This is a genomic window from Delftia sp. BGA-UO-ETr-SB1, assembly GCF_059567865.1.
Map to the genome: position 1 here is coordinate 1 of NZ_JCAQOW010000002.1, position 45,358 is coordinate 45,358.

Annotated in this window: 28 protein-coding genes, 2 tRNA genes and 1 riboswitch; of the genes, 27 read left to right on the plus strand and 3 right to left on the minus strand. The window is 66.6% G+C overall.

Going from position 1 to position 45,358, the window contains the following annotated elements; genetic code table 11:
• The 16 genes from AC57B5_RS00250 to AC57B5_RS00325 all read left to right on the plus strand — a co-directional run.
• Nucleotides 1-176, plus strand: a 176-nt coding sequence (locus AC57B5_RS00250) for an EF-Tu C-terminal domain-related protein (protein WP_496398492.1), incomplete at its 5' end; no start/stop codon positions are given.
• Nucleotides 177-185: 9 nt separating this feature from the next.
• Nucleotides 186-261 (plus strand) — tRNA-Trp (locus tag AC57B5_RS00255).
• 86 nt (nt 262-347) lie between these two features.
• Nucleotides 348-731 carry a preprotein translocase subunit SecE gene (gene secE / locus AC57B5_RS00260; RefSeq protein ID WP_012202436.1) on the plus strand — a complete coding sequence of 128 codons (384 nt, stop codon included), beginning with the start codon at nt 348-350 and terminating at the stop codon, nt 729-731.
• Nucleotides 731-1,315 (plus strand): transcription termination/antitermination protein NusG, encoded by a 585-nt coding sequence (gene nusG / locus AC57B5_RS00265; RefSeq protein ID WP_012202437.1) that lies wholly within the window; start codon nt 731-733, stop codon nt 1,313-1,315. Before secE ends, nusG begins: the two co-directional genes overlap by 1 nt.
• 140 nt (nt 1,316-1,455) lie before the next feature.
• Entirely contained in the window at nt 1,456-1,887 is a 432-nt protein-coding gene (gene rplK, locus AC57B5_RS00270) for a 50S ribosomal protein L11 (protein ID WP_012202438.1), read from the plus strand.
• Nucleotides 1,888-2,583 carry a 50S ribosomal protein L1 gene (rplA, locus tag AC57B5_RS00275; protein WP_013800271.1) on the plus strand — a complete coding sequence of 232 codons (696 nt, stop codon included), beginning with the start codon at nt 1,888-1,890 and terminating at the stop codon, nt 2,581-2,583.
• A gap of 226 nt (nt 2,584-2,809) precedes the next feature.
• The gene (rplJ, locus tag AC57B5_RS00280; protein ID WP_012202440.1) at nt 2,810-3,337 is read left to right on the plus strand and encodes a 50S ribosomal protein L10; all 528 of its coding nucleotides are present in this window, start codon (nt 2,810-2,812) and stop codon (nt 3,335-3,337) included.
• 37 nt (nt 3,338-3,374) lie between these two features.
• Complete coding sequence (rplL, locus tag AC57B5_RS00285) at nt 3,375-3,752, plus strand: 50S ribosomal protein L7/L12 (RefSeq protein WP_012202441.1); 378 nt, start codon at nt 3,375-3,377, stop codon at nt 3,750-3,752.
• A 276-nt stretch (nt 3,753-4,028) separates the two neighbouring features.
• Nucleotides 4,029-8,141 carry a DNA-directed RNA polymerase subunit beta gene (gene rpoB, locus AC57B5_RS00290; protein ID WP_013800272.1) on the plus strand — a complete coding sequence of 1,371 codons (4,113 nt, stop codon included), beginning with the start codon at nt 4,029-4,031 and terminating at the stop codon, nt 8,139-8,141.
• Nucleotides 8,142-8,164: 23 nt separating this feature from the next.
• On the plus strand, nt 8,165-12,394 hold the full coding sequence (gene rpoC, locus AC57B5_RS00295; RefSeq protein ID WP_013800273.1) for a DNA-directed RNA polymerase subunit beta': 4,230 nt from the start codon (nt 8,165-8,167) through the stop codon (nt 12,392-12,394).
• A 269-nt stretch (nt 12,395-12,663) separates the two neighbouring features.
• On the plus strand, nt 12,664-13,293 hold the full coding sequence (locus AC57B5_RS00300; RefSeq protein ID WP_013800274.1) for a LemA family protein: 630 nt from the start codon (nt 12,664-12,666) through the stop codon (nt 13,291-13,293).
• Nucleotides 13,290-14,678 carry a 16S rRNA (cytosine(967)-C(5))-methyltransferase RsmB gene (gene rsmB / locus AC57B5_RS00305; RefSeq protein ID WP_012202445.1) on the plus strand — a complete coding sequence of 463 codons (1,389 nt, stop codon included), beginning with the start codon at nt 13,290-13,292 and terminating at the stop codon, nt 14,676-14,678. Before AC57B5_RS00300 ends, rsmB begins: the two co-directional genes overlap by 4 nt.
• Complete coding sequence (locus AC57B5_RS00310) at nt 14,623-15,306, plus strand: DUF4390 domain-containing protein (RefSeq protein ID WP_373861127.1); 684 nt, start codon at nt 14,623-14,625, stop codon at nt 15,304-15,306. The genes rsmB and AC57B5_RS00310 overlap by 56 nt, the downstream gene beginning before the upstream one ends.
• On the plus strand, nt 15,303-17,645 hold the full coding sequence (locus AC57B5_RS00315) for a sensor histidine kinase (RefSeq protein WP_034397922.1): 2,343 nt from the start codon (nt 15,303-15,305) through the stop codon (nt 17,643-17,645). The genes AC57B5_RS00310 and AC57B5_RS00315 overlap by 4 nt, the downstream gene beginning before the upstream one ends.
• A 41-nt stretch (nt 17,646-17,686) precedes the next feature.
• Entirely contained in the window at nt 17,687-18,358 is a 672-nt protein-coding gene (locus AC57B5_RS00320; protein ID WP_013800278.1) for a response regulator, read from the plus strand.
• Between the two features lie 66 nt (nt 18,359-18,424).
• A tRNA-Phe gene (locus AC57B5_RS00325) sits at nt 18,425-18,500 on the plus strand.
• A gap of 104 nt (nt 18,501-18,604) precedes the next feature.
• On the opposite strand, the gene AC57B5_RS00330 is transcribed toward AC57B5_RS00325, so the two are convergent.
• Nucleotides 18,605-18,943, minus strand: coding sequence for a cupin domain-containing protein (locus AC57B5_RS00330; protein ID WP_063327680.1), 339 nt, complete (start codon nt 18,941-18,943; stop codon nt 18,605-18,607).
• 121 nt (nt 18,944-19,064) lie between these two features.
• Here AC57B5_RS00330 and AC57B5_RS00335 point away from each other — a divergent pair, with 121 nt between their 5' ends.
• The 6 genes from AC57B5_RS00335 (at nt 19,065) to recD (ending at nt 30,760) form a co-directional block, all read left to right on the plus strand.
• A complete protein-coding gene (locus AC57B5_RS00335) occupies nt 19,065-20,261 on the plus strand; it encodes an NnrS family protein (RefSeq protein WP_496398493.1) in 1,197 nt (398 codons plus the stop codon).
• Nucleotides 20,262-20,274: 13 nt separating this feature from the next.
• Nucleotides 20,275-20,715: an RrF2 family transcriptional regulator gene (locus AC57B5_RS00340; RefSeq protein ID WP_496398494.1), complete on the plus strand. Its 441-nt coding sequence runs from the start codon at nt 20,275-20,277 to the stop codon at nt 20,713-20,715.
• On the plus strand, nt 20,712-21,164 hold the full coding sequence (locus AC57B5_RS00345) for a CopD family copper resistance protein (protein WP_013800282.1): 453 nt from the start codon (nt 20,712-20,714) through the stop codon (nt 21,162-21,164). Before AC57B5_RS00340 ends, AC57B5_RS00345 begins: the two co-directional genes overlap by 4 nt.
• 70 nt (nt 21,165-21,234) lie before the next feature.
• The gene (gene recC / locus AC57B5_RS00350) at nt 21,235-24,759 is read left to right on the plus strand and encodes an exodeoxyribonuclease V subunit gamma (protein ID WP_496398495.1); all 3,525 of its coding nucleotides are present in this window, start codon (nt 21,235-21,237) and stop codon (nt 24,757-24,759) included.
• Nucleotides 24,756-28,613: an exodeoxyribonuclease V subunit beta gene (gene recB / locus AC57B5_RS00355; RefSeq protein ID WP_496398496.1), complete on the plus strand. Its 3,858-nt coding sequence runs from the start codon at nt 24,756-24,758 to the stop codon at nt 28,611-28,613. Before recC ends, recB begins: the two co-directional genes overlap by 4 nt.
• Nucleotides 28,610-30,760 carry an exodeoxyribonuclease V subunit alpha gene (gene recD, locus AC57B5_RS00360; RefSeq protein ID WP_496398497.1) on the plus strand — a complete coding sequence of 717 codons (2,151 nt, stop codon included), beginning with the start codon at nt 28,610-28,612 and terminating at the stop codon, nt 30,758-30,760. The genes recB and recD overlap by 4 nt, the downstream gene beginning before the upstream one ends.
• Before the next feature lie 18 nt (nt 30,761-30,778).
• On the opposite strand, the gene AC57B5_RS00365 is transcribed toward recD, so the two are convergent.
• On the minus strand, nt 30,779-31,441 hold the full coding sequence (locus tag AC57B5_RS00365) for a glutathione S-transferase family protein (protein ID WP_012202455.1): 663 nt from the start codon (nt 31,439-31,441) through the stop codon (nt 30,779-30,781).
• Between the two features lie 119 nt (nt 31,442-31,560).
• On the opposite strand from AC57B5_RS00365, the gene AC57B5_RS00370 reads away from it, so the two are divergent.
• From AC57B5_RS00370 to AC57B5_RS00385, 4 genes are all read left to right on the plus strand, one after another.
• Nucleotides 31,561-31,920 carry a hypothetical protein gene (locus AC57B5_RS00370; RefSeq protein WP_013800287.1) on the plus strand — a complete coding sequence of 120 codons (360 nt, stop codon included), beginning with the start codon at nt 31,561-31,563 and terminating at the stop codon, nt 31,918-31,920.
• A gap of 96 nt (nt 31,921-32,016) precedes the next feature.
• The gene (locus tag AC57B5_RS00375; RefSeq protein ID WP_013800288.1) at nt 32,017-32,529 is read left to right on the plus strand and encodes a copper chaperone PCu(A)C; all 513 of its coding nucleotides are present in this window, start codon (nt 32,017-32,019) and stop codon (nt 32,527-32,529) included.
• A 142-nt stretch (nt 32,530-32,671) separates the two neighbouring features.
• Nucleotides 32,672-33,640 (plus strand): PhaM family polyhydroxyalkanoate granule multifunctional regulatory protein, encoded by a 969-nt coding sequence (locus AC57B5_RS00380; protein WP_496398498.1) that lies wholly within the window; start codon nt 32,672-32,674, stop codon nt 33,638-33,640.
• Nucleotides 33,641-33,716: 76 nt separating this feature from the next.
• The gene (locus AC57B5_RS00385) at nt 33,717-34,952 is read left to right on the plus strand and encodes an FIST signal transduction protein (RefSeq protein ID WP_034397936.1); all 1,236 of its coding nucleotides are present in this window, start codon (nt 33,717-33,719) and stop codon (nt 34,950-34,952) included.
• Between the two features lie 50 nt (nt 34,953-35,002).
• Here the strand turns inward: AC57B5_RS00385 and AC57B5_RS00390 are convergent, their stop codons facing one another.
• A complete protein-coding gene (locus AC57B5_RS00390) occupies nt 35,003-36,334 on the minus strand; it encodes a D-amino acid dehydrogenase (RefSeq protein ID WP_012202460.1) in 1,332 nt (443 codons plus the stop codon).
• 92 nt (nt 36,335-36,426) lie between these two features.
• Nucleotides 36,427-36,537: riboswitch (glycine riboswitch) on the minus strand.
• 659 nt (nt 36,538-37,196) lie between these two features.
• Here AC57B5_RS00390 and AC57B5_RS00395 point away from each other — a divergent pair.
• On the plus strand, nt 37,197-45,358 hold an 8,162-nt coding region (locus tag AC57B5_RS00395), incomplete at its 3' end, for an invasin domain 3-containing protein (RefSeq protein WP_496398499.1).

Here is a 45,358-nt window from a genome sequence, read left to right on the forward strand (position 1 = left end):
ACGTGACCGGCTCCATCGAGCTGCCCGCCGACAAGGAAATGGTGATGCCTGGTGACAACGTGTCGATCACCGTCAAGCTGATCGCCCCCATCGCCATGGAAGAAGGTCTGCGCTTCGCTATCCGCGAAGGTGGCCGTACCGTGGGCGCTGGCGTGGTTGCCAAGATCATTGCCTAATTGATTCGTAGGGGTATAGCTCAATTGGCAGAGCGTCGGTCTCCAAAACCGAAGGTTGTAGGTTCGATTCCTACTGCCCCTGCCACCTGATGGTGGAATCGCAACGAGCCCGCCCCAAAGCGGGCTTCGGTGTCTTGGCGTTGCGCAAAAGATGCGCATTAGAAATGGATTATGGCCACTACTCAGGTTGAAACGGTCAGCTCCGGAGCTGACAAAGCCAAGCTTGCCGCAGTCGCGGCTTTAGTCGTTGCTGCGATCGCAGGTTTCTATCTGCTGAGCAAGCAAGGGCCCATCGTCCAGTGGCTGGTGCTGCTGGTCGGCCTGGCTGCAGCTGCTGGCACGTTCCTTGTTTCCGAGCCCGGAAAGCGTTTCGTGAGCTTTGCCCAGGATGCCTGGCGCGAAGTCAAGAAGGTCGTCTGGCCGACACGCAAGGAAACCATGCAGATGACCTTGTACGTCTTCGGCTTTGTCGTCATCATGGCCTTGTTCCTGTGGTTCACGGACAAGACGCTTGAGTGGGTCTTGTACGACCTGATTTTGGGCTGGAGGAAGTAATGGATGCTGTCGAAACGGGTGTGAACGACGGAGGGGCAGCGCCTGCCAATCCGGATCTGCGCTGGTACATCGTCCATGCCTACTCCGGCATGGAAAAGGCGGTTGAGCGCAACATCATCGAGCGCATCGCGCGCTCTGACATGCAGTCCAAGTTCGGCCGCATTCTTGTCCCCACTGAAGAAGTGGTGGAAATGAAGAATGGCCAGCGCCGCACTACCGAACGCCGTCTGTTCCCTGGCTACGTGTTCGTCGAGATGGTCATGGACGACGATACCTGGCACTTGGTCAAGCACACCAGTAAGGTGACGGGTTTCGTGGGCGGTGCCAAGAACCGTCCTGCGCCCATTTCCGAAGAGGAAGTGCGCAAGATCGTCAGCCAGATGCAGGAAGGCACGGAAAAGCCGCGCCACAAGGTCGAGTTCATGCCCGGCGAGCTGGTGCGTGTCAAGGAAGGTCCGTTCACGGACTTCAACGGCTCTGTCGAAGAGGTCAACTACGAGAAGAGCCGTCTGCGCGTCTCCGTGATGATCTTCGGTCGCTCCACGCCGGTCGAGCTTGAATTTGCCCAGGTTGAAAAAACCTGAGTTACCGCTTACAATCTCTGGCTCTGCATTTTTAGGCTTGGTGCAGGGCGTTCTCACAAGAGTCTTTTAACCCCCGGGGAGCTGTCGGCTGCAACTGTTGTTGGTTTGGCCGGCGGCGCTATACCCGCAAGGAGCATTCAATGGCGAAGAAAATCGTCGGCTTCATCAAGCTGCAAGTGCCAGCTGGTAAGGCCAATCCCTCTCCCCCGATCGGTCCTGCGCTGGGTCAGCGCGGCCTCAACATCATGGAATTCTGCAAGGCGTTCAACGCCCAGACCCAAGGTGTCGAGCCCGGACTGCCCCTGCCCGTGGTCATCACGGCCTTCGCGGACAAGAGCTTCACCTTCATCATCAAGACGCCTCCGGCGACTGTGCTGATCAAGAAGGCCATCAAGCTGGACAAGGGTTCTTCCAACCCCCTGAAGAACAAGGTCGGCAAGATCACCCGCGCTCAGCTGGAAGAGATCGCCAACACCAAGCTGAAGGACATGAACGCTGCTGACGTGGACGCCGCCGTGCGTACGCTGGCTGGTTCGGCTCGCTCGATGGGCGTGATTGTGGAGGGCGTGTAAATGGCCAAGTTGACCAAGAAGCAAAAGGCTCTCCAGGGCAAGGTGGAGTCCACCAAGCTGTACGCTTTCGCTGACGCAGTCGCGCTGGTGAAGGACGCTGCCACCGCCAAGTTCGATGAATCCATCGACGTGGCCGTGCAACTGGGCGTGGACGCCAAGAAGTCTGACCAAGTGGTTCGCGGCGCTGTCGTGCTGCCCCATGGCACCGGCAAGATCGCCCGCGTGGCTGTGTTCGCCCAAGGCGCCAAGGCTGAAGAAGCCAAGGCTGCCGGCGCCGACGTGGTCGGCATGGACGACCTGGCTGCCCGCGTGAAGGCTGGCGACATGCCCTTCGACGTGGTCATCGCTGCCCCCGACGCCATGCGCGTCGTCGGTACGCTGGGCCAGATCCTGGGCCCGCGCGGCCTGATGCCCAACCCCAAGGTTGGCACGGTGACTCCCGATGTGGCCACGGCTGTGAAGAACGCCAAGGCTGGTCAGGTGCAATACCGCGTCGACAAGGCCGGCATCATCCACGCCACCATCGGCCGCCGCTCGTTCGACAACGAGAAGCTGCAAGGCAACCTGGCTGCGCTGATCGACGCCCTGAACAAGTCCAAGCCCGCTTCGAGCAAGGGCCTGTACCTGCGCAAGGTCGCTGTTTCGTCGACCATGGGTGTGGGCGTTCGCGTCGACACGCAAACCATCTCGGCCTGATAGCCAAGAAATCTTGAGACACCTTTCGGGGTGCCTCAGTGGTGGGCCGGTGCAGCGATGCGCCGGGTCATCCAAGACCGTTGGTGTGCCTTGCGGCACTTAAACCCCCGGGGCCAACGCAGATGGCGATCCCGCTGCAGATGGATGCATTTCCAAAACAGTTGGTCGCTGCAACAAGAGCGCGCATGAGGGGCTTGCCCCGAGTGCGCATTTGAAGGAGTAGACCTTGAGTCTTAATCGCAGTGAGAAAGAAGCGGTCATCAATGAAGTGACCAGCCTCGCCGCAAAAGCTCAAACGCTTGTGATCGCGGAATACCGCGGCATCACGGTCGCCGACATGACCAAACTGCGTTCTGATGCTCGCAGCAAGGGTGTGAGCCTGAGCGTGTTGAAGAACACGCTGGCCCGCCGTGCTGTGGCTGGCAGCCAGTTTGACGTTGTCGCCGACCAGATGACCGGCCCTCTGATCTATGGCTTCTCTGAAGACGCAGTGGCCGCCGCCAAGGTGGTGGCCGACTTCGCGAAAACCAACGACAAGCTGGTGATTCGCGGTGGTGCGTTTGCAGGCAAGGCCCTGGACGTGAACGGTGTGAAGCAACTGGCGAACATCCCCTCGAAGGAAGTTCTGCTGGCACAACTGTGTGGCTTGCTGATGTCGCCTATCTCGCGTACGGCCGTTGTGCTGGGCGCCCTGGCGGCAAAGAAGAGCGAAGGCTCTGCCGAAGAACCGGCAGCCGAAGCAGTCGCAGCCTGAGCGCGCGGCAGTTAACCAATATTGTTAGGAAATCAAAATGGCATTCGATAAAGACGCATTTCTGACCGCGCTCGACGGCATGACGGTCCTGGAACTCAATGACCTGGTGAAGGCCATTGAAGAGAAGTTTGGCGTGAGCGCTGCCGCTATGGCTGCTCCCGCTGCTGGCGGCGCTGCTGGCGGCGCTGCTGCTGCAGAAGAAAAGACCGAGTTCAACGTTGTGCTGACCGAAGCCGGCGCGAACAAGGTTTCCGTCATCAAGGCCGTGCGTGAAATCACCGGCCTGGGTCTGAAGGAAGCCAAGGACCTGGTCGACGGCGCTCCCAAGAACGTCAAGGAAGGCGTTGCCAAGGCTGACGCTGAAGCCGCTGTGAAGAAGCTGGTGGAAGCCGGTGCCAAGGCTGAACTGAAGTAATTCAGTCCCCTCAAGGGCTGGAGGCTCCGAAAAAGGGCCTCCAGCCTTTGGCGCTTGTGGAGCGCTGATCCATAGAGCACACTAAAAAGCAGTCAGCACAGTCTGTTTTTTAGTGTCTTCTGACAACCCGACAGCAGAAGATGCCTTGGTTCGGGCGATGTGCAACGCATCGCCGTCAGCCATGGTTGGTAGTGGCCAACCGCCAAGCCCGCAGGGAGCTTTCCATGTGGGGCAGTCGTCGCAGACCCAGGACTCATGTCTTTGCCCGGAGATCTCATGGCCTATTCTTACACCGAACGCAAGCGAATCCGCAAAAGCTTCGGGAGCCGCGACAGCGTGCTCGAAGTGCCTTACCTGCTGCAGATGCAAAAAGATGCATATACCGCATTCTTGCAGTCAGATGTAGCCCCCAAAAAACGCACCATCGAAGGCCTGCAAGCGGCCTTCAACTCCGCCTTCCCCATCGTCTCCCACAACGGTTTTGTGGAGATGAAGTTCGTCGAGTACAACCTCGCCAAGCCTGCTTTCGATGTGCGCGAGTGCCAGACCCGTGGTCTGACGTTCGCCTCCGCCGTGCGCGCCAAGGTCCAGTTGATCATCTATGACCGTGAGTCTTCGACCTCGCAGTCCAAGGTGGTCAAGGAAGTCAAGGAGCAAGAGGTCTACATGGGCGAAGTGCCCCTGATGACCGAAAAGGGCTCGTTCATCATCAACGGCACCGAGCGTGTCATCGTCTCGCAGCTGCACCGCTCGCCTGGCGTGTTCTTCGAGCACGACAAGGGCAAGACCCACAGCTCGGGCAAGCTGCTGTTCTCGGCACGCATCATTCCTTACCGCGGCTCGTGGCTGGACTTCGAGTTCGACCCCAAGGACCTGCTGTTCTTCCGCGTCGACCGTCGCCGCAAGATGCCCGTGTCCATTCTGCTGAAGGCCATCGGCCTGACGCCGGAATCGATCCTGGCCAACTTCTTCGTCAACGACAACTTCCGCCTCATGGATTCGGGCGCGCAGATGGAGTTCGTCTCCGAGCGCCTGCGCGGCGAAGTCGCGCGCTTCGACATCACCGACAAGTCGGGCAAGGTCGTGGTCGCCAAGGACAAGCGCGTCACCGCTCGCCACACGCGCGAGCTGGAGCAGTCGGGCACCAAGTTCATCAGCGTCCCCGAAGATTTCCTGATCGGCCGCGTGGTCGCCAAGAACATCGTCGATCCGGACACGGGCGAGATCATCGCCAAGGCCAATGAAGAGCTGACCGAGTCCCTGCTCAAGAAGCTGCGCAGCGCCGGCATCCAGGATCTGCAGTGCATCTACACGAATGAGCTGGACCAGGGCGCCTACATCTCGCAAACCCTGCGCACCGACGAAACCGTCGATGAGTTCGCTGCACGCGTGGCCATCTACCGCATGATGCGCCCCGGCGAGCCGCCGACCGAAGACGCCGTGCAGGCCCTGTTCCAGCGCCTGTTCTACAACGCCGACACCTACGATCTGTCGCGCGTGGGCCGCATGAAGTTCAACGCCAAGGTCGGCCGCGATGGCGCCACCGGCCCCATGGTGCTGTCCAACGAGGACATCCTGGCCGTGGTCAAGATCCTGGTGGATCTGCGCAATGGCAAGGGCGAAGTCGACGATATCGACCACCTGGGCAACCGCCGCGTGCGTTGCGTGGGCGAACTGGCCGAAAACCAGTACCGCACGGGCCTGGCACGTATCGAGAAGGCTGTGAAGGAGCGTCTGGGCCAGGCCGAGCAAGAGCCGCTGATGCCCCATGACCTGATCAACAGCAAGCCGATTTCGGCCGCCCTGAAGGAATTCTTCGGTGCGTCGCAGCTGTCGCAGTTCATGGACCAGACCAACCCTCTGGCCGAAATCACGCACAAGCGTCGCGTCTCGGCCCTGGGCCCGGGCGGTCTGACCCGCGAGCGTGCAGGCTTCGAAGTGCGCGACGTGCACGTGACCCACTACGGCCGCGTCTGCCCTATCGAAACGCCTGAAGGCCCGAACATCGGCCTGATCAACTCGCTGGCCCTGTACGCCCGCCTGAACGAGTACGGCTTCATCGAGACGCCGTACCGCCGGGTGGCCGACGGCAAGGTCACGATGGAGATCGACTATCTGTCGGCCATCGAGGAAGGCAAGTACATCATCGCCCAGGCCAATGCCGAGCTGGATGCCGAAGGCCGCCTGATCGGCGACCTGGTGTCGGCGCGCGAAAAGGGTGATTCGACCCTGGTGTCGGCCGAGCGCGTTCAGTACATGGACGTGTCGCCCGCACAGATCGTGTCGGTGGCTGCCTCGCTGATTCCGTTCCTGGAACACGATGACGCGAACCGCGCATTGATGGGCGCCAACATGTCGCGTCAGGCCGTGCCTGTGCTGCGTCCCGAAAAGCCCATGGTGGGCACGGGCATCGAGCGCGTGGCGGCAGTGGACTCCGGCACCGTGGTGACGGCAACCCGCGGCGGTATCGTGGACTATGTCGATGCAACGCGCATCGTGGTCCGCGTGAACGATGCGGAAGCCGTGGCCGGCGAAGTCGGCGTGGACATCTACAACCTCATCAAGTACCAGCGTTCCAACCAGAACACCAACATCCACCAGCGACCCATCGTCAAGCGTGGCGACAAGCTGGCCAAGGGTGACGTGGTGGCCGACGGCGCATCGACCGACCTGGGCGAAATCGCCATCGGTCAGAACATGCTGATCGCCTTCATGCCCTGGAACGGCTACAACTTCGAGGATTCGATCCTGATCAACGAGCGCGTGGTGGCCGAAGACCGCTACACCTCGATCCACATCGAAGAACTCGTGGTGATGGCCCGCGACACCAAGCTCGGTGCCGAGGAAATCACGCGCGACATCCCGAACCTGTCCGAGCAGCAGCTCAACCGCCTGGACGAGTCCGGCATCATCTACGTGGGTGCGGAAGTGCAGCCCGGCGATGTGCTGGTCGGCAAGGTCACGCCCAAGGGCGAGACCACGCTGACGCCTGAAGAGAAGCTGCTGCGCGCCATCTTCGGCGAGAAGGCTTCCGACGTGAAGGACACTTCGCTGCGTGTGGACCAGGGCTCGCAAGGCACTGTGATCGACGTGCAGGTCTTCACCCGTGAAGGCATCCAGCGTGACAAGCGCGCCCAGCAGATCATCGACGATGAACTCAAGCGCTACCGCCTGGACCTGAACGACCAGCTGCGCATCGTCGAGGCCGACGCCTTCGACCGTATCGAAAAGCTGCTCAATGGCCGCGTGGCCAACGGCGGCCCGCAGAAGCTGGCCAAGGGCGCCAAGATCGACAAGGCCTACCTGGATGGCGTGGAGAAGTTCCACTGGTTCGACATCCGTCCTGCAGAGGACGAAGTCGCCACCCAGCTCGAGTCCATCAAGAACTCGCTGGAGCAGACGCGCCACAGCTTCGACCTGGCTTTTGAAGAAAAGCGCAAGAAGCTCACCCAGGGCGACGAGCTGCCCGCTGGCGTGCTCAAGATGGTCAAGGTCTACCTGGCCGTCAAGCGCCGCCTGCAACCCGGCGACAAGATGGCCGGCCGCCACGGCAACAAGGGTGTGGTCTCCAAGATCGTTCCGGTCGAGGACATGCCCTACATGGCCGACGGCTCCACTGCCGACATCGTGCTGAACCCGCTGGGCGTGCCTTCGCGTATGAACATCGGCCAGGTGCTGGAAGTGCATCTGGGCTGGGCCGGCAAGGGCCTGGGCCAGCGCATCGGCGACATGCTGCAGCAGGAAGCCCGCGCCGCCGAGATCCGCACCTTCATGGAAGAGATCTACAACTCGCGCGGCCGCAAGGAAGACCTGACGCAGCTCGACGACAAGGAGATCGTGTCCATGGCGCAGGCGCTGACCACGGGCGTGCCGTTTGCCACGCCGGTGTTCGATGGTGCGTCCGAGCAGGAAATCCAGGACATGCTGCATCTGGCATATCCGGAGGAACTGGCCCAGCGCAAGGGGCTGACCGAGTCGCGCACGCAGGCCTACCTGTATGACGGCCGCACCGGCGACCGCTTCGAGCGTCCGACCACCATCGGCTACATGCACTACCTGAAGCTGCACCACTTGGTCGACGACAAGATGCACGCCCGCTCCACGGGTCCGTACTCTCTGGTGACGCAGCAGCCGCTGGGCGGCAAGGCCCAGTTCGGTGGCCAGCGTTTCGGGGAAATGGAAGTGTGGGCGCTGGAAGCTTACGGCGCCGCCTATGTGCTGCAGGAAATGCTGACCGTGAAGTCCGACGACGTGGTGGGCCGTACCAAGGTGTACGAATCCATCGTCAAGGGCGAGCACGCCATCGAGGCAGGCATGCCCGAGTCGTTCAACGTGCTGGTCAAGGAAATCCGCTCCCTGGGCCTCGACATCGAGCTTGAGCGTTCTTAAATATTGAAAAGGGAAAGAGTCTTATGAAATCTCTACTCGACCTGTTCAAGCAATTCACGCCTGATGAGCATTTCGATGCCATCAAGATCGGTCTGGCTTCTCCCGAGAAGATCCGTTCCTGGTCCTTTGGCGAGGTGAAGAAGCCCGAGACCATCAACTACCGCACGTTCAAGCCCGAGCGCGATGGTCTGTTCTGCGCCAAGATCTTTGGCCCCATCAAGGACTACGAGTGCCTGTGCGGCAAGTACAAGCGCCTCAAGCACCGCGGTGTGATCTGCGAGAAGTGCGGCGTCGAAGTGACCCAGACCAAGGTGCGCCGCGAGCGCATGGGCCACATCGACCTGGCTGCGCCCTGCGCCCACATCTGGTTCCTGAAGTCGCTGCCGTCGCGTCTGGGCCTGGTGCTCGACATGACGCTGCGCGACATCGAGCGCGTGCTGTACTTCGAAGCCTACGTGGTGACCGACCCCGGCATGACCCCGCTGAAGAAGTTCAGCATCATGACCGAGGACGATTACGAGGCCAAGCGCACCGAATACGGTGACGAGTTCGAAGCCAAGATGGGCGCCGAAGGCATCAAGGATCTGCTCGAAGGCATCGACATCGATGTCGAGACCGAGCGCCTGCGCGGCGATCTGACCGGCTCCGAAGTCAAGGTCAAGAAGAACGCCAAGCGCCTGAAGCTGCTGGAAGCGTTCAAGAAGTCCGGCATCAAGCCGGGCTGGATGGTCATGGAAGTGCTGCCCGTGCTGCCCCCGGACCTGCGTCCGCTGGTGCCGCTGGACGGCGGCCGCTTCGCGACGTCCGACCTGAACGACCTGTATCGCCGCGTCATCAACCGCAACTCGCGTCTGCGCCGCCTGCTGGAGCTGAAGGCTCCGGAAATCATCGCGCGCAACGAAAAGCGCATGCTGCAGGAAGCGGTGGACTCGCTGCTGGACAACGGCCGCCGTGGCAAGGCCATGACGGGCGCCAACAAGCGTGCCCTGAAGTCGCTGGCCGACATGATCAAGGGCAAGAGCGGTCGTTTCCGCCAGAACTTGCTGGGCAAGCGCGTGGACTATTCGGGCCGTTCCGTGATCACGGTGGGTCCGTACCTCAAGCTGCACCAGTGCGGTCTGCCCAAGCTGATGGCGCTGGAACTGTTCAAGCCCTTCATCTTCGCGCAGCTCGAGCAGCGCGGCATCGCCACCACCATCAAGGCGGCGAAGAAGGAAGTCGAATCCGGCACGCCCGTGGTGTGGGACATCCTCGAAGAGGTCATCAAGGAGCACCCGGTCATGCTGAACCGTGCTCCCACGCTGCACCGACTGGGCATCCAGGCCTTCGAGCCCATCCTGATCGAAGGCAAGGCCATCCAGCTGCACCCGCTCGTCTGCGCGGCCTTCAACGCCGACTTCGACGGTGACCAGATGGCTGTCCACGTTCCGCTGTCGGTGGAAGCACAGATGGAAGCCCGCACGCTGATGCTGGCCTCCAACAACGTGCTGTTCCCCGCATCGGGCGAGCCCTCCATCGTTCCTTCGCAGGACGTGGTGCTGGGTCTGTACCACGCAACGCGCGAGCGCATCAACGGCAAGGGCGAAGGCATGATCTTCGCCGACATCGGTGAAGTGCAGCGCGCGCTGGACTCCGACCAGGTCGAACTGGCCGCCAAGATCAGCGTGCGTCTGACCGAGTGGACCAAGAACAAGGACTCCGGCGAGTTCGAGCCTTCGACCAGCCTGGTGGAAACCACCGTGGGCCGCGCCCTGATGTCCGAGATCCTTCCCAAGGGCCTGCCGTTCAGCCACATGAACAAGGCGCTCAAGAAGAAGGAAATCTCCAAGCTCATCAACGCCTCGTTCCGCAAGTGCGGTCTCAAGGCCACGGTGGTGTTTGCCGACAAACTGCTGCAAAACGGCTTCCGCCTGTCCACGCACGCCGGTATCTCGATCGCCATCGGCGACATGCTGGTGCCGCCGCAAAAGGCCGAGATCATCGGCCGTGCCGAAGCCGAGGTGAAGGAGATCGAACAGCAGTACGTCTCCGGTCTCGTGACCGCTGGCGAGCGCTACAACAAGGTGGTGGACATCTGGGGCAAGGCCGGCGACGAAGTCTCCAAGGTCATGATGGCCCAGCTTGCCAAGGAAAAGGTCATCGACCGCCACGGCAACGAAGTCGAGCAGGAATCGTTCAACGCCATTTACATGATGGCCGACTCCGGTGCCCGCGGCTCGGCCGCGCAGATCCGCCAGCTGGCCGGCATGCGTGGCCTGATGGCCAAGCCTGACGGCTCCATCATCGAGACGCCCATTACGGCGAACTTCCGTGAAGGCCTGAACGTTCTGCAGTACTTCATCTCCACCCACGGCGCCCGAAAGGGTCTGGCCGACACGGCGTTGAAGACGGCCAACTCCGGCTACCTGACGCGTCGTCTGGTGGACGTGACGCAGGATCTGGTGGTCAACGAGGACGATTGCGGCACGACCAATGGCGCACTGATGCGCGCCATCGTCGAAGGCGGTGAAGTGATCGAATCGCTGCGCGACCGCGTGCTGGGCCGTACCACGGCCGAGGACGTCGTGCATCCCGAGACGCTGGCCGTCCTGCTGCCCGCAGGCACGCTGCTCAACGAAGACGGGATCGATGAACTCGAGTTGCAAGGCGTGGACGAGATCAAGGTCCGCACCGCGCTGAACTGCGAAACCCGCTACGGCCTGTGCGCCAAGTGCTACGGCCGCGACCTGGGCCGCGGCGGCCAGATCAACCTCGGCGAAGCCGTGGGTGTGATCGCCGCCCAGTCCATCGGCGAGCCCGGCACGCAGCTGACCATGCGTACCTTCCACATCGGTGGTGCCGCTTCGCGCGCTGCCATCGCATCGAGCGTGGAAGCCAAGTCCAACGGCGCCATCAGCTTTAACAGCACGATGCGTTACGTCAGCAACACCAAGGGTGAGCTGGTCGTGATTTCGCGTTCGGGCGAAATCGTCATCAGCGACAACGGCCGCGAGCGTGAGCGCCACAAGGTGCCTTACGGTGCCGTGCTGACCGTCAGGCCCGACCAGCAGGTCAAGGCCGGTCTGATCCTGGCCAACTGGGATCCGCTGACCCGACCCATCATTACCGAGTACGCCGGCCAGGTGCGCTTCGAGAATGTGGAAGAGGGTCTGACCGTGGCCAAGCAGGTCGACGAAGTGACCGGTCTGTCCACGCTGGTGGTGATCGATCCCAAGCGCCGTGGCTCTGCCAAGGTCGTGCGTCCTCAGGTCAAGCTGATCGATGCCAACAACCAGGAAGTCAAGATCCCCGGCACCGACCACTCGGTGACGATCGGCTTCCAGGTCGGCGCTCTGATCCAGGTGCGTGACGGCCAGGACGTGGGCCCCGGCGAAGTGCTGGCCCGTATCCCTGTCGAAGGCCAGAAGACCCGCGACATTACCGGCGGTCTGCCCCGCGTGGCCGAGCTGTTCGAAGCCCGTACGCCCAAGGACAAGGGCACGCTGGCCGAGATGACCGGCACCATCTCCTTCGGCAAGGAAACCAAGGGCAAGGTGCGCATGCAGATCACCGATCTGGATGGCAAGGTCTGGGAAGAGCTCGTGCCCAAGGAAAAGAACATCCTGGTGCACGAAGGCCAGGTGGTCAACAAGGGCGAGTCCATCGTTGACGGCCCGGCCGATCCGCAGGACATCCTGCGCCTGCTGGGCATCGAGGAGCTGTCGCGCTACATCGTTGATGAAGTGCAGGACGTCTACCGTCTGCAGGGTGTGAAGATCAATGACAAGCACATCGAGGTGATCGTTCGCCAGATGCTGCGCCGCGTCGTGGTCGAGAACACCGGCGATTCGACCTACATCGCTGGCGAGCAGGTCGAGCGTTCGGAAATCCTCAATACCAACGAGGCCCTGCAGCGCGAAGGCAAGATCCCCGCCACGTACTCCAACGTGCTGCTGGGTATTACCAAGGCTTCGCTGTCGACCGACTCCTTCATCTCCGCCGCGTCGTTCCAGGAAACGACCCGCGTGCTCACCGAGGCTGCCATCATGGGCAAGCGCGACGAGCTGCGTGGCCTGAAGGAAAACGTCATCGTGGGTCGCCTGATCCCCGCTGGTACGGGTCTGGCCTACCACCAGGCACGCAAGGCCAAGGACGCCATGGACGACGCAGAGCGCCGCGCCATCGCCGACGCCGAAGCGGCCGAACTGGCCGGTGTGATGGCTGACGACGACGCTGGCGTGGCTGCCGTCGCCGGTGACGCTTCCGCTGACTGATAGGCGGTGTCACCCCCTGAGCGGCTGTGCCGCTTCCCCCTCTCTCGCTACGCGGGAGGGGGACGACGCCCTCGCTGCGGGGCGGCGCGGCCGGCCTAGGCCCTTGCTCGGCATCCCTCTTGTTGGGACATGCTGTCTCCTAGAGCAGTGCATGGCGCAAGTGCTTGATGATGTGACGCTCCCGGCCTGCCCTGCGCAGGCGGGAGCGTTTTTCTTTGGGAATAACCAGAGTTCGGCCGGAACAGCCTCCGGCCGGGCCATTGCAGACGATGTGGTCCTTGTCTCTTGAATGGATGCTGCTGGCACTGCTGGTGTTCTGGGCCGTCGGCGCATACAACCGGCTGGCCCGGCTGCGCAGCGGCTGCGTGCAGCAGTTCGGAGCGCTCGATGCGCACCTGGGCCAGTGGCATGCCATGCTGCAGGCCTTCGAGGCCCAGCCCAAGGCCGAAGGCCAAAGCCCCGCCCTTGTGCATGCCCAGGCCGCACTGCACCAGACCGCCGCACAGCTGCAGGCGGCCCTGGTCGATGCCCGTGGCCGGCCGCTGCGCGAGACCGCGCTGGCCTCGCTGGAGCACGCCTGTTCGGCGCTGGACGTGGCCTGGCAGGCCATGACCAAGGTCGCCGTTGATACCGGCGCCGGCGCCGCTGGCACTGGCGCTGCGCCACCAGATGCCCCATCGCCGGACCCCGATCCGCTGCAGCCCTGGCAGCAGCGCTGGACCGAGCACCAGGTGCGCAACCGCCTGGGACTGCAGCAATTCAACGCCGCGGCCGAGCGCTACAACGCCGCCATTGCGCAATATCCGGCCAGGCTGCTGGCCTGGCTGCTGGGCTTTCGCCCGGTGCGCAGCCTGCTGGTCGAGCCTGTCGCCAGCAAGGCACAGGAAAGTGGAACATGAACCAACGCACGCATTCTTCCCCGCGCCGCGCTGCGGCGCCCTCGCAGGCACCTGCCGCACCTCCTCTTTGGCAGCAGCTCGACGCCGTTGCCCAATGCCTGCAGTCCGTGCTTGAAGGCCAGTCCAGCCGCAGCGTGCTGGCGCGCGTGGCTCAGCCGCTGCGCCCCGGCGTCCAGGCGCTGCTGTTCCAGGTGCTGCGCCAGTTGGGCCGTGCCCAGGCGCTGCAAAAGCAGCTGGCCTCGCGCAACCCGCCGCCGCGCGTCAGCGCATTGCTGAACACGGCCCTGGCCCTGGCCTGGGATGAATCCCGGGCACCGTACCCACCATTCACCCTGGTCAACCAGACGGTGGAGGCTGCCAAGCAGGGGCCCACGCGCGCCCAGTCCGGCTTCATCAATGCCTGCCTGCGCCGCTTCCTGCGCGAGCGCGATGCCCTGGTCGCCGCCACCGACGACCAGCCGCAGGCCGTCTGGAACCACCCGGCCTGGTGGATCGCCCGCCTGCGCAAGGACCATCCCGATCATTGGCAAGCCATCCTGCAGGCCAACAATGAACAGCCGCCGATGACGCTGCGCGTCAACCGCCAACAAACGGACCGCCAGTCCTACCAGGCAGCGCTGCAGGCCATGGACGTGCCTTCCCTGGCCGTGGCCGACAGCGGCCTGCAACTGCAGCAGGCCCTGCCGGTGCAATCCCTGCCGGGCTTCGACGAAGGCCTGGCCTCGGTGCAGGATGCGGCCGCGCAACTGGCCGCGCCGCTGCTGCTGCAGGGGCTGGAGCAGCCCGCCGGCCGCGCGCTGCGTGTGCTCGATGCCTGCGCCGCCCCGGGCGGCAAGACGGCCCACCTGCTGGAGTACGCAGCACCGCAGACCCTGGAGGTCACGGCGCTGGAGATAGATGCCGAGCGCGCCGCGCGCATCGCGGACACGCTGGGGCGGCTGCGCCTGCAGGCCCGCGTGGTGGTGGCCGACGCATCCCGGCCCGACCAGTGGTTCGATGCGCAATGCGGCGGCCAGCGGTTCGACGCCATCTTGCTGGACGCGCCCTGCACGGCCTCGGGCATCGTGCGGCGCCAGCCCGACGTGCGCTGGCTGCGCCGCGAAAGCGATGTGCGCCAGCTGGCCGAGATCCAGGCGCGCCTGCTCGACACCCTGTGGCCCCTGCTGCAGCCCGGTGGGCGCCTGCTCTACTGCACCTGCTCGGTCTTCAGGGAAGAGGGCGAGGCACAGGTTCAAGCGTTTGTTACACGCAACAGTGAGGCGCGAACCCTGGCGGCACCGGGGCATTTAATCCCGGGCAAAGCCGACAAAGCCGGCATGCTGGCTGACAATGCTTTGGGTGACCACGACGGTTTCTTCTACGCCTTGCTGCAAAAGACGCGCTGACCCCCCCCATCGGGCCTGGTCGCCAGCCTGGCTGCGCCTGCTGGCGCGGCTGGCCGGGGCGCTTGTGCTGGCCGGCGTGCTGGCGGGTCTGGGCCTGCAGGCCAGGGCCGATGCCTTGACGGCCGAGATCGGCCCCATGCAACTCGATCGCTCCGACGACGGCCTGCTGCTGTCGGCCAACCTCCATTTCGAGCTGCCCTACCAGATCGACGATGCGCTGCGGCAGGGCATCCCCATGTACTTCGTGGCCGATGCCCAGATCCAGCGCGAGCGCTGGTACTGGTCCGATCAGCAACTGGCCACCGCCAGTCGCCACTACCGCCTCAGCCACCAGCCGCTGACGCGCCGCTGGCGCCTGCACATCTCCAGCACCCCGTTCTCCAGCAGCGGCCTGGGGCTGGCGCTGGGCCAGACCTTCGAAAGCCTGGACGATGCGCTGGCCTCCATGCAGCGCATCTCGCGCTGGAAGATCATGGACACGGCGCCCACGCAATCGGGCGTATCGGTGCAACTGCGCTTTCGCATCGACCTGTCCCAGCTGCCCAGGCCGCTGCAGATCGGCGCGCTGGGCCGCTCGGGCTGGAACCTGCAGCTGTCGCGCACCCAGATGCTGGAAGACGCCCCATGAGCAGGGCCTCAGCCGACGACGAACGCGTGGCCCTGCCGGCCTCGGCCGGCCTGTCGCGCGGCACGCGCTGGGCCGTGGGCGTGGGCGCCGGCCTCATGGGCCTGGTCGGCGTGCTGCTGCTGTTCCTGCTCACCCTGGCCACCAACAACCGCCTGGACTACGAGCGCAACTACAACTGGCTGTTCGCCGCCAACGTGGTCGTGGCCGGCCTGCTGCTGGCCATCCTGGCCTGGGGCGGCATCCGCCTGGCCATCCGGCTGCAGCGCGGGCGCTTCGGCAGCCGCCTGCTGCTCAAGCTGGCCGGCATCTTCACGCTGGTGGGCCTGGTGCCGGGCCTGCTGATCTACATCGTCTCCTACCAGTTCGTCTCGCGCTCCATCGAAAGCTGGTTCGATGTGCAGGTCGAGGGCGCGCTGTCGGCCGGCGTCAGCCTGGCCAGTGCCACGCTGGAGACCGTGGCCAATGACATGGCCAACAACACGCGCACCGCAGGCGCCCAGCTGTCCCAGGTCTCCGATGCCGGCGCCGCGCTGATCCTGGAGCGCGTGCGCGACCAGTTGGGTGCCACCGATGTCGTGTTGTGGAGCGCCTCCGAAATCGCCGTCGTGGGTCCGGCGCCGGTGCCGCGCAGTGGCGAGCTGGCTGGCTTGCGCGCGGTGGCCAGCGTGGGCCAGTCGCGCTTCAACCTGCAGCCCGAACGCCCTAGCGCGCAAATGCTGCGCTCGCTGCGCGAGCAGCGCGCCGTGGCCAGCATCGAAGGCCTGGACGACGACGGCATGGCCCAGCCCGGCGCCACCGCGCCCGGCGCCCAGGTCCGCACCCTGGCCCTGGTGCCCAACCCCAGCGTGGGCCTGCTGACCGAGCCGCGCTACCTGCAGGCCACCATTGCACTGCCGCAGGCCCTGGTGACCAATGCCCTGGCCGTGCAGGCAGCCAACCGCGAATACCAGGAGCGCGCGCTGGCACGCGGCGGCCTGCAGCGCATGTACATAGGCACGCTCACGCTCAGCCTGTTCCTGGCCGTCTTCGGCGCCGTGGTGCTGGCTATCGTGCTGGGCAACCAGCTGGCCAGGCCGCTGCTGCTGCTGGCCCAGGGCATGCGCGACGTGGCGCGCGGCGACCTGCGGCCCAAGCCCGCGCTGCAGACGCGCGACGAGATCGGCGGGCTCACACGCTCCTTTGCGCTCATGACCCAGCAACTGGCCGACGCCCGCGCCGAAGCCAACCGCAGCATGGGCCAGCTCGATGCCGCACGCGGCAACCTGCAGACCATCCTCGACAACCTCACCTCGGGCGTCATCGTGCTGGACGCGCGGGGCGCCATCGTGCTGAGCAATCCCGGCGCCACGCGCATATTGCGCGCGCCCATGGCCGTCCATGAAGGCCGGCTGCTGTCCCAGGTGCCGGGGCTGGAGCAGTTCGGCGAAGTCGTGCAGGAGCAGTTCGCGCTCTTCCTGGGCGAGCAGGGGCGCGATCGCTGGCAACTGGTGCATGAGCTGCATGCCTCCACCGATGGCGGCGTCATCCAGCACACCACCACCCTGGTCATGCGTGGTGCGGAACTGCCCGATGCGCAGCGCCTGCTGGTCTTCGACGACATCTCGGAAATCGTCTCGGCCCAGCGTGCCCAGGCCTGGGGCGAGGTGGCGCGCCGCGTGGCCCACGAGATCAAGAACCCGCTCACTCCCATCCAGCTGTCGGCCGAGCGCATGGCCATGCGGCTGACCGACAAGCTGCAGCCGGCTGACCAGGCGCTGCTGGCCAAGTCCGTCAAGACCATCGTCGATCAGGTCGGCGCCATGAAGCGCCTGGTCGATGAATTCCGCGACTACGCGCGCCTTCCCGCCGCCAACCTGCAGTCGCTGGACCTCAACGCGCTGGTCACCGATGTGCTCCAGCTGTATGGGGAAGAGAACGCCGAAGTGCGCGTGGACTGCGTGCTGGACCCGCAATGCCCGCCGATTTCCGGCGATGGCCAGCAGCTGCGCCAGGTCATTCACAATCTTTTGCAGAATGCCCAGGACGCCACGGCCCAGCGCGCGCAGGAAAGCGGCCAGCCCCCCGGCCCCGTGACCATAGAGACGCGCTGGAACGAGTCCACGCGCCGCGTGCGCCTGAGCATCAGTGACAGCGGCACGGGCTTCGCCGCCAACATCCTTCAACGGGCCTTCGAGCCCTACGTCACGACCAAGGTGCGAGGCACCGGCCTGGGCCTGGCCGTGGTCAAGAAAATCGCAGACGAGCATGGCGCCCGCATCGACCTGGGCAACAGGGAAGACGACGGGGTGATTCAAGGTGCGCAAGTGTCGCTATCATTTGCGCCTGAGCGTACGGGATAGGCCTGACGCCCCCCGCGCCTCAGCACATAGGCTTAAGACACATGGCAAACATACTGGTGGTCGACGACGAACTGGGGATCCGGGATTTGTTGTCGGAAATCCTCAACGACGAAGGTCATAGTGTGGACGTGGCCGAGAACGCCGGTCAGGCACGCTCGGCGCGCGCCTCCAACACCTACGACCTCGTGCTTCTCGACATCTGGATGCCCGACACCGATGGCGTATCGCTGCTCAAGGAATGGGCCTCGGCAGGTCTGCTGACCATGCCCGTGATCATGATGAGCGGTCACGCCACCATCGAGACGGCCGTTGAGGCCACGCGCATCGGTGCGCTGTCCTTCCTCGAAAAACCCATCACCATGCAAAAGCTGCTCAAGGCCGTGGAGCAGGGCCTGGCGCGCAACGCCGCCAGCCAGGCACCGGCTGCAGCGCCCGTGGCGGTGATCGAGCCGGACACTGCGGCCGTGGTCACGCCTGCGGCCAGCCGCGTGCCGGTGGACAACAACGTGCCGCATGCACACCAGGGGTTCGACCTGGACCGCCCGCTGCGCGAGGCGCGCGACGGCTTCGAGAAGGCCTACTTCGAATTCCACCTGGCACGCGAAGGCGGCTCCATGACACGCGTGGCCGAGAAGACCGGCCTGGAGCGCACCCACCTGTACCGCAAGCTGCGCCAGCTGGGCGTGGACCTGGGCCGCAACAAGCGCGGATAGACTTTTTGAAGGAATTTTGGCTTTTTCGTTTTTGGGTCAAAAAATCCTGCATATAATCTAGTTCTCGGCCCGGTAGCTCAGTCGGTAGAGCAGAGGATTGAAAATCCTTGTGTCGGCGGTTCGATTCCGTCCCAGGCCACCAAATTCAGTAAAAAATTACGGACTGCTTCGCAAGAAGTGGTCCGTTTTTCTTTGTGCTGCTGAAAAGCCTGCCGTTGTTCAGCACGCCCAGGCCACACGCTTCAGTCACTCAGGCGGGGGCGGCTGCATTGTCACGGTCACCAGCAGCACGCAGCCCTGTTCGCCCCGGGCGTGCACGTCATGGGGTTCGCCCGCCGGCACCAGCACTACCGAGCCGGCCACCAGCCGCAGGCTGGCCACGCGTGTGGCGATGCCGGCTTCGCCCGCCAGGCAGTGAATGGTGGCCTCGCCGGGCACCTGGTGGCGCGGCAGTGCATGGCCGGGCGGCAGCACCAGCCTAAGCAGCTGCAGCTGGGGCGTTCTGATCAGGCTGGTGCTGATGTGCATGCCGTCACGGGCGTGCAGGGCGATGACATCCAGTGGCTTTGCGTGTTCGAGTGCCATGCTTGGCTCCTGCTTGATGTGGGTCAGAAGGTGGTGCCGCAGCGGCCCCGCCCGCGCGCCTGAAGATGTACGCTGAATACATCTTATGCAGGCGCACGGCGGGCCGGAAGGAGTGGACATCATGGCGCAATGGCTGGAACTGGAGGAACCCCTGCGAACCCGGGAGCCGGCACCGCAATGGAAGGCCTTCCTGGAGCTGGGGTTCCGGCCGCTGTACCTGCTGGGCTGCCTTTGGGCTGCACTGTCGGTGGCGCTGTGGGTCTATGCGCCGCAGTGGATCGCCGGGCGCATGCCCGGCGTGTTCTGGCATGCGCACGAGATGCTGTGGGCCTTCGTGGCCACCATTGCCGTGGGCTTTCTGTTCACGGCGGGCAGCAACTGGACAGGGCGCAACCCCCTGCAGGGCCGGGCATTGGGCGCGCTGTGCCTGCTGTGGCTGGTGGCTCGCGCAGGCTTCCTGCTGCCAGGGCCGCAGGCCTTTGCGGTCGCCGCGCTGTGCGAGGCGGCCTTCTTCTGCTGGGCCGCGCTGGCGCTGGGCCGTGCCATTCAGGTGGCGCGCAGCCGGCGCAACTACGGGCTGCCCCTGCTGCTGGCGGGCCTGGGCGTGGCCGATGCGCTGTACCTGTGGTCTATCTGGCAAGGCGACTACGGCGCGCTCATGCAGCGCTTCAACGCTGGCCTGCTGTGCATGGCCGTGATTGCGCTGCTGATCGCGCGGCGCGTGATCCCCTTCTTCGCCATGCGCGCCGTGTCCGGCCTGCAGATCCCCATGCACACGGCCAGCGGCCAGTGGCAACTGGGCGCGGGCGTGGTGGCCATCGCCTGCCTGCTGGCGGGCTGGTGGCCGGGCCTGGCCGCCGGCCTGGCCGTGGCGGGCCTGATCGCCCTGTGGCAGGTGCTGGCCTGGAAGCCCCAGGCCGTGCGCCGCGTGCCGCTGCTGTGGATTCTCTACCTGGGCCACTCGGCGCTGGGTGCGGGCCTGCTGGTGGCCGGCGCGCATGCGGCCGGATGGGTGCTGCGCCCCGCCTGGCCCGTGCATGTGATCGGTGCGGGCGGCTTTGCCCTGCTCATCATCGGCATGTGCACACGGACGTCGATGGGCCACCTGGGCCTGCCGCTGCGCACCGACCGCAGCATGGTCGCCGCCTATGCCCTGGTCATTGCCGCTGCCGTGCTGCGCCTGGCGGCCCTGCTGCCCACGGCGCTGTCGCTGGCGGCGCTGCATGCCTCGGCCGCTGCCTGGGTATTGGCCTTTGCGCTGTACCTGTGGCGTTTCGCCCCGCTGCTGGTGCGCCCGCGTGCCGACCGGCAGGCATGATCGCAGGCCTGCCATGCGCCTGACCCTGATGACCGACTACGCGCTGCGCCTGCTCATGCATGTGGCGCGCCACCCCGGGCGGCTGTGCACGATTGCCGAGATCGCCCAGGCCCATGCCATCTCCGAAGCCCACCTCATGAAGGTCACGCACCAGTTGGCGCTGCGCGGCTGGATCGTGACCGTGCGCGGCAAGGGCGGCGGCATGCGCCTGGCCCATGCGCCGGCCGACATCGGCCTGGGCGACGTGGTGCGCGGCATGGAGCCGGACTTTGCCATCGTCGAATGCTTCACGGGCAACAGCCCGCCTGCCTGCACGCTTGCGCAGGACTGCCGGCTGGCCGGCGTGCTGGGAGGGGCGCTGGACAGCTTCATGGCCCATCTGGACGGCTTCACGCTGGCCGATCTGCTGCCGGCTCCCGCATCCCTGCCCCTGCCGCACAGGAGCCGCGCATGAGCTACGGACTGCTGCTGACCCTGCACCTGCTGGCGGCCATTGCCTTTGCAGGCACGGTGTTCTTCGAAGTCGTGCTGCTGGCCGGGGCGCGCCGCCACCTGCCCGCTGCCGTGGCGCGCGCCACCGAGCAGGCGCTGGGCGACCGCGCGGTCGCCGTCATGCCCTGGGTGCTGATGGTGCTGTACGGCGCGGGGCTGGGGCTGGCCTGGCAGCACCGCGCGGCATTGGCTGCCGCCTTTGCTGCTCCGCTGGCCAGCAGCTTCGGCCTGCTGCTGGCGCTCAAGATCGTGCTGGCGCTCAGCGTGTTCGGGCATTTCCTGGCGGCCATGTGGTGGCGCCGGCGCGGTGTGCTGGGCGGGCGCCGCTCGCACCGCCTGCACCTGAGCGTGTTCTGCCACGTGCTGGCCATCGTGCTGCTGGCCAAGGCCATGTTCTACCTGCATTGGTAGTCAGCCTGCAGGCAGGCCCTGCCCGCGTTAAGCTCGCTGCTCGCATGGCTTGGAGCACGGGGGCGCAGAGGTGGCATCGCATTGGCAGCCGGGCTTGATCGCCCTGCACGGGAATCAGACGGAGGTGCTGGCCGACACGGTGCTGGCATGGCTGGCTGCGCACCCGCTGGATGTGCTGGAGCCCGAGGTGGTGCTGGTGCAGAGCAACGGCATGGCCGAGTGGTTCAAGATGCGCATGGCCGAGCAGCTGGGCGTGTGCGCCGCCGCGCGCGTGGAACTGCCCGCGCGCTTTGTGTGGCGCAGCTACCGCCAGGTGCTGGGCCGCCAGGCCGTGCCGCGCGAATCGCCCCTGGACAAGACGCCCATGACCTGGCGGCTCATGCGCCTGCTGCCGCAGTGCCTTCATGACCCGGCCTTCGCCCCCATTGCAGGCTTTCTGCGCCCCGGCGAGCCCGAGCGGCTGCTGCAGTTGGCCCAGCGCCTGGCCGACCTTTTCGACCAATACCAGATCTACCGCGCCGACTGGCTGGACGCCTGGGAGGCCGGGCATGACGTGCTGCCCATGCCCTTGCGCCCTGGTGTGGCGGACGCCCCGGTGCCCGAAGGCCAGCAGTGGCAGCCGCGCCTGTGGCGCGCCGTGCTGGCCGAGCTGGACGAGGACCAGCGCGGCGCCACGCGCGCGCGCCTGCAGGGCAGGGTGCTGGCCGCGCTGCAGTCCGGCGAGGCGCCGGCCGCGCCGCTGGCGCGCCGCGTGGTGGTGTTCGGCATCAGCCAGTTGCCGCTGAGCCTGCTGGAATTCCTGGCCGCCATTGCCCGCCACAGCCAGGTGCTGCTGGCCGTGCCCAATCCCTGCCGCTTCCATTGGGCCGACGCCATCGACGGGCGCGAGCTGCTGCGCATGGCGCGGCGCCGCCAGCCGCTGCGCGGAGGGCGCGATCTGGCGCAGCTGCCGCTGGAGGCCATGCACGCCCACGCCCATCCGCTGCTGGCCGCCTGGGGCCGGCAAAGCCGCGACTATGTGCGCCAGCTCGACGCCTTCGACACCACGGGTGCTGCCGCGCAGCTGCAGATGCCGCGCGTGGACCTGTTCGACGAGACCGATGCCGAGGACCTGCGCACCGCGCCGCTGCTGGCCCAGGTGCAGCAGCGCATCCGCGACCTGGTGCCGCTGGCCGAGCACCCGCCGCTGGAGGTGGCGCGGGCCGACCGTTCCATCGTCTTTCACAGCGCCCACAGCGTGGTGCGCGAGCTGGAGGTGCTGCACGACCAGCTGCTGCAGATGCTGGCCCGGCCACCGGATCCTGCCCAGCCAGGGCAAGCGCCGCTGGCCCCGCGTGACGTGGTGGTCATGCTGCCGTCCATAGAGACGGCAGCGCCCTCGATACGTGCGGTCTTCGGCCAGTACGGACGGCATGACCCGCGCCATATTCCCTTCGACATCGCCGACCTGGGTGCGCGCGCCAGCAGCCCGCTGGCCGTGGCCCTGCAATGGCTGCTGCGCCTGCCCCAGCAGCGCTGCCGGCTCAGCGAGCTGTGCGATCTGCTGGACGTCCCAGCGATTGCCGCGCGCATGGGGCTGGCGGCCGACGACCTGCCCCAGCTCACGCGCTGGATGGCCGGGGCCGGCATCCGCTGGGGACTCAATGCGCCGCAGCGCGGCGCCCTGGGCCTGCAGGCCTGCGGCGAGCACAACAGCGCCTGGTTCGGCCTGCAGCGCATGCTGCTGGGCTATGCCGGCGGCGTGGCGCAGGACGGCCAGGCCTTTGGCGGCATCGAGCCCTATGACGAAGTGGGCGGCCTGTCGGCCGAGCTGGCCGGAGTGCTGGCCGCGCTGCTGGAGCGCATGCTGGCCTGGTGGCGCGAGGCCGGGCGGCCCGCCACGCCCGAGGTCTGGGCGCAGCGCTTTCGCGCACTGCTGCAGGACTTCTTCAAGGCGCAGGACGATGAGGACGAGGCCATGCTGGCCGCGCTGGACGCCGCCCTCACGGACTGGCAGCGCGCCTGCGAGCAGGCCGGCTATGCGGACGCCGTGGAACTGGGCGTGGCCCAGGAGGCCTGGATGCAGGCGCTGGAGCAGCCCTCGCTGTCGCAGCGCTTTCGCGCCGGTGGCGTGACCTTTTGCACGCTGATGCCCATGCGGGCCATTCCCTTCGAGGTGGTCTGCCTGCTGGGCATGAACGATGGCGACTATCCGCGCCGCGCCACGCGCAGCGACTTCGACCTGATGGCGCTGCCCGGCCAGCAGCGCCCCGGCGACCGCGCGCGCCGCGACGATGACCGCCAGCTCATGCTCGAAGCCCTGCTGTCCGCACGCCGCGCGCTCTACATCAGCTGGACCGGCCACCATGTGCGCGACAACAGCGAGCAGCCGCCCTCGGTCCTGGTCTCCCAGCTGCGCGACTACCTGGAGACGGGCTGGCGCGGCGAAGGCGGCCAGCCGCTGCTGGCGCAGCGCACGCAGCAGCACCCGCTGCAGCCCTTCAGTCGCCGCTATTTCGAAGAAGGCTCGCCCTGGACCACCTATGCGCGCGAATGGCGGGCCGCGCATGCGCAGTCGGACGGCACGGACGCGTTGCCTGCGCTGCCCGCGCAGCCGCGCCCGCCCTTTGTCCCCGACGCCTCGGCGCCGCTGACGCTGGCCCGGCTCACCGATTTCCTGCGCCACCCGGCGCGCGCCTACCTGCGCCAGCGCCTGCAGGTGCGCTTCGAGCAGGAAGACAACCCCGTGGTGGACGAGGAACTGTTCCAGCTCGACGGCCTGACCGAATACCTGCTGGTGCAGCAGTTGCAGCAGCAGGTGGCGGCCGGCCTGGACGAGCCCGGGCAGGCGCCCCAGGCCATGGAAGACAGCGTGCGTGCGGCCGTGGCGCGCCTCACGCGCTCGGGGCGGCTGCCGCTGGCGGGGCTGGGCGAGCGCGGCGCGCGGGCGCTGCAGTCCTCGGTCACGCCTTCGCTGCGGGCCTGGCGCCAGCAACTGGATCGGTATGCCCATCCCGCGCCGCGCAGGCGGCTGCTGATCGAGGACGATGGCCTGGTGTTCGACGACTGGATCGACGGGCTGCGCCAGTCCTGCGAAACCGAAGAGTCCCCCGATGCGGACGACGCACAGTGCTGGCTGCTGCTGGACCCGCGCAACCTGCTCAATGCCAAGGGCAGGCCCCATGCCGACAAGCTCATGCCGGTCTACCTGCGCAGCCTGGCGCTGGCCGCCAGCGGCTCGCAGGCCGAGTTGCGCGTGGTGGCGCGCGACGGCCTGGTGCAGGTGCTGCCCATGGACCCTTCCGAAGCGCTGGCACGGCTGCGTGAATTGATGGCCCTGTGGCGCGAAGGCCAGAACGGCCCGCTGCCCCTGCCGCTGCGCAGCGGCCTGGCCATGGCCGAAGGCCTTCCCGCTGCGGCCCAGCAGGCCTATGAGGGTGGTCATCTGGTCGGCGGCGAAGGCGAGGACCCGTCCTGGGCCCGCTGCTACCCGGATTTCGAACGCCTGAGCGCCGATGGCCGTTTCGAGGCCCTGGCCCATGCCGCCCACGCGCCGCTGCTCGACTGGGTGGCCGCGCAGGTGCAGGTCCTGCCGTACCAGGGGGAGGCGCAATGAGCGCGAGCGAAATGATCGGCGCCGTGACCGGCGATGTGGACGGCGACGTGACCAGCCATGTGCTCGACGCGCAGCGCTTCCCGCTGTGGGGCAGCCGCCTGATCGAGGCCAGCGCCGGCACCGGCAAGACCTGGACCATCGCCGCGCTCTACCTGCGCCTGGTGCTGGGGCATGGCGAGGGCAGCTTGGACGGCATCAGCAGCACGGCCTTCGAGCGCCCGCTGATGCCGCCCGACATCCTCGTCATGACCTTTACGCGCGCGGCCACGCGCGAGCTGTCCGACCGCATACGCAAGCGCCTGATCGAGGCCGTGCAGTGCTTTCGCGGCGAGGCCGAGCCCGCGCCCCACGACGCCTTCCTGCACGCGCTGCGCGAGGCCTACCCCGAAGGCGCGGCCCGTGAACGCGCGGCCTGGCGCCTGGCCATGGCGGCCGAATGCATGGACGACGCGGCCATCCACACCATCGACGCCTGGTGCCAGCGCATGCTGCGCGAGCATGCCTTCGACAGCGGCAACCTCTTTGACGAAACGCTGGAGCCCGACGAAAGCCAGCGCCAGACCGAGGCCGCGCAGGACTACTGGCGCCAGCAGTGCTACCCGCTGTCCGACGAGTTGCTGGACGAGGTCCTGAAGATCTGGCCCCACGTCGGCGCCCTGGTCGATGACATGCGCGCCCTGCTGCGCGAGCCCCCCGTGCCCGGCGCGGGCGAGGGCAGCCTGGCTGACTGCCTGCAGCGCGCCATGGAGCAGCGCCGCAGCCGCCTGCTGGCCCTGGCGGCCGGCTGGGACGACAAGGCACAGCGCCTGCAGCTGTGGCTGGATGGACAACTCGACGGCCATGGCGCGCTGTGGGACAAGCGCAAGCTGCAGCCCGCGCGCTACACCGGCTGGCTGGCCGCGCTGGCCGACTGGTCGCGCGCGCCGCTGGACGGCCCGCTGGCGCTGACCGAGGCCGCGCGCCACCGCCTCAGCCCCGAGGGCCTGGCCGAGGCCTTCAAGGGATCGGCCGGCGATGTGCTCATGCCGCTGGAGCTGGCCGAGCTGCAGGCGCTGCTGTTGCAGCTGGAGCAACTGCCGCCCGTCAGCGTGGCCGTGCGCCTTCATGCGGCCGCGCGCGTGGCGCAGCGGCTGGCCCACCTCAAGCGCCAGGCCGGCAGCTTCGGCTTTGCCGACATGCTGCAGCGCCTGGACACGGCCCTGGCCGGCGACAACGGCGCCGTGCTGCGCGAGCGCATCCTGGCCCAGTACCCGGTGGCGTTGATCGATGAATTCCAGGACACCTCGCCGCTGCAGTACCGCCTGTTCGACCAGATCTACCGCACGGCGGCCAACGACCCGAACAGCGCCCTGCTGCTGATCGGCGACCCCAAGCAGTCCATCTACGGCTTTCGCGGCGCCGACATCCACAGCTACCTGCAGGCGCGCCGTGCCACCGAGGGCCGCCACTACGTGCTGGGCACCAATTACCGCTCCACCGAGGCGCTGGTGGGCGCCGTCAACCATTGGTTCGCGCAGGCCGAGCAGCGGCCGGGCGAGGGCGCCTTCATGTTTCGGCGCGGCAGCCACAACCCGCTGCCGTTCGAGCCCGTGGCCGCCCAGGGGCGCAGTGAACAGCTGCACACGCGCGACGGCGCCATGCCCGCCCTCACCGTGGCCTGGAGTGCGGGCCGCGACGAGGACACCGGCATTCCCCTGCCTTTGTCGGCCGACGAGGTGCGGCGGCGCTTTGCGGCCCATTGCGCCGAGCAGATCGTGCAGTGGCTGGCCGACCCGCAGGCCGGCTTTGTGCAGCCCGATGGCCGCCTTGTGCGCCTGCGGCCTGCCGACATCGCCGTGCTGGTGCGCACGGGCCGAGAGGCGGCCGCCGTGCGCCGAGAGCTGCAGGCGCGCGCTGTGGCCTCGGTCTACCTGTCGGACCAGGATTCGGTGTTCGCCAGCGACGAGGCCCATGACCTGCTGTACTGGCTGCGCGCCGTCGCCGCGCCGCTGGATGCCCAGGCCGTGCGCGCGGGCCTGGCCACGCGGCTCATCGGCCTGTCGCTGGACGAGCTGGCCTGGCTGGCCGCCGACGAGGAAGCCTTTGACGTGCGCAGCGAGCAGCTGCGCGAACTGCACAGCATCTGGCTGCGCCTGGGCGTGCTGGCCATGCTGCGCCAGACCCTGTACCGGCTGGACCTGCCCGTGCGCTGGCTGCAGGACCCGGCCATGGGCGGCGAGCGGCGCCTGACCAACTACCTGCACCTGGCCGAGCTGCTGCAGACCGCCAGCGCCCAGCTGGAGGGCGAGCAGGCCCTGATCCGCTGGCTGGCCACCCAGATCGAGACGCCGGGCAGCGGCAGCGAAGAGCAGGTGGTGCGCCTGGAAAGCGATGCCGACCTGGTCAAGCTCGTCACCGTGCACAAGAGCAAGGGCCTGGAGTACCCGCTGGTCTGCCTGCCGTTTGCGGGCAGCTTCCGCCCCATGGAACGGGCCAGAACGCCGTTCCTGACCCTGTCCGCGCAGGACGAGTCGCAAGACGACGCGGCTCCGGCCCGCCGATTGCTGCTGGACTTCAGCGACGAGGAACTGGCCCAGGCCGACCGCGAACGGCTGCGCGAGGACCTGCGCCTGTTCTACGTGGCGCTCACCCGCCCGCGCCATGCGCTGTGGCTGGGCCTGGCCCCGCTCAAGCGCGGCAACGGCAAGGCCTGCGTGAACGAGCAGGGCGCAGCTGGCTACCTGCTGGGAGGCACCGAGCCGCGCTCGGCCCAGGGCTGGCGCGACGGCCTGCAGCAGCTGTGCGGCGAAGACCCGCACATGGCCTGGCGCGACCTGGATGCCGGGCCACTGCAGCGCACGCGCTGGCAGCCACCGGCTGGCGCCACCCCGCTGCACCATGCCCCGGCCTACGACGCGCGCTTCGACACCCGCTGGGGCATCGGCAGCTTCTCGGCCCTGGTGCGTGCCATGGCCGCGCCCAGCCTGCCCGTGCTGCCCGTAGCCGTGCAGCGCCCGGCCGAGGATGAGCAGGCGCTGGAGCCGCCGCCATCGCCGGAACTGGCGGACATTGCCGGCCTGGCCGGCCTGGCGGGCCTGCAGCCCCTGCAGGATGGACCGGCCGCTGGGCCTGCGGTCTGGCACCGCTTTCTGCGCGGCCCCGTGGTCGGCAACTTCGTGCACGACCAGCTGGAATGGCTGGGCGGCGAAGACTTTGCCCTGCCCGTGGACGGCCAGGGTGCGCTCGCTGATCGCCTGGTGCGCCGCTGCGAGCGCGCGGGCCGTGGCGAGCAGGCGCGCGACCTGCTGGCCTGGCTCACGGCCGTGGTCCACCAGCCGCTGGCGCCGCTGGATGTGACGCTGGCCACGCTGGGCCCGCAACTGTCCGAGATGGAGTTCTGGCTGCCCGCGCGCCAGCTGCCGGCCGAGCGCATCGACCAGCTGTGCCGGAGCTTCATCCTGCCGGGGCAGGACCGGCCCGCGCTGCCCCAGCGCTCGCTGCACGGCATGCTCATGGGCTTTGCCGACCTGGTGTTCTGCCACGAGGGCCGCTACTGGGTGCTTGACTACAAGAGCAACCACCTGGGTCCGGACGGCGCCGCCTACGGCCAGGAGGCCCTGGCCCGCGCCATGCTTCACCACCGCTACGACGTGCAGGCCGCGCTCTACCTGCTGGCCCTGCACCGGCTGCTGCGCAGCCGGCTGGGCACGGCCTACGAGCCGCAGCGCCAGCTGGGCGGCGCGCTGTACTACTTTTTGCGCGGCATCGATGGCCCGGCCGGTGGCATGCATGCCATGGCGCCCGAGCTGCCCCTGCTCGATGCGCTCGATGAACTGCTCGGCCCCGGCCACGCCAACGCGGAGGAACTGCCATGAGCCCGCGCCCCCGTTCGCGGACCGTCGATACGGCCACGCTGGACCTGTTCGATGAACGGCCGAGCGACGACTCGCCGGGCGCCGTGCCGCCAGACACCAATGAAGTGCTGGCCCTGCTGCGCCGCTGGGCCGATGCCGGCCTGCTGCGGCGCCTGGATGCGGCGCTGGCCTCCTTCGTCGCCGGGCAGGATGCGCAGGCCGGGCCCGCCTTGCTGGTGGCCACCGCGCTGCTGGCGCAGATGGAGGGGCGCGGCCACAGCTGCCTGCCCCTGGCACCGCTGGCCGGCCACCCCAACGACGTGCTGGCCTGGCCCGCCGAGGCGCTGCCCGCGCAGCAGGCCCTGTGGCAGATGCTGCCCGCTCGCCTGTCCGGCTGGGTGGCGGCGCTGGGTGCCAGCCCCGTGGTGCGCGTGATCGGCGACGCGGGCCAGGATGGCGGCGAGGACCTTGGCCAGCCCTTGGTGCTGGCAGGTGCCGACGGCCCCGCGCCGCTGCTGTACCTGCGCCGCTACTGGGACTACGAGCGCGCCGTGGCCACCCATGTCATCCAGCGCACGGCGGCGCAGGCCGTGGCCGGCCAGCCGCTGGACGAAGCCCTGGCCCGGCGCTGGCTGGACCGCCTGTTCCCGCCTGCGGCGGACGCTGGCACTGTGGACTGGCAGAAGCTGGCCTGCGCGCTGGCGCTGCGCGGCCGGCTGTCGGTGATCACGGGCGGCCCCGGCACCGGCAAGACCTATACCGCCGCGCGGCTGCTGGCCCTGCTGTTTGCCACGGCGCCCGACGCCGGCCAGCTGCGCGTGGCCCTGGCCGCCCCCACGGGCAAGGCGGCCGCGCGCCTGAAGCAATCGATTGACGGGGCTTTGCTGCAATTGCAGGGCAGCATGGGCGGCGAGATCGACCTGGCGGGCCTGGTGCAGCGCATGGGCGCGGCGCGCACCCTGCACTCCATGCTGGGCGCGCGGCCCGATACGCGGCACTGGGGATTCCATGCGGGCCGGCAGCTGGACGTGGACGTGCTCATCGTCGATGAGGCCTCCATGGTCCACCTGGAGATGATGGCGGCGCTGCTGGAGGCACTGCCGTCCGGCGCCCGCTTGGTGCTGCTGGGCGACAAGGACCAGCTGGCATCGGTGGAGGCGGGCGCCGTGCTGGGCGACCTGTGCCGCGATGCCCAGGCCGGACGCTACCTGCGGGACACGCTGGACTATGCGCTGCGCGTGGCCGGCCAGGCGGTGCCGCCGCAGTTCGCGGCGCCGGCAGGCGACCGGCCTCCGGCTCTTGCGCAACACACCGTCATGCTGCGCGAAAGCCGGCGCTTCGGTGGTCCCATCGGCCAGTTGGCGCGCGCCGTGAATGCCGGCCACGCCGCGCAGGCCCAGGCCTTGCTCGATGCCGGCACGCAAGGCGGTACGCACTCCGAACTCTGGGAACGCCAGGGCGGCGGCGTGCAGGCCGTGACCGAACTGGCCGTGCGCGGGCGCGGTGGCCTGGCCAGCTATGCGCTGTATGCCAGGGCGCTGCAAAACAGGCCGGCTGCGGACGGCGGCTACGAGGCCGCGCACCGGGCCTGGGTGGTCGATGTGCTGCAGGCCTTCGAGCGCTTCCGGCTGCTGTGCGCCGTGCGCGAGGGGGACTGGGGCGTGTCCGGCCTCAACCGGGCGGTGGAGCAGGCCCTGGAAGCGCAGGGCGCGATCCGCCGCAACGGCGAATGGTATGCGGGCCGGCCCGTCATGGTCACGCGCAACGATGCGCAACTGGGCGTGTTCAACGGCGACATCGGCATTGCGCTGCCGGGTGGGTCGCAGGGCGGGTCACAGGGGGGCCCGCAGGGTGGGCCCGGGCAGCCGCTGCGCGTGTACTTCCTGCAGGGTGACGAGCTGCGCTCGGTCGGTGTCAGCCGCCTGGCCCATGTGGAGACCGCCTTCGCCATGACGGTGCACAAAAGCCAGGGCTCGGAGTTCGAGCACACGGCCCTGGTGCTGCCCTCGCGCGGCGGCAGCGTGCTGGGGCGCGAGCTGGTCTACACCGGCATCACGCGCGCCCGCCAGGCCTTCTCGCTGTTCTCCGAGGTGCCGGGCCTGCTGGCCTCGGCCGTTGGCAGCCCCACGCAGCGCGCCAGCGGGCTGCTGCGCTGGCTGCAGGACTGAGGCGGGCAGGGCGGCGGCTCAGGCCGGAGTCTTGTCGCTGGCGTAGCGGGACATCATCAGCGCCGTATTGGTCTTGCGGTCGGCATTGACCTGCTGCACCGTGGGCCGCTCGGCCATGCGCGCCAGGTACTCGCGCACGGGCAGGTCGGCCAGCACGTCGCGCCCGCCAACGATCTTGCTGGCCGCGCTGACCAGGGGCAGGTGGACGATGGCGCAGCAGTCGGCCAGCGTGAAGCTGTCGCCCGCCACAAAGGGTGAGAAACGCGCGAGTTTGGCGAAGGCCGCCACGTTCTTGTCGAGCTGGGCCAGCGTGCGCTCCCGGGTGGAGTCGCTGACCTGGCCGCCGAAGAAGGCCTGCGGGTAGAGGATGCGCGCCACCAGCTCCAGGTGCAGGTCCAGGTACACGCACAGCTCGCGCACCTTGGCGGCCTCGAAGGCGTCGGCCGGCAGCAGGGCCGGCGAGGGCGACAGCGTCTCCACATACTCGACCATGGCGGCCGACTCGCACAGGCCACGGCCGTCGTCGATGCGCAGGTACGGCACCTTGCCCAGCGGCGACAGTGCCATGTCGGTCTCGCCCAGCCAGTCCAGTTCCTCGTTGAAGGGCAGCTGCTTTTCCAGCAGGGCCAGCTTGACCTTGTTGTAGTAGTTGCTGGCCGCGAATCCGCACAGGGTGAGCATGGGTGTCTCCTTGGGTTGTTTGTGGTGAAGGCGAGGGTGCGCGCCTGTGATGGTAGGGGCGGGCAGGGCATGGCGCGGTCCCGGAGATGACGACTGGGGCAGACCCCTAGAATGGCGCCATGCCGCTTCGCCTGCCCTCCACCTTGGCTGCCTGCGCCCGCTGGGTGCTGGGGCTGTGGCTGTGCGTGGCGCTGGCATCGGCGTTTGCGCCGCTGGCGCGTGCCTCGGGCTGGGAGCGCCTGTGCTCGGCCGCTGGCGAATCGGTCTGGGTGCCATCGCCGGCCGGTCAGGACAATGCCCTTGCCGGAAGCCACGGCATCGACTGCCCGCTGTGCCTGCCCCCGCTGGCGCCGCCGCCCGCCCGGTGCAGTGCGGCCCCGGCACCGCTGATGGCAGATGCGCAGCCACGGGCGCACCCGGCCTCCGTCCACAGCGTGGCCATGCCGGCCTTGCCGCAGGCCCGCGCCCCGCCCCGGTGACTCCCCATTTCAATCCCTGCCTCTTTCGCTTGGCTTTTGTTTTTGCAAGGCACACAGACCGTGCTGCAACGTATTGAATTTTCTGGAGAAACCGTGATGACACTGCGTCAATGGACCACCCCTTTCCTGATCGCCGCCTCCCTGTCCATGGGCCTGGCCCATGCCCATGCCGATGCGGCCCACGTCAAGGCCGACGCCGCCTGGGCGCGTGCCAGCGTGCCGGGCCAGCAGGCCACGGGCGCCTTCATGCGCCTGACGGCCGAGGAGCCGCTGCGCCTGGTGGGCGTGGAGTCGCCCGCCGCCGGCGTGGCCGAGGTGCATGAAATGAAGATGGAAGGCGATGTGATGCGCATGCGCGCCATTGACGGCCTGGACCTGCCCAAGGGCGTGGCCGTGGACCTGAAGCCCGGCGGCTACCACGTCATGCTGCAGCAGCTCAAGAGCCCGCTGCTCAAGGACAGCCAGGTGCCCATCACCCTGGTGTTCAAGGATGCCAAGGGCGAAACCTCGCGCCTGAGCCTGCAGGTCCCCGTGCGCGCCATGGCGCCCGGCGCGGCGGCTGCCCCGGCAGCGGGCCACGGCGGCGGCCACGCCGGCCATTCGCACTGAGCCAGCGCCATTGCACCGGGTTTGTGCGCAGCCGCATGCGCATGACTTGCCGTGGACTTGGCGTGTGCCTGGGTTAAGCTGGGAGCATGGCCGGCATCCTTCGCCGGCATGCTCTTCCAACCCAGTCCTAGCGAGTGCTGCCATGAGTGACGCGTCCTCCTTCGGTTTCGGCAAGTTCATCCCCGGTTTCGACTTCCTGCAGGGCCTGGCCCAGAGCGCGGGATCGGCCACGGCCCGGCCCCTGGGGCGCCTGCCCGAATGGGTGGCCCCCACGGTGAGCATCGAGGAGGTGGACAAGCGCATCACCGAACTCAAGGCCGTGCAGTTCTGGCTGGATCAAAATGGCAAGGCGCTGGCCGCCACCATCCAGGCCCTGGAAGTGCAGCGCATGACGCTGTCCACCCTGCAGGGCATGAACGTCAGCATGGGTGAACTGGCGCAGGCCTTCCAGTTCCCCGCCGCTGCAGCCGCCACCGCTGCTGCAGCCACTGCGGGCAAAGGCGCCGCCAGCGCGGGGCAGTCCGACCACTCGGACTGGCCCATGTCCTCCGCCGGCAAGGCCGGCAAGCAGGAAAAGCCGCAGGCCGCGCCCGCGCAGCCCCCTGCCGAGCCGCCTGCAGCTGCTGCGGCCGCTGCATCCGCGGATGCCGGCAGCAAGGCCTCCGGCCCCGAGGCTTCTGCGCCCAAGGACGAGCCGGCCCAGGCCGCCGCCATGGGCCAGGCCATGCAATGGTGGGGCGCACTCACCCAGCAATTCCAGCAGATCGCCGCCAAGGCCATGGCCGAGCCCATGGCCCCCGAGGCCGTGGCTGCCGCACAGCGCGCCACCGGCATGGCCGGCGACATCGCCAAGGCCGCCATGGACCGCATGACGGCCCAGGCTGGCGCCTTCGCCGCGCAGGCAGGCAAGGCGGCTGCACCGGCGGCCAAGGCCCCGGCCGGAGCCGCCAAGGCGCCTGCGAAATCGCCAGCCAAGGCTCCACCGAAAGCTCCAGCCAAAGCGCCAGCCAAGGCAGCGGCCAGGAAGACGGCGGCAAAGACCACCGCAAAGACAACAGCCAAGGCACCGGCCGCAGGCAAGGCGCCGGCCAAGAGCCGGCCACCGCGCTGAGCGGCACGGCGGCACCCATGGATGGTCTAGAGCCCTCCGCAAGCCGGGCGCTGGCAGGGCTAGAAAGAAGGTTGGAATGTCGTTGTTTCCTGTAGGCCATGCCAGCCATTCCGACTGGCGCGCCGCGGCCGATGCGGTGCTGCTGCAACTGCGCTCGCAGATGGCCGATCCGGGCCACGCGCAGCGGCCCCGACTGGGCCTGGTGTACCTGTCCCACGCGCATGCCGCCCATGCAAGACCGCTGCTGCAGCATCTGGCCAGGGCCTTGCCCCATGTGGCGGACTGGGCTGGCTGCTCGGCCGGTGGCGTGCTGGCCATGTCCCATGAATACCTGTCCGGTTCCGCGCTCGCGGTGATGCTGCTCGATGTGCCGGCGGCGCACTACCGCCTGTATTCGGGCCTGGCGCCCTTGCATGCGCCGGGCGGCGAGGCCGGGTTCACGGCCCATTCGGCCCTGGTCCATGCCGGAGGCGGCCAGCCCGAGCTGGCCGAGTTGCTGTACGAGCTGTCCGAGCGCACCGAGTCCGGCCTGCTTTTCGGCGGCGTGGGCGATGACGGGGACGATGGCGTGGAGGGTGTGCAGATCGCCTGCCGCACCGAGGACCTGCATGCGCAGCATGCGGATGCGCGCGGCATTTTCAGCGGAGGCTTCTCGGGCGTGGCCTTCGGTGCGGGCGTGCCCTGCATCACGGGCATGGCCCAGGGCTGCGTGCCGCTGGGCGAGGGCCTGGAGATCACCGAGGCGCGCGGCGCCCTGGTCACCGGGCTCAATGGCGATCCGGCCTTGCAGCGCCTGCTGCAACTGCTGGGCGTGGAGCTGGAAGGCAGCGACTGGCAGCCCGCGCTGACCACGGTGCGCAGCACGCTGGCGGCCATTGCGCCGCCGGGCCGGGGCATGGCCCACGGCGTGCTCACCGAAGAGGCCCAGGTACTGACCCTGGTCGGGCTGGACCCGCTGCGCCAGGGCGTGGCCCTGTCATCGGCCGTGGAGGCCGGGCATTCGGTGATCTTCTGCCGCCGCCAGGCCCAGGTCGCGCGCCAGGAACTGCTGCAACTGGGCGCTGCGCTGCGCGATGCGGCTGAGCCCGAGGAGGCGGCGCCCGAAGGCGAGGCACAGCCCCGCATCCGTGGCGCCATCTACATCAGTTGCCGGGGCCGCGGCGGCGGCCTGTTCGGCGGCCCCGATGCCGAGCTGCGCACCCTGCGCCACGCACTGGGCGATGTGCCATTGATCGGCTTCGTCGCCGAAGCCGAGATCATGGACGCCCGCCTGCACCGCTTCGCCGGGGTGTTGACGGTGTTCACTGCTTAGGCGCCGTACACGCCGTACACGCCGTACACACGGTACACACCGTCTGCACCTCAGACCGCGCGCGGGCGCACCGTGCCTGCGCTGCGATCCGGGTCCATGGCTGCGGCTCCCAGAAAATCGAAATCCACGGCCGGCTGCCTGCCGCTGACCAGGTCGGCCAGCGCCATGCCGGAGCCGCAGGCATGGGTCCAGCCCAGCGTGCCGTGGCCGGTGTTCAGGAACAGGTTGGCGATGGGCGAGCGTCCGATCAGCGGCACATTGCTGGGCGTGGCGGGGCGCAGGCCGCTCCAGAACTGGGCGCGCCCGGTATCGCCGGCGCCGGGGAACAGCTGCTGCACGCGCCGCACGATGGCCTCGCAGCGCACGGGGTCCAGGTTGCGGTCGTAGCCGTTGAACTCGGCCGTGCCGGCAATGCGCAGGCGGTCGCCCTGCGCGCCGGTGTAGCGCGAGAACACCAGCTTGAACTCATCGTCCGTGAGGCTGACCTGGTAGGCCTTGGCGGGGTCCAGCACCGGCAGGGTCACGGAGTAGCCCTTGGCCGGGTAGATGGGCAGGTGCAGCCCCAGCGGCTGGGCCAGCAGCGGGCTGAACGAGCCCATGGCCAGCACATAGGCGTCGCCCTGGATGCGTTCGTAGCGACCATCGGCATTGGTCACCTCCACGTGGTCGATATGGCGGCTGGCGCCCGCACCCGTGGTGCGCAGCGCCATGACGTGGTGGCCGTGGCGGAACTGCACGCCCGTGGTGGTGGCAATGCGTGCCAGCTCGCGGGTGAAGAGGTTGGCGTCGCCCGATTCATCCTCGGCCGTATAGGTGGCGCCCGCTATCTGCCCGCGCACATGGGCCAGGGCCGGCTCCAGGCGCACGGCTTCGTCGGCGTCGATCAGGCGGCGGTCGCAGCCCAGGGCCTGCATCTGCTCGGTGGGCTTGAGCGCACCCTCGAACTCGCGGGCGTTCGTGTAGAAGTGCAGGATGCCCTGCATGCGCTGCTCGTACTGGATGCCGGTGTCCGACCGCAGCTGCTGCAGGGCCTCGCGGCTGTAGGTGCCCAGGCGAACGATCTGCTGGATGTTGTGGCGCGTGCGCGCGGGCGTGCAGTTGCGCAGGAAGGACAGGCCCCAGAGCCACTGGCGCATGTCGGCGCGCAGGCGGAACAGCAGGGGGGCGTCCTGCCGGCCCAGCCAGCCCAGCAACTTCAGCGGTGCGCCGGGGTTGGCCCAGGGTTCGGCATGGCTGACCGAGATCTGCCCGCCGTTGGCAAAGCTGGTTTCGGCGCCGGGCGCAGCCTGGCGGTCGATGACGGTCACTTCATGACCGAGAGATTGCAGATAGTAGGCCGAGGCGGTGCCGATCAGGCCGGCTCCGAGAACGATGACGCGCATGACAATGCCCTTTCAAAGGCATGTGCCGGTCACGCGGAAGCTGGTAGCTATGGATTCAATAGCAAGCAGCCGGCGTCCGTCGTGACGCAGCTGCCGCTCCCCCTGTCCTTGGTACCTGAGAGATTCACCGCCGTCCATGGGAACGGGGCTTGCTCCTTCGGTGCGCCGCATATTGCGTGCGGCGGCTCTCCAGACGGCATGTTGTGTTTGCAGTACGGAACCTGAGCGTGTATGGGAGTTTGCGCCTTCGGTGAGGCTCGGCACCGTGGTGCCCGCCTGCTCTCCTGCAGGGGCGATTCTATGTAGCTTGCGCAGCCGGTTCCAGTCGTACTGGGGATACCACCAGTTACTACCTGTATGTGGTGTGGCCGATTCAGGGTATTCCCTATATCGCTCAAGCGCCTCCCTCGTAGCGCTGGCACGAGCCTTCGATTTCATGTAAAAAAACTATTGAAATAGAAAAAAACATGATTTAGCCTATCGGTATGTGTGGTGGTTTGACAGCGCATGTTCTGATCGATTGAACCTCCATGGGGTAACCATGGGTTGTATATCTGTCGGATAGGCGACTTACCGTTGCACAGGTGAAGGTCTATGGAAACTGGCCCGCCACTGGAAAAAATACAAGCACGGTGAATATGGTTCGTTGAGGGAGGAAAAAAATGATTTGCATCGCAAACCCGGCTGAAGTTGTGCCCGGCTCAATGGGCAATGGAGCAGTGCGCAAGCGCTGATGGAAATCCACCTTTTTTGATTGACGCGCAGGATCTGCGCGAAACCCTGTTACTTCCAATGTCACCGGTTGCAAGGTGAGTTGTGAGTTCTTGACTCAAATAGAACTATCCGAGGTGCGGCGATGCAAATGCGCTGGGTACAACTGATGGCCATTGCCATTGGGGAAAATATTTTCCTGTCTGATTTCCTTGAAAAAATGGGGAATATCATGCGCGTTCTTGATCGCCTGCCTGGTTCGGTGTTTTTACGAAAATGGCGTGCAGCGAGGTACTTGTTCTCGTTGCTGCTGCTTTCGTGCGCCGGTATTTCATCCACGGCACTCGCGGCGACCATCGTTTTCACGGTCACCGACAACAGCGACGCTCCAAATGCCAATGCAACGACACCAACCACCTGTGTCAGCACGCTGGGGGGTACCTTTGCTGGCGCATGTACGCTGCGAGCGGCCATTCAGGCAGCCAACTACACGCTACAAACGCTGGATCCGAGTGCCGATGTTTCCATCGTCTTTGCGCCGACACTGTCTACGTCGGTACGAACCATACAGAGCGGGACATCCAAGGATGCGGCGGGAAACCTCCATCCGTATGTCGACAATCAGACGGTTTACGTGCGCTGTGCCAACACATTCGTCAGCGGAGCCCAGTCCGGCGCCGTGACGGGAGCCACCAATGCCTGTGGTCAAACCCAGATGATCAGCGGCGGCGATACGGGCACCACCACTGGTGCCGGTGGTGCCTGGTACTGGCTCAAAGGCACCGTGCCAGCCGGCACGGGCTCATTGACCATCGATTTCGGGGGAGTCATACAAGTCCAGAACTGGGCGGACTCCGCCTGGGAAACTTTTTATCTTGGTGGGAAGAACATCACGCTCACCAATTCGCCCAACATGACCTGTGGCGAAGCGGTATTCGTCGTTGGCTCCCCGGCGAACAATGTCACCATTGATCGCGTCGGCCTGGTGAATGTGGCGCCAACCCCTGCGGGAGAGGGGACGCCGTTCAACTGCGAGCTGTACGCGGAGATTCATCAAGGCGCACAAAACGTATTCTTTACCAATAGCACGATCAATTCCGCGATATGGAATGGAAATTACGGCAATAACAAGGGCTCGGCCATTTCCGTTGCCGCAAGCAACGGTACAGGCACGGTTTCCAACATTGTTGTCGATAATTTCACTGTAACGAATCTGCCCAATCCTATCGGGGGAATGCAGCTCGAGCAGTTCTTCCAGGTCATGTCGAACATGACCGTCAACGGATTGACGATCAAAGATTCGAATATCGCACTGAGCCCGACTGGTGGAAATGCGCCCAGGGCCGTGGTGTCGGTTGATGGAACGATCAGCCTGGCCAATGGAATTGGTCTGGCCGTGACGGGTAATACCTTCTCGCTGCCTATCGCCGCCTATACCGGGTCATCGCCAACGCATGTGTCGGCACCAACGGTGAATACGGCAGCCTCAGGCACGACGCAGGTAGTGACGGTGACCGATAACAACTTCACTGGCGGCGGGGACGGGGTGAATATCGGTGGTACGGGTACGGCACCAGGATTGATTGGCAACAACAAGATGACAAGCCAGTCGAGAAGTGCCATTCGTATCACTACGCGTGATTTCTTCAAGATTTCTCAGAACACGCTGTTTTCCGTGCCTGTGGCTGCAAAATCAGGCATCATTTTGCTGACGACGGGCAATGGACAAACCGGATGGACCCCCACCCTTGGCGTTGGCGCCAGTGACACCGCCGCCTGCACCTGGACATTCAATATCACGGCAAATGCCAATGCGAGCGAGCCGGCACCGTATACGGTGGAAGCCTTTTGGTCGCCGACCGGCGCGGGCGTCAACGATGCGCAGGTCTATCTGGGCTCCGAAACCATGGCCGGAGCCTCGGGAACGCTGACCGTTCCTTCGTATCTCAGCGGCCAGGTGCGAGTCACAGTGACGGACAGCAATTCCGGCGGAGCCCAGACCTCGCAGCTTTCAACGGCTGCAAGCGTCACCGGTTTTCCCTGTGCCTTGAAATCCGGCGTTCTGGCGACGACCAACAATCAACCTGTCGGCAGCAGCGACTTGCTGGAGGTCTACATTGTTGACGGCCAAGGCAATGCCTGGACAGGGGGCAGTGACACCGTCACCTTCGCAGCGCCGCCTGCAGGTGTCACGTTCAATGGCGGCTCCGCCGCAGTCAGCTGCACGACCAACTCCAGCGGAAAGTGCGCGTCTCCCATCAATGCCAGCAGCAGTGTCGCCGGAACATTCACCACACCCGTGACCTTGTCGTCGTCAGTCGCTGGTGCCACGTTCTCCAATCTTCCATTGGGTGGAAGTCCGGTATCTGGCGCAGTGACCTATCAGCCTTCGCCGGTTGCTTACAGCTTCACCGGGCTGCCGGCCAGCACGAGCGGGTCTGAAATCGCCGCGAGTCCGCCATCGATTGCGGCCAACGGCGTCTCCACCAGCACCTTGGCCGTGCAGTTGAAGGATGCTTTAGGCAACCTTGTCACCACCTGTACCGATACGGTGGCCTTCACCCTCAATGCGGGGACGCAAGGCGTTCCTGCCGTCAGCGTCACGGGCTGCAGTGCCGGCATGTACACGGGGACGGTGACATCGCCGGTGCTGGTCGGCAGCGGCACCTTCGGGTTCACCATCAACGGGTCTGCGGCTGTTGCCACCGCAACGGTCTCCTATGTGGCCGCAACGCCGAGCACGAGTGCATCGACGATAGTCGCCACACCGACATCGATCGTGGCCAACGGCAGCTCCACCAGCGTGCTGCGCGTGCAACTGGTCGATGCCAGCAGCAATCCGATCAACACCTGCACGAACACGGTGGCATTCACCCTGAACGGCGGAACGCAGGGAACGCCGAGTGTGGGCGCGGCCTCATGTACCGCCGGCATCTATACGGGCACCGTCACATCGCCCACGGCGGTCGGCAGCGGGATCTTCGGATTCACCATCAACGGCTCTGCCGCAGTTGCTACGGCTTCAGTGAGCTACACGGCGGGTCCGCCAAGTACCAGCGCCTCGACCATCGTTGCGAGTCCGACCTCGATCATTGCCAATGGCACCGCAACCAGCACATTGACGGCGCAGCTCAAGGATGCGTCAGGCAATTCGATTGCAACCTGTGCCAATACGGTGGCCTTCACGCTGAACAGCGGAACACAGGGCTCGCCTGCGGTCGGCGCGGGGGCGTGCAGCGCAGGGGTGTACACGGCAACCGTCACGGCACCTACCGCAGTCGGCAGTGGCACCTTTGGTTTCACCATCAATGGCTCGGCCGCCACGGCTACGGCTGTGGTGAACTACACGGCCGGCCCGCCCAGCAATGGCACGAATGGAAACCTGATCAGTGCCAGTCCGCTCAGCGTTGTCGCAGACAACACTGCCACGAGCTCGATCAGCGTGACCCTGCGCGATGCCAATGGCAATCCCGCCACGGATACGGTGGCGCACACGATTGTCTTCACCAAAACGGGCGTGGGCACGACCACGCCGACCGCACCCACGTGCACGATCGCGGCCAATGCCAATCCGGCCACCTGCTCCGTGACGGTGAAATCGGCCACGGTTGGCACCGCAAGTTTCACGGCAACGGACAACGGAACGGCCGTGAGCAATGGCGGTCCGGTATCGGTCAACTTCATTGCCGGGCCGCCCAGCAATACAGCCAGTGGCAATCTGCTCAGTGCCACACCGCTCTCGGTGATGGCCGACGGTACGAGCACCGGCACGGTGACCGTTGCACTGCAGGACGCCAATGGCAATGCAACGGTCGATACGGTCGCCCACACCATCGGCTTTGTCCATACCGGCGCCGGCACGCCGTCGGCAACTTCCTGCACGATTGCGGCCAATGCGAATCCAGCGCGCTGCTCCATCACGGTGACATCCACCGTGGCGGGTGCGGCGAGCTTCACAGCCACGGACAACAACGGCACCACCACCCAGAGCGTGGCAAACGGCAGTCCGGCCGTGATCAACTTCACGGCCAATGCCGCCGACCCCGCCAGGTCGGGGGTGCGTACCGTCACCAGTCCGGTCACGGCCAATGGCTCGGCGACAGATGTGCTTGAAGCGTTTGTGGGAGATGTCAACGGCAATCCGGTGGCCGGAAGCGTTGTCACGTTCTCTCCCACCGCAAACATCACCTTCAGCGGTACCTGCACCACCAATGCGGCCGGTACCTGCCAGGTCACCGCCAAGACAACCGTCGCGGGTTCCTACACTTCCGGCGCAAGCATCGCGAGCGGCGCATTGAGCGGCAGCGGCGTCAGCTCCGGCGGCAATACGTACGGTGCGACGGCTGCCTATGTCTTTACGGCAGGTGCCGTCGATCCCGCCAATTCGACCATGTCGGTCGATGTGAACAACCAGGCAGCCGGCGGCGGCCAGGACGTCGTTTCCGTGGTCACCAAGGATGCGTTCGGCAATCCGGTCACCGGCGTTGCCGTGAACTTCAGCGTGACGCCTGCCGGAGCGGCGCCTGCCACCGCCAGTTGCACGACTGCGGGTGCGGCGGCGACCTGCTCGGTGTCGTTCACCAGCGTGACCGCATCGACTTACTCGGCTGCCGCCACGGTGGGTGCAGCTGCCATCGGCAACAGCCCGCAATCGATGGCCTTTGTCGCCGGCAATGCCTCGGCAAGCAATTCGGGCCTGCGTGTCGTGAGCGACAACGCGGCGGCAAATGGCACGGCAACCGATGTGGTGGAAGCGTATGTGCGCGATGCCGGTGGCAATCCCAAGGGCGGCGAGGTCGTCACCTTTGCCGGTGCTGCCGGCGTGAAGCTGAACGGTGGTGCGGCAGGTGCGTCGGCCACTTGCACCACTGGAACAAGCGGCGCAACTCTGGGCATTTGCTCGATCACTGCCACCAGCACAGCAAGTGGTACCTACAGCATCGCCACCAGCATTCCTGCAGGAACCCTGGGTGGCACGTTCACCGTGGGAGCAAACGCGTATTCGCCAAGCGCCGCACAAATTCATTTTGTGAGCGTGGTGAACCTCAGTGTCACCAAGGCCAACCCTGGCAGCTTGGCTGTGGGCACGCCCTTCAACTACGCGTTCTCCGTGTCCAACGCTGCCAGTGCCTTCGGTCCTGCCACCAGCGTGACCATCAAGGACCTGGTGCCGGCAGGCATCAGCGTCACGGGCGTGCCGACCGGCGCGAACGTGGCCAGTGCGACCTGCACGCCCAATACCTTCCCCTTCGTGGGCAATGGCACGGCGATCCTGTCTTGCACCGTGAGCTTCACCACGCCGGTGGCGGCCGGTGGCGCCACCAGCTTCAACCTGCCGGCTGTTCCGACGGCGGTGGGGTCGAGCACCAACACGGCCTCCTACGATCCGTCGGGTGGCATCAGCCCGGTCAATCCGACGGCGGGTTGCACGACGGATTGCGCATCGACGCCTTCCACGCCGGTCACGCCTGGCACGCCAGCGCTGACGGTCACCAAAGCCAACCCCGGCAGTCTGGCTGTGGGCACGCCCTTCAACTACGCGTTCTCCGTGTCCAACGCTGCCAGTGCCTTCGGCCCCGCCACCAGCGTGACCATCAAGGACCTGGTGCCTGCAGGCATCAGCATCACGGGCGTGCCGAGCGGTGCGAACGTGTCCAGTGCGACCTGCACGCCCAACACCTTCCCGTTTGCGGGTAACGGCAGCACCGTGCTGACGTGCACGGTGAACTTCACCACACCGGTGGCGGCTGGCAGCAACAGCAGCTTCAACCTGCCGGCTGTGCCGACGGCGGTTGGTTCGAGCACCAACACGGCCTCCTACGATCCAGCGGGTGGCATCAACCCGGTCAATCCGACGGCGGGTTGCACGACGGATTGCGCATCGACGCCTTCCACGCCGGTCACGCCTGGTACGCCAGCGCTGACGGTCACCAAGGCCAACCCGGGCAGCCTGGCTGTGGGAACTGCGTTCAACTACGCGTTCTCCGTGTCCAACGCTGCCGGTGCCTTCGGTCCCGCCACCAGCGTGACCATCAAGGATCTGGTGCCGGCAGGCATCAGCATCACGGGCGTGCCGAGCGGTGCGAACGTGTCCAGTGCGACCTGCACGCCCAACACCTTCCCGTTTGCGGGTAACGGCAGCACCGTGCTGACGTGCACGGTGAACTTCACCACACCGGTGGCGGCTGGCAGCAACAGCAGCTTCAACCTGCCGGCTGTGCCGACGGCGGTTGGTTCGAGCACCAACACGGCCTCCTACGATCCAGCGGGTGGCATCAACCCGGTCAATCCGACGGCGGGTTGCACGACGGATTGCGCATCGACGCCTTCCACGCCGGTCACGCCTGGTACGCCAGCGCTGACGGTCACCAAGGCCAACCCCGGCAGCCTGGCTGTGGGTACGCCCTTCAACTACGCGTTCTCCGTGTCCAACGCTGCCAGTGCCTTCGGCCCCGCCACCAGCGTGACCATCAAGGACCTGGTGCCTGCGGGGATCAGCATCACGGGTGTGCCGACCGGCGCAAACGTGGCCAGTGCGACCTGCACGCCCAATACCTTCCCGTTTGCGGGCAATGGCAGCTCCGTGCTGACTTGCACGGTGAACTTCACTGCGGCAGTGGCGGCGGGTGGCAACACCAGCTTCAATCTGCCAGCTGTGCCGACGGCTGTGGGTTCGAGCACCAACACGGCCTCCTACGATCCAGCGGGTGGCATCAGCCCGGTCAATCCGACGGCGGGTTGCACGACGGATTGCGCATCGACGCCTTCCACGCCGGTCACGCCTGGTACGCCAGCGCTGACGGTCACCAAGGCCAACCCCGGCAGCCTGGCTGTGGGTACGCCCTTCAACTACGCGTTCTCCGTGTCCAACGCTGCCAGTGCCTTCGGTCCCGCCACCAGCGTGACCATCAAGGACCTGGTGCCGGCAGGCATCAGCATCACGGGTGTGCCGACCGGCGCAAACGTGGCCAGCGCGACCTGCACGCCCAACACCTTCCCCTTCGTGGGCAATGGCACGGCGATCCTGTCTTGCACGGTGAGCTTCACCACGCCGGTGGCGGCTGGCAGCAACAGCAGCTTCAATCTGCCGGCTGTTCCGACGGCTGTGGGTTCGAGCACCAACACGGCTTCCTACGATCCGTCGGGTGGCATCAGCCCGGTCAATCCGACGGCGGGTTGCACGACAGACTGCGCTTCCACACCGGTGACTCCGGTCACGCCAGGCACGCCTGCGCTGACGGTTACCAAGGCCAACCCTGGCAGCTTGGCTGTGGGCACGCCGTTCAACTACGCCTTCACGGTAGCGAATGCCGCCAGTGCCTTCGGTCCTGCCACCAGCGTGACCATCAAGGACCTGGTGCCGGCAGGCATCAGCATCACGGGTGTGCCGACCGGCGCAAACGTGGCCAGCGCGACCTGCACGCCCAACACCTTCCCGTTTGCGGGTAACGGCAGCACCGTGCTGACGTGCACGGTGAACTTCACCACACCGGTGGCGGCTGGCGGCAACAGCAGCTTCAATCTGCCGGCTGTTCCGACGGCTGTGGGTTCGAGCACGAACACGGCTTCCTACGATCCGTCGGGCGGCATCAGCCCGGTCAATCCGACAGCCGGTTGCACGACAGACTGCGCTTCCACGCCGGTGACTCCGGTCACGCCTGGCACGCCTGCGCTGACGGTTACCAAGGCCAACCCGGGTAGCCTGGCTGTGGGCACGCCCTTCAACTACGCGTTCTCCGTGTCCAACGCTGCCAGTGCCTTCGGTCCCGCCACCAGCGTGACCATCAAGGACCTGGTGCCTGCGGGCATCAGCATCACGGGCGTGCCGACTGGGGCGAACGTGGCCAGTGCGACCTGCACGCCCAACACCTTCCCGTTTGCGGGCAATGGCAGCACCGTGCTGACGTGTACGGTGAACTTCACGGCTTCGGTCGCAGCGGGTAGCAACACCAGCTTCAACCTGCCAGCTGTTCCGACGGCGGTGGGCTCGAGCACGAACACGGCCTCCTACGATCCGTCGGGTGGCATCAGCCCGGTCAATCCGACGGCCGGTTGCACGACGGATTGCGCATCGACGCCTTCCACGCCGGTGACGCCTGGTACTCCTGCGCTGACGGTCACCAAGGCCAACCCCGGCAGCTTGGCTGTGGGCACGCCCTTCAACTACGCGTTCTCCGTGTCCAACGCTGCCAGTGCCTTCGGTCCCGCCACCAGCGTGACCATCAAGGATCTGGTGCCGGCAGGCATCAGCATCACGGGCGTGCCGAGCGGTGCGAACGTGTCCAGTGCGACCTGCACGCCCAACACCTTCCC

What these genes read in the sequence shown, in the direction of transcription:
- secE (WP_012202436.1), top strand. Translation starts at nt 348, where the DNA reads ATGGCCACTACTCAGGTTGAAACGGTCAGCTCCGGAGCTGACAAAGCC.
- nusG (WP_012202437.1), top strand. Translation starts at nt 731, where the DNA reads ATGGATGCTGTCGAAACGGGTGTGAACGACGGAGGGGCAGCGCCTGCC.
- rplK (WP_012202438.1), top strand. Translation starts at nt 1,456, where the DNA reads ATGGCGAAGAAAATCGTCGGCTTCATCAAGCTGCAAGTGCCAGCTGGT.
- rplA (WP_013800271.1), top strand. Translation starts at nt 1,888, where the DNA reads ATGGCCAAGTTGACCAAGAAGCAAAAGGCTCTCCAGGGCAAGGTGGAG.
- rplL (WP_012202441.1), top strand. Translation starts at nt 3,375, where the DNA reads ATGGCATTCGATAAAGACGCATTTCTGACCGCGCTCGACGGCATGACG.
- rpoB (WP_013800272.1), top strand. Translation starts at nt 4,029, where the DNA reads ATGGCCTATTCTTACACCGAACGCAAGCGAATCCGCAAAAGCTTCGGG.
- rpoC (WP_013800273.1), top strand. Translation starts at nt 8,165, where the DNA reads ATGAAATCTCTACTCGACCTGTTCAAGCAATTCACGCCTGATGAGCAT.
- AC57B5_RS00300 (WP_013800274.1), top strand. Translation starts at nt 12,664, where the DNA reads ATGTGGTCCTTGTCTCTTGAATGGATGCTGCTGGCACTGCTGGTGTTC.
- rsmB (WP_012202445.1), top strand. Translation starts at nt 13,290, where the DNA reads ATGAACCAACGCACGCATTCTTCCCCGCGCCGCGCTGCGGCGCCCTCG.
- AC57B5_RS00310 (WP_373861127.1), top strand. Translation starts at nt 14,623, where the DNA reads ATGCTTTGGGTGACCACGACGGTTTCTTCTACGCCTTGCTGCAAAAGA.
- AC57B5_RS00315 (WP_034397922.1), top strand. Translation starts at nt 15,303, where the DNA reads ATGAGCAGGGCCTCAGCCGACGACGAACGCGTGGCCCTGCCGGCCTCG.
- AC57B5_RS00320 (WP_013800278.1), top strand. Translation starts at nt 17,687, where the DNA reads ATGGCAAACATACTGGTGGTCGACGACGAACTGGGGATCCGGGATTTG.
- AC57B5_RS00330 (WP_063327680.1), bottom strand. Translation starts at nt 18,943, where the DNA reads ATGGCACTCGAACACGCAAAGCCACTGGATGTCATCGCCCTGCACGCC.
- AC57B5_RS00335 (WP_496398493.1), top strand. Translation starts at nt 19,065, where the DNA reads ATGGCGCAATGGCTGGAACTGGAGGAACCCCTGCGAACCCGGGAGCCG.
- AC57B5_RS00340 (WP_496398494.1), top strand. Translation starts at nt 20,275, where the DNA reads ATGCGCCTGACCCTGATGACCGACTACGCGCTGCGCCTGCTCATGCAT.
- AC57B5_RS00345 (WP_013800282.1), top strand. Translation starts at nt 20,712, where the DNA reads ATGAGCTACGGACTGCTGCTGACCCTGCACCTGCTGGCGGCCATTGCC.
- recB (WP_496398496.1), top strand. Translation starts at nt 24,756, where the DNA reads ATGAGCGCGAGCGAAATGATCGGCGCCGTGACCGGCGATGTGGACGGC.
- recD (WP_496398497.1), top strand. Translation starts at nt 28,610, where the DNA reads ATGAGCCCGCGCCCCCGTTCGCGGACCGTCGATACGGCCACGCTGGAC.
- AC57B5_RS00365 (WP_012202455.1), bottom strand. Translation starts at nt 31,441, where the DNA reads ATGCTCACCCTGTGCGGATTCGCGGCCAGCAACTACTACAACAAGGTC.
- AC57B5_RS00370 (WP_013800287.1), top strand. Translation starts at nt 31,561, where the DNA reads ATGCCGCTTCGCCTGCCCTCCACCTTGGCTGCCTGCGCCCGCTGGGTG.
- AC57B5_RS00375 (WP_013800288.1), top strand. Translation starts at nt 32,017, where the DNA reads ATGACACTGCGTCAATGGACCACCCCTTTCCTGATCGCCGCCTCCCTG.
- AC57B5_RS00380 (WP_496398498.1), top strand. Translation starts at nt 32,672, where the DNA reads ATGAGTGACGCGTCCTCCTTCGGTTTCGGCAAGTTCATCCCCGGTTTC.
- AC57B5_RS00385 (WP_034397936.1), top strand. Translation starts at nt 33,717, where the DNA reads ATGTCGTTGTTTCCTGTAGGCCATGCCAGCCATTCCGACTGGCGCGCC.
- AC57B5_RS00390 (WP_012202460.1), bottom strand. Translation starts at nt 36,334, where the DNA reads ATGCGCGTCATCGTTCTCGGAGCCGGCCTGATCGGCACCGCCTCGGCC.